This is a genomic window from Phyllobacterium sp. YR531, assembly GCF_000282595.1.
Taxonomy (GTDB): Bacteria; Pseudomonadota; Alphaproteobacteria; order Rhizobiales; family Rhizobiaceae; genus Phyllobacterium.
Genome location: NZ_AKIZ01000037.1, coordinates 227777 through 283145 on the forward strand (window position 1 = coordinate 227777; position 55369 = coordinate 283145).

The following is a 55369-nucleotide window of genomic DNA, read 5'->3' on the forward strand; positions in this document are numbered from 1 at the left end:
TGCGGGATGCCGCCAACGACATCGACACCCAGATCCAGCGCGCGATTAAGCAATTCGACAGCACCTGGATAGCGGTAATAGCCGTCCTGTGGAAAGGCTACGAGTTGCAGATCGATATAGGGAGCAACACGCCTCTTGACCTCAAGCAGTGCCTCAACACCGAGCAGACGGTCATCACAAATATCCACATGGGTGCGGATCGCAAGAAGTCCCTGCGTGACCGCCAGATCGCAATAACGCATCGCTCGCTCAATTACGGCTTCATGCGTCAGAAGCGGCTTCAGCTCGCCCCAAATCTGGATGCCATCGAGCAGACGCCCGCTTTCATTCAGGCGCGGCTGGCCAAGCGAAAGCGTTGCATCCATGTGGAAATGGCAATCAATGAAAGGGGGAGACACCAGCTGGCCAGCCGCATCAATCACCTCTCCCGCCTCGCCGTCCAGATTGACTTTCATGGCGGCAATCCGCCCGGATTTAACACCGATATCGACCCCGGTACGGCCATCGGGCAAAGTCGCGTTGGTTAGCTTGAGATCGAACATGGGAAACCTTTATCTTTGACCCTTGAACCAGGGCACCAGCAATGAACGCGGATAATCAGCCTTGCGGGCAACCAGAATCAGCGCCAGAATCGAGAGAAGATAGGGCATCATCAAAAAGACTTGTCCCGGAACGAACGCCCCGACTTCAGTTTGCAATCTTATCTGAAACGCATCGAATGCTCCGAAAAGCAAAGCTCCCAGCAATGCCTTGCCTGGCTGCCACGAAGCGAAAACAACAAGTGCAATGCATATCCAGCCGCGCCCGTTGACCATGCCGAAGAAGAAGGCATCAAAGGCGGACATGGTGAGAAATGCGCCGCCAAGCGCCATAAGCGAAGACCCGGCGACGACCGCTCCAATCCGCAAGCCGCGAACAGAAAGTCCCTGCGCCTCAATTGATGAGGGATTGTCGCCGACGGCACGCAATGCAAGTCCAAGCGGCGTCCGGTAAAGCAGCCATGCCACCAGCCCGACAAGTATGAAGGCCAGCAATGTCAAAGCTGTTTGCTGGAACAGCACAGGCCCGATGAACGGGATATCGGAAAGAACTGGAATATCGAGCGGCTGGAACGGGATGATGCGTGGCGGTGTCGAAACATTTGGCAAGGCCGTGCGGTAGGTGAAATAGCCAAGGCTGGTCGCCAGCAACGTTATGCCGATACCGGATACGTGTTGCGACAACCCAAGCACCACCGTCAGGATTGCATGCAGCAATCCGAAGATTGCTCCGGCAAGGGCTGCAACCAGTACACCGGTCCATAGTCCGCAGCCCAGCCACACGGCCATCCATCCGGCCATTGCTCCCGCCGTGAAAATTCCCTCAATGCCAAGATTGAGCACTCCGGCCCGTTCGCACATCAGTGCGCCCAGCACACCGAATATCAATGGCGTGGCTATGCGGATGGCTGCAGCCCAGAAGTTAACAGTCAAAAGGATGTCGAGAATCTCCACCTTACTCTCCCATCTGAACAGGCACAGCTGCACGCTCAAATTTAAGACGGAACCGCAGGAAGAAGCCCCCAACCAGAACGCAAAGCAGTGACAGCGCGACCACGAGATCGGCAAGATAGTTGGAAACGCCGGTAGCGCGGCTCATGGAATCCGCGCCAACGAAAACCGCTGCAACAAAGAGTGCCGCCAGCACCACCCCAAGCGGATGCAGACCCGCAAGCATGGCAACAACAATACCGGAATAGCCAAAACCGGGAGACAGGTCCGCTGAAAGATAGCCCTTGACGCCCGCTACCTCGCTGACACCTGCCAGCCCCGCAAGCCCCCCGGAGATCAATGCAACCTTCAGCATTGTTGCATTGACCGGCACACCCGCAAAGCGCGCCGCCGCCTTGTTTTGTCCAACTGCGCGAATTTCAAATCCAAGTACGGTTTTGGAGATGACAATCCAAAGAGCCAATGCCGCAACGAGCCCGAGGATCAAACCACCATGCACTCGCATGCGGGCAAACAGTTTTGGAAAAGCCGCTGCATCCACCAATGGCACCGATTGCGGCCAGCCCAGCGCAAGCGGGTCCTTAATCGGGCCCTCGATCAACATCTGCACGAAGAGTATGACAATGAAGTTGAGGAGCAGCGTCACGACAACTTCATCCGCCCCGAAGCGCAGTTTCAGCAGCGCCGGTATTACCATCAGCAGCCCTCCTGCAACGATGCCTGCAAGGACAACAGCAGGGATCAACAATGGAGCTGGCAGTGAAAGTAGTCCGCTACCAACACCGATTGCGGCAAGAGCGCCCGCATAAAGCTGGCCCTCCGCACCAATGTTCCAAAGCTTGGCACGAAAGGCGATGGCAGCAGCAAGACCGGTCAGGATGAGCGGCGTTGCCCGCGTCAGCGTTTCGGAAAAGGCAAACATCGAACCGAATGAGCCCTTGAACATCAACCAATACGCCGTCAGCGGAGACACGCCCGCAAAACTTACCGGCACCGCCACCAACGCGAAGGCGGCGAGCGCCGCGATAATCGAAATGATAATTCTGGCATTGAGCGAGACATTGCTGCGCGGCTGAAGCGATATGCGCATCATATTCTCCCCTCGCCGGCTGCATGCGCAGAGTGTCCTGCCATCATCATGCCCACCGAACCGCGATCCAGCCCTTCGACGGCGCCGGCATCTGTTACCTCGCCTGTGTGAACAACCAGCAGCCGGTCTGAAAGCGCGAACAACTCGTCAAGATCTTCCGAAATCAATAGCACGCCCGCTCCCCGGTCACGCGCTGCAAGAATGCGCTGGTGCACTTCCGACTGCGCGCCGATATCAAGACCTCGCGTCGGTTGATTGGCAAGGATCACTTTCGGCGAGCGCTCCAGCACGCGGGCGAGAATGAGCTTCTGGATATTGCCGCCGGAAAGAAGTCGCGCCTGCGCGTCCGGTCCCTGACAGCGTATGTCATAGGCTTTGATACCATGGTCGGCCCTCTCGCGCATGGCTTTCCGGTTGATAAATCCGGCCGTCTGGAATTCCTTGCTGTGAAGATCTTCAATGGCAATGTTTTCAGCGACAGACATGGACCCGACCACTCCGTCATGCTGGCGGTCTTCCGGCATGCGGGCAACACCTGCAGCAACCAACGCGCGCGGATCATTCGTTTTCATCGGCTCACCATATAGGCGCACCGAACCCGTATCGACAGTTTCCAGTCCCGAGATCAAAGCAGCAATGGCGGATTGCCCATTGCCTGATACGCCAGCGAGACCGACGATTTCACCCGCCTTGACGGCAAAGGATACATCATTCAAAGACTGACGCATCGAACCACGTTTCAGTGAAACCCGATCGAATTCAAGTATGATTGACCCTACTTGTGACGGATTTCGCTGCAAGGGCGGTACTGCGCGACCCACCATCATATCGGCGATTGCGCGCTTATCCGCATCGGCGGTAATCAGTTCCCCGGCCTTTTTTCCGCCTCGCAGTACAGCGATGCGATGCGAAACGGCCAGCACTTCGCCAAGCTTGTGCGAGATGAAAATAACGCCAAGCCCTTTTGCCGCCAACCGCCGCAAAACCACAAAAAGCCCGTCGGCTTCCTGCGGCGTCAACACGGCCGTAGGTTCATCAAGGATCAGCACCCGTACATCGCGATAAAGCGCTTTCAGAATCTCGATGCGCTGCTTTTCGCCCACGCTCAATTGTGCGGTTTTCACATCAAGATCGACCGTCAGGCCGCTTTCCTGCATGATTGCTTCAATGCGCCCGCGCAGAGCAGCCCGACTTCGCCAGACCTGCCACAGCGATTCGGTTCCAAGTACGATATTGTCAAAGCCGGTCAGGTTTTCGGCCAGTGTAAAATGCTGGTGCACCATGCCGACACCGGCATCAAGCGCGGCGCTCGGCGAACCTTTGGGCAATTCATGCAAAACACCAGCATCATCGGCAACGCATATCGTCCCCTCTTCCGGCACATAATGACCGAAGAGGATATTCATCAATGTGGTCTTTCCGGCACCGTTCTCGCCAAGGAGCGCCAGTATTTCACCGCGATTGAGAGAAAGACTCAAATCATCGTTGGCGACCAGCGACCCGAACCGCTTGGTTATGTTTTCGAGCGACAGGACGACGGAGCCTTTCTCCGCCTGCCCTTTTGATTGCATCATATGGCCAGCCTCAATTCTGAATACCGGATCAGACACCCGGCATTCAGAATACTGTTTTATTTCGTTGACTTCGGTTCGGCGTCGTTGATCTCGATCTTCAGCGTTCCCGCCTTGATCTCCGCTTCCTTCGCCTTTGCCTTCGTGATGGATTCCGGCGTTGCGAGCTTCTCATCGGCAACAATGCTGCCGCCACCGGCACCCAAGAATGAATAGATTCCGAAATCAGCAGCCTTGAAGCTACTGGCTTTTACATCCGCGATTGCCTTGTCGGCAGTAGGCTCGAAATGCCAGAGCGCACTGGCAAGGATCGTTCCGGGATAGTCCTTGGAAGTATCAATGACATTGCCAATGGCCAGAACGCCGCGCTCTTTTGCGGCATCCGACACACCAAAACGTTCGGCATACATAATATCCGCCCCGGCATCGATCATGGCAAAGGCCGCTTCCTTGGCCTTTGGCGGGTCATACCAGGAGTTGATGAAGGTCACGAGAAACTTGACATCGGGGTTGGCTTCCTTGGCTCCCTGAATGAAGGCATTCATCAGCCGGTTAACTTCGGGAATAGCATAGCCGCCCACAAGCCCGATTGTATTGCTTTTGGTTTTCGCTCCGGCAATCAGACCTGTCAGATAAGCAGGTTCCTGAATGAAATTATCAAAGGTGGCGAAGTTCGGCTCCACCGGCGGAAGCGACGAGCCCATGAGGAACTTGATGTCAGGATATTCCGCAGCAACAGCGCGCGATGGTTTTTCAACACCAAAGGCTTCGCCAACAATCAGGTTCGCGCCCTGTTCGGCATATTCGCGCATGACACGCTCGTAATCCGTATTGGAGACATTCTCCGAATAGGAATAATCAATATCGCCGCGTTCCTTGGCGGCATTCAATGCCAGATGAATCCGGCTAACCCACTGCTGCTCGATCGGAACCGTGTAAATCCCGACCACTTTGGTTTTTTCCTGTGCCATCACAGGTCCTGAGCATGCAATTGCCATGGCAGCGCCTGCTGCCAATCCAATGAAAGCCCTGCGGCCCAATGTGAGAATATTTTTCATCGCATTCCCCTTTTTGTATATTTTTTGATCAAAACCTCACAGCACCTAGTTAATAGGCAATGGCGGTTTTTCGCAATGTGAAACGGGGAGTGAGATGCGCTTTGTTATGCTTCTGCACAACTCTAAGGCGTAAAGGCGAAGAAACTGATTCTATGAAATGTTGGAAAGGGATTGGCGCTTTGTTCTTGTGAAGCCAGCGCCATCCGTCCGTTGGAAGCGAAGTTTGCTGCGGTCCTTATTTCGGGCAGCACATTGTGCGGTCAGCTGCACCAGGGCGGTATAACCAGTTTGGCGGCATTTTCAGAACATGAAGTACCCGCTCGCGCCGTTGCGTTGCAACCGGAGTTGAAGTCTTTCCAACACGTGCCATCAACTGGCGGATTTCATCCGACTTGACACCATCACTCGCCATCATCTGACGGATGATCGGTTCGGCCAATAATTCGTTCAATGTAGGTTCAAGCACTTCCAGCATGATTCCCTCCTAAAAGGATGTTTCTGCCGGGAATTTGCCCATGCTCAATGTCGCTTGCATGTCGTCATTATGGCCGTTCTAAGAATTGCTTCAGCAGATTGAGAAAATCCTGCCACAAAGTGCAAAACTGTATCTCACAGCGCCGATTCCGCTTTTATTTAGCTGGCTTTTTCATTGCGCTGATCCCTGTCGCACCGAGCAATTGCTCCACCTGATTCGTAATGAGAGCGATAGCGCCCGCACTTGTTGTCTGGCTGTGGATGGCAGCACGGTGGAGCCAGCAGCCATCAATCAGAACCGCGACAGTTTCCACGAATCCCGGCAAGTCCGCACGGCTGACAATTCCGCTGACACAACTGCTGATATTGGACGCCAGACGGCGATGAAACAATCGCTGCAGGCGTTCAAGCTGCGGATCACGCGCACTTGCAACATAAAATGACAACCAGGCATTGGCGGTGTTTTGCTCGAACAGAGATTTCGGGAAATTACCTTCAATGATTGCCAAGAGCCGTTCCCAGCGATTCGGCGCCGCTTTCATGCGCTTCGCCACCTCATCCATGATAACCCGATTGGCGTGACGGACCATCCAGAACAGAACTTCGTCCTTGCTCTTGAAATAATAGGAAAGGATACCCGGCGACATGCCGGCTTCCTTGCATATGCGGGCAGTGGTCAGACCGTCGATTCCATGTTGCAGGAACGCGCGGTACGCCCCCTCGATAAGCTCCTGCCGCCTGATATCTTCGATGGAACGCTTCATTGCATGCACCTGCTGAATTTACGCTTGCGACTATAGCGTTCAAATTTTTGTACGCTCATACAATTTTTTAAATTGACAAACAAAATTGCGATGCCAAGCTTGAAGGACAAGTCTCACGTTAGAAAACCAAAGGGGAACAACATGAGAAAATATGCATCCATAGCGCTGCTAGCCGCGCTGATATCCAGCCATGCCGAACTGGCAGCTGCCGAAGATGCAGCATGCAAAACCATCAAGGCTGCCGATCTGGGCTGGACCGACATCACCCTTACTACCGCAACTGCTACCAGTATTCTTGGCGCTATCGGTTATGAAATGAAGAGCAGCCTGCTTGGATTGAGTGTAACCTATGCCAGCCTCAAGGACAGTCAGGTGGATGTGTTCATGGGTAACTGGCGGCCCGCCCAGAATATCGAGTTCAAGCCGTTCTTTGACAATAAATGGGTAGATGTACTGACGACCAATCTGACCGGCGCGAAGTACACTCTGGCTGTGCCTGACTATGTAGCGGCAGAGGGTGTTAAATCGTTCGACGATCTGGCCAAGCATCCGGACAAGTTTGCCAGGAAAATATATGGCATCGAGCCCGGCACCAACCAGCCTCTTCTGGACATGGTGGCCAAAGGAAGTCACGGGCTCAGCGGCTGGACTATTGTTGAGTCCAGCGAACAGGCCATGCTGGCGCAGGTGAAGCGCGCCGTCGACCGCAAGGAATGGGTGGTTTTCCTAGGTTGGCAGCCCCATCCTATGAACCTCAATCTGAAGATGGAGTATCTTACCGGTGGAGATGAAGAATTCGGCCCCAACTTTGGCGGCTCCACTGTATGGACGCTGACAAGGCCGGGATACGAACAGGCTTGCCCTAATGTGGCGAAGTTCTTCAAAAATCTCGTATTTTCTGTCGATCAGGAAAACGAAGGCATGAAAATGATGCTGGATGACGGCGCTACGGGCGAAGAGGCAGCCTTGGCGATGATCCGGAAAAACCCGGAAAATCTCGATAAATGGCTGGATGGCATTACAAGCGCCGATGGTTCCCCTGCCTTGGAAAAGGTAAAGGCGGAATTGCTTAAATGAGCCTGTTCAATGCCGCCGAAATGCGCGCCGCCGTCACCGATGGCACGCCGCGTGGAACATTCAAAATTGATTGCATTCCCGTGCCTTATGCCGGACATGGCGAGATGATCGTAAAGCTGGAAAGCTGCGGTGTCTGCCATACCGATCTGCATATCTGGAAAGGATCTGTCAGACCGGGAAGCGGCCAACCCCCGGCGCGTATTTTCGGGCACGAGGGCGTGGGTAGCGTCGTTGCGTTGGGTGCTGGCGTCAACGGCTTCAAGACCGGCGACCGCGTTGGCGTTCCGTGGCTGCATGACACCTGCGGTATTTGCGATGAATGCCTTGCCGGGCAAGAATCCTTCTGCCAGTCGCAACGCGCACACGGCTTTGATGTCGATGGCGGCTTTGCCGAATATGTCCGCGTCAATGCCAGCCATGCCGTCCCTTTGCCACAAGATATGGACGCCTCGCAGCTCGCTCCCCTCATGTGCGCTGGCGTCACCGCCTATTCGGCAATTGGCAAGGCAGAACTGAAGCCTGGCATGCGCTGCGCAATCTTTGGGTGCGGCGGGCTTGGCCTCTATGCCATCCAGATTGCCATACGGGCAGGTGCACACGTCATTGCGCTGGATATTTCGCAGGATAAGCTTGATCTGGCAAAGTCGATGGGCGCTCACACAACATTGATTGCGGATGAAACTGCCTCGGAAAAGTTGAAAGCACTGGGCGGCGCCCATGCCTGCATCAATTTCGCCCCAACCACAGCCACATGGCCGATCATGATCAGTGCGATTCGCCCGCGTGGCAGGATCGTTGCAACGGCTATGGTTTCACAAGCTGTGCCGATCAATCAGGAATGGTTGACCGGAACCGGCGTCTGCATTACCGGCACCAGTGTCGGCACGCGGCTGGAAATGCGTGAACTTCTGCAATTACATGCGAAAAAGCCATTCATCATGCAGACACGGGAAATCTCGCTCGATGGCGTCGAAGCTGCGCTGATGGATTTGGCTTCCGGCCACGTCGATGGCCGTATTGTCATCCGTTTCGATTGAAATGCAGTCTCACCTATGCACCTTGAGGAAATCTATGAAAGCGCGCATGGCGGTAGGCAGCTGTCTGCGGCTTGGGTAGTAAAGAAAGAATCCCGGGTAATAGGGGCACCAATCTTCCAGAACCCGTTTCAGTCGTCCTTCCGCGATATGTGCCTCAGCTTGCTGTTCAAAGAGATAGGCGAGTCCTGAACCATCCAATGCCGCCCCGACCATCAAATCCTGATCGCCCAATGTAAGCGGCCCCGCCACTTCGATCTCAAGCTCGATTCCGCCTTTCTCAAATTCCCAGCGATAAAACGATCCACCCGCGAAGCGATAGCGGATACATGGCTGGGTGCTCAGTTCATGCGGCGTAGCGGGAACCGGATGCCGCTCGAAATAATCCGGAGAGGCTACCACCGCAAATCTGTGCCTTGGTCCGATTGGCACCGCGATCATATCGGCAGCGACCATTTCGCCGAAACGCACGCCAGCATCGCAGCCCTCTGCAACCATATCAACCAGTGCATCATTGACCAAAAGCTCAACCTCAACGCCAGGATAGGCCTGCAGGAACTTCGAAACGATCGGCAAGAGCACAAGTTTCGCCGCTGCCCGCGCCGCATTGATACGCAATTTCCCGGAAGGCTGACCGCGAAACGCGTTCAAATCTTCCAGCGCGTCTTCAATGTCGAGAAAGGCCGGATTGACCCGACTGAACAGCTGTTGCCCCGCATCCGTCAGCGCAACGCTTCGTGTTGTCCGGTTGACGAGCCGGATTTCAAGCCGCTCCTCAATGGTTCGCAGAGCGTGGCTTAGCGCCGATGCGGTGACACCCAGCTCCACTGCGGCTTTTCGGAAGCTGCTATGCTGCGCAATGGCCAGAAATATGGCGAGGTCGGCTGGGCCAATCTTCCGCATTGATGAATTTTCCTCACTAGCTTGTGGAAAATTGAAGCGATTATTTCATTTCATCTCATGCGCTAAAACTTCGATGCATTCAACATGAAAGGAAAAACATCATGCGTATCTGGTTTATAACGGGAGCATCACGCGGCTTTGGCGCACTTATCACTGAGGAGGCTTTGAAGGCTGGCGATGCCGTTGTTGCAACCGCCCGTAACCCGGCAACTATCACTGCCCGTTTTGGCGAACATCCCAATCTGCTCCCCGTCGCGCTCGACGTCACAAACGAAGAACAGGCAAACGCCGTGGCTGAGCAGGCGATCAAGCGTTTCGGCAAGATTGATATTCTTCTGAACAATGCGGGCTTCGGTCTGCTTGGCGCGGTTGAGGAGGCAACCACGGCAGAGACCGAAAAGCTCTATGCCACCAACGTGTTCGGCCTGCTCAAAGTCACCCGTGCCGTGCTCCCGCACATGCGTCGGCAGCGTTCCGGCCACATTCTCAACATTTCGTCTATCGGTGGATATGTCAGCCATGCCGGATGGGGCGTCTATTGCTCCACCAAATTTGCCGTTGAAGGCATCTCTGAAGCCCTTCATGACGAACTTGCACCCCTTGGTGTCAAGGTCACTGTCGTCGAACCCGGCTTCTTCCGCACCGATTTTCTTGACGAAAGCTCGCTTTCAGTCAGTCACAGCGCCATCGCCGATTATGATGAAACGCCGGCAGGTGCGATGCGGTCTTTGGCAGTGCAGTTCAATCACAGCCAACCGGGAGATCCGGCTCGTCTGGCCAAAGCTATGATCACTGTCGCCCACTCCGATAATCCACCGCTTCGCATGCCGTTTGGCTCAGATACGGTTGCCGCGATTGAAAAGAAGAATGCCTACGTTGCCAGCGAGCTTGCCACTTGGCGCGATCTGGCAGTTTCAACCGACTTTCCAGCAGGCGCTTGAGCGCAGCCAAACAAGGAGAACTGCAATGCTTAACACGCGATCCGGCCTTCAGGCTCTGGCGACATCTGGAATGCTGTTCCTCACACCTATGGAAATGAGTATGGCACAGACGAAAGATCAAATTGAAGATCAGAACAAGGCGACGGTTCAGGCAGGATTTGATGCCTGGAAGAATGGAACCGGCAGCCCTTATGATTCCCTTGCACAGGATGCCACTTGGGAGATCGTAGGCAACTCCGCAGCCTCCCGGGTCTATACCAGCAAGGCGGATTTCATCAACACAGTCATCCGCCCATTCAATGCCCGCATGTCGACCCGCCTCATCCCGACCATACGCAGTGTCTATGCCGATGGTGATACGGTGATTGTCTTCTTTGATGCCGAAGGAACCGCGCGCGACGGCAAACCTTACCGCAATACCTATACGTGGTATCTGCAACTTCGCGGCAAGCAGATTGTAAAAGCGTCAGCATTTTATGACAGTGTTGCATTTAATGATTTCTGGGAACGCGTGACACCCCAGCCTTGAATTCAGGCAATTGCGCCCGGAGTTACTTTATCCCGGGCGCTGCTTGTTTGAGTGCCTTCTTTACGAGTTTTCAGGTGAAAACCCGTATTCCCATCGCCCATTCTCCAAATCTTAACCCAATTTTAACCACGGTTTGTTGCAATGCGTAACATTGTGTTACAATTCTCGAGAATCAGACCGGGGCAATCTTTTGCAATCATCGACTGAAGCAACTGGGAAACCATCTCCCGCCAACAGAAACTCCACATTGTCCTCAATGTGCAGCTTCTGGGGTTTGCTTCGCGCATACTGGACGTCTGATCGCTGGGTTGAAGCCTGGACATTGACGATTGCCATTGCGCTTTTGACGGCAGCAGCAAGCAAGGCAAGCGTCTGGATGGCGATGGCCTCCGGCGAACTCATCAATTCGCTTGTCGATATTCATGACCCCTTTGTGGTCAATCCGCTCAATGTGATCCTTGCCAATGCCGGTATCCTCGTCGCTCTTGTGGCGATGAAGGAAGTGGGCTTCATCGGTGTCCGTCACCTTCTGTCGACAACGCTGCACCGCAAATGGCGCGGTTGGCTCAATGCCCGCTTTGGTGAAGCGCTCCTCGATGACCAGCATACCCATTATCATTTGCAGCAGGGCGGCTCTTCCAGCGAAGACCAGACGCCGGACAATATCGATCAGCGCATTCAGGAATCCATCAAGGGCATGACAGGCGGTGCCATCGGCCTCGCAATGGGCGTACTTGGCGTCACCATGTCCATTATCTTCGTCGGCCAGAAGCTCATTGAAATGTCGACGCCTATTCCCGGCCTCGGCTTTCTCGGAGATTATGGCAGTGCCACTTTGGCCTTCGCAGCGATTACTCTTTATGTTCCTGTCAGCACATGGATTGCTATGCGTATCGGCCGCGTGCTCGAAAAACTCACCTTGGCCATGCAGCAATCCGAGGGCAGTTACAGAAGTGAACTCACAACGCTTTTGCGCCGCAGCTTTCAAGTGGCCGCTGCCAATGGCGAGACAGTTCAAAAATCATTGAATGGCAAACTCTACAAAAGCGTCGACAATAACTGGGCACGTTTCAATGTTTTCGATGCCTGCTACATGTCGTTCACATCGGTCTATAATTTCTTTTCCGCCCGTATCATCGCCTATATCCCCGGCCTCCTGCCCTATATGGGCAACACGATCAGCTTCAAGAATTACATTACTGGTTCTGAACTTGTAGGTTCCATGATCAATGAGTGCTCATGGTTTATCCATGTCATGCCGGCAATCGCCAATCTCAAAGCAAATGCAAGGCGCGTCACCGAACTGGCACAGGCCGTTGAACGTGTCAGCCAGCCATCCGAATATTATCGCTCCACTGGTATCAACGAGTTCAAATTCGCAACGCAGCACGAAGCCTTTGGTGTTTCGGTGCGCGGCCTTGAGCTGATGCATCGCGACAGCGAGGCGAAGCCTTTTCTCACCCTGCCGAACATGCGTTTGCGCAAGGGTCAATGGGCCTATATCAAAGGTGATTCCGGCAGCGGCAAGACCTGCCTGCTCAAGGCAATGAACGGTCTTTGGGGTTACGGGCGCGGCGAAATCTTCTACCCGAAAGACGCTGCAACCATGTATGCGGCGCAGGAGGTCAAACTCCCCGGCGTTTCGTTGAAGCAGCTTGTCTGCCTGCCGATGGATGAAGACCGCTTCAGCGATGCATCGGTCGCCGCCGCGCTGCACCGCGCAGGCATGGGCGACTTTATCGAGAACCTTTGCAATGAGAGCCGTGACGGCACTTCATGGGATCAGCTTCTTTCCGGCGGCCAGAAGCAGAAGCTGGTGCTTGCGCGCATTCTTCTGCACAAGCCTGCGGTCCTGTTTCTTGATGAAGCAACCGGCGCACTCGATCCGGATTCCAAGATCGCCTTTCATCAGGCCATCAAGGATCATTGCGTCGGAACCACTGTCATCAGCGTGATGCACGAAATCGAAGCGCCGCGCTCCGTTACCGGCGAAAATTTCTACACGCATATTCTGGAGATAGCCGAAGGCGAAGCTATCCAGCGACCACTTCTGGAAATACCTGCTGAATCCATCCCCACGCCCGCAAATGACTTTACGCTCGTCGCGGCGGAGTAACGGTCAGAGCATCGGGGCTGTAGCCTTGCCCGCACCAGTTTCAGGAAAGAACTTCTGCGTGCCGTGCTGCTCACCGAACATCATGTCAAACTGCAGAAGCCGTAGATTATTGATCAGAGGATCAATCTGCTGCTTGCCTGACCAGTCCGGCATGGGTTCATCATTCTCGCTCACCAGCATATGACGGTCGATAACCTTGTATTTGTCCCGTACCGCCCCGAGCACACCGGTGTAATAGGGGTGGCTCATGCCAGCCAGTTCCAGCAGATGCAGCGGCAGGAATGACGGGCTGACCGTACCGACACCATAATCTGCACCCCAGGCGTTCGACCATATGACCAAAGGCGTTTCATGCTGTTTCAGCATGTCATCCAGAGGTGCCCGCCGATCGGCAACACGATCCCTCATGTAGCCTGTCGTTACGTAGGCTTCATTGAGCGGCGGCAGGTGATCGCCAAAAAAGACAAGGATCGTCGGACGTTTGCGGTGCGATGCCCAGTTCATCAATTTCTTCAGGCTGCGATCTGCATCGGACGCGCCTTCAGAAAATGTCTGGATGATCTGCCTTGGCCCTTCACCTGCTTCAGTAGCGACATTGATCCGGCTGTTCTTGTAGCGGTTCGGCTCGTAGGGGCCGTGGCCTTGCAGTGTAACCGTGAAATAGAAAAACGGCGCCTTGGCCTTGTCGGCTTCGCTTATGACCTCATCCATCAGTGCGTCATCCGAAACCAGCGGGCCTCGTGCCTTCAGCTTTGGCAGGTTTTCTTCCGACATGAATGTATCGAAGCCGAAGGATTGATAGACATTGCGACGATTCCAGAACCACTCGCGGTAGGGATGGATCGCCTTTGTCTCGTACCCCTCGCTCTTGAAAAACGTCGCCAGAGACGGCACGGGATGGCGGACATATTGCTGATAGGGAATGCTGCCATAGGGAAGGAAAGCATTGGAAAATCCCGTCAGTGCCTCGAACTCCACATTCGCGGTCATGCCGCCGAATTCCGGTGAAAACACCGAGCCGGATTGATTTGCACGAACTGTAGGGATCGGGTCGCGATTGAAGCTCACGCCGGGAAGCCGGGTTGGGTCCCAGAAGGATTCGCTCATCACCATGATAATATCAGGCTTGCCCGTGGATTCGAACAGTGCCGGGACTGAAGGTATCGAACTGATCGCCTGCGCCGAATAACCGGCAGGAGCAGAAACATCTGCCATCGGCAGATTGAGTGCGAAAGCCATGGTAAAGCCGTTATGCGCGTAGTTCTCTTTCTGGTCCCACATGATCGGCTGAACATGCAATCGGTCTCGCGCCCATGAGAATGTGTTGTAGTCCATGATCGAGACGAAGAATGTAAGCGCGGGTACTGCCAAGGCCAGCCGCCATAGCCGCCCCTTGCCACTAAGACGCGTACCCCGTTTGCGCCAAAACCGCCATGCCATTACCAGACCCGTAGCCACCGTCACACCCGCCAGTAGTAGCGCCACGGCAGTCCAAGGCCGCTCGCGGACCAACAACGGCATCAGGTCAAATATCTGGCGTGAATACAAAAAATCCGCCGGATAAAGCGGATCACCAAGATAGAGCGCTTTCTGCCGCCCCACCCATGTAAAAAACAAGGCAAGCGGCGCAACGATCAACAGGCCATTATGCGCTCGGCCGAAAACAGCATCCAATGCAAGGATGATGAGCGCATAGAGCCCGACTGTTGTCCATGCGGGCCGATAAAGCTGCTGAAAGAACAGGATGGAATCGGAAACAGAGCCACGAAACACCAACTCAACCGCAAGAACCAGCATTGTAGAGATGGCAAATACGGCTGTCAGATAGCCCGCGTGGCGGAAAAAAGCTGCCAGCCGCGACGGCCTGACTACTGCTTCTGCGCCAGACCAGACATTCGCTTCAAGTTCAACTTGCTCGATCTGTCTGGCCAAACCACTCTCCACGCCACGCCAAACGGCCTTCACAAAACCGTCACATAAACGTCATATATCAGCGTTCCGTTCCCCGGCCAGTGGCAAAATTGTTAATGCCGATAACTTTGTCTTGATGCAGAGTCATGTATTGTGATGGATGGCACGCTTTCATACCGCGACCAGAACAGCAAATCTCCAGAGTTTAAAAAGAACATAAATACGATGCGGCCCAAGTCGTCCTTGTAAGGAACGGCCCGGGCCAAAATGTCTGAAATCAAGAAGATTATTGGGGATGCTTGCCGCTATCCGAAAGAATATCCTGCGCCGCGTACAGTGCGGATGGGATCAAGCGAGCGGCCGATATTGATTGCCTTGCGCAGGCGCCCGACATGCACGTCAACGGTGCGATCATCGACATAAATGTCTGCGCCCCAGACATTGTCCAGTAATTGACCGCGCGAGAACACCCGGCCCGGCGACTGCATTAAGAATTCAAGCAGTCGGAACTCCGTCGGTCCCAGCTTCAATTCGCGTTCCTTGCGGAAAACCCGATGCTGCTCGCGGTCAAGCTTCAGATCGCCAAAGCTCAATACGTGTGAAAGCAGGCTGGGATTAACCCGTCGCAGCATGGATTTGATGCGGGCCAGCAGTTCCGGCGTCGAGAATGGCTTGACCATATAGTCGTCCGCGCCGGTGGAAAGTCCGCGAACACGTTCGCTTTCCTCACCGCGTGCTGTCAGCATGATGATCGGCAGGATTTCCGTTTCACGGCGCGCGCGCAGACGGCGGCAAAGTTCAATGCCCGAAAGGCCCGGAAGCATCCAATCGAGGATCAGCAGATCAGGCACTTTTTCGCGCAAAGCTATTTCGGCTTCGTCACCACGGCTGATCGTTTCGACGATATAGCCTTCCGCCTCCAGATTATACCGGAGGAGAACACTAAGGGCGTCTTCGTCTTCAACGACTGTGATTCTGGGAGCTATAGGCATGATCTGCTTCCGGCAATTATGGCGTTACTGGCTCGTCTAGAATAACGGTGTGCGACTGGTCTTCCTTCGGACGTTCCGCTGGAAGCTGTGTTCCCGTGACTATGTAATAAACCGTCTCGGCGATATTGGTGGCATGGTCACCGATACGCTCGATATTCTTGGCGCAAAAAAGAAGATGCGTGCAGGCTGATATGTTGCGCGGATCTTCCATCATGTAAGTCAAAAGTTCGCGGAACAGCGATGTGTAAAGCGCATCGATCTCATCATCACGCTCGCGGACGATGTTGACCTGTGCCACCGAACGCGTTGCATAGGCGTCAAGCACATCCTTGAGCTGTGTCAGCGCGAGTTCTGCAATTGTCTGCAAACCGCGATAAACCGACAGTGTCTGGCGCGTATCATTGACCGCAACAACGCGCTTGGCGATGTTCTTGCCAAGATCGCCGATTCGCTCAAGGTCCGATGAAATGCGGATCGTGCCGATAACTTCCCGCAGATCAATCGCCATTGGCTGGCGCTTGCCGATGATGGTGATGGCTTTTTCGTCGATCTCGCGTTGACCTGCATCGAGAATGAGATCATCGGAAATCACGCGCTGGGCAAGGGCATTGTCCGAATTGACCATGGCGGACACGGCCTGTTCGACCATGCGCTCCGCATGCCCGCCCATCTCTGCAATCTTGTGTGTGAGAAACTTCAGTTCATCGTCATAGGAGCGGACGGTGTGTTGTGCGATGTCAGTCATTGCCTAAGCCTCTTCCCGTGATCAACCGAAACGTCCGGTAATGTAGTCTTGCGTGCGCTTTTCGGTAGGGCTGGTAAACATCATTTCCGTATCGCCCACTTCGACAATGTTTCCGAGGTGGAACATGGCCGTGCGCTGCGACACACGAGCAGCCTGCTGCATCGAATGCGTGACGATGACAATCGTGTAGTTCTGGCGCAATTCGTCGATCAGTTCCTCGACCTTTGCCGTAGCAATCGGATCAAGCGCCGAGCATGGCTCATCCATGAGGATGACTTCCGGGCTGACCGCAATAGCACGTGCAATGCAAAGGCGCTGCTGCTGACCACCGGAAAGACCTGTACCGGCTTCATGCAGACGATCCTTCACCTCGGCAAAAAGACCGGCTCGCTGGAGGCTCTTTTCGACGATTTCCTCCAAATCCTGCTTGGTACGGGCAAGACCATGGATACGAGGGCCATAGGCGACATTCTCGTAGATGGACTTCGGAAACGGATTAGGTTTCTGAAAGACCATGCCGACGCGGGCGCGCAATTCGACAACGTCGATTTTCGGATTGTGGATATCTTCTTCGTCGAGCGTGATGAGGCCACCCATCTTGCAGCCCTCAATCGTATCGTTCATGCGATTGAGGGTACGCAGGAAGGTCGACTTGCCGCAGCCTGAAGGCCCGATCAATGCCGTGACCATCTTTTCCGGAATGTCCAGGCTGACGCCGAACAGGGCCTGTTTTTCACCATAATGAACAGTGACGTCCGTGCCCCGCATCTTGATCGCATTGGTTTGCGCATTCATCTTGTCATTCACCGCTTTTTCGAGATTTCGTTCGGTCATTAGATTCATGATTTGAGCCTTCCTCGTGACCTTACCAGCGACGCTCAAAGCGACGCCGAAGAATGATAGCCGTGATATTCATGACCGCAAGGAACAGCAGCAGCACGATAATAGCACCAGATGTTCTTTCAACGAAGGCACGTTCCGCCTCGTTGGCCCACATATAGATCTGCACTGGCAGAGCCGTCGACGGATCGAGTGGCGTGACAGGGCTGTTGGCTACGAATGCCACCATGCCGATCAGCAGTAGCGGAGCGGTTTCTCCCAGCGCGTGAGCGAGGCCGATGATGGTGCCGGTCAAAATTCCGGGTGCAGCTAGCGGCAACACATGGTGAAAGACCATCTGTGTTTTTGAAGCACCTACACCCAGCGCCGCAGAGCGGATGGATGGTGGCACTGCGCGCAGGGCAGCACGTGTCGCGATGATGATTGTTGGCAATGTCATCAACGTCAGGACAAGCCCGCCGACCAGCGATGCCGAACGTGGCAGGTGGAAGAAGTTGATAAACACCGCAAGCCCGAGCAAGCCAAACACGATTGAAGGAACGGCCGCGAGATTATTAATGTTGACTTCAATAATATCCGTCAGCTTGCTCTTCTTGGCATACTCTTCAAGATAGATGGAGGCAGCAACACCGATTGGCAGGGACAGACCCAGCACGATCAGCATCATGTACAGCGATCCGATCAGCGCCACGCCAAGTCCCGATGTTTCAGGGCGGCTGGAAGCGCCATAGGTGAAGAGACCCGAATTGAACCGCTGGGCCATGATGCCCTCGTCCTTGAGCGCATTCATCCACCCAACCTGACGGTCAGAAACCTTGCGCCGCGCTTCTTCGACACCCAGGTCGATCTGTCCCTTGAACGCGGAGTCGATATCGGCACCAGTCAAAACCCAGATATTCTGTGTCGTTCCAATAAGCGCAGGATTGCGGACAACGAGTTCACGCAACTGGCCACGCACACCGTCGGAAAACAACTTGCCAAGCTCACGTATGGCAGGCTTGTCGCTTGCGCTCACGCCAAGCTTCTCGGCCAGTGCATTACGGGCTAGAATTGGATAATTCGCGGTCAGAAGAACATTCGGGTTCGTCGCGCGCGCATTTTCCGGGTCAATGATTGCCGGGTCGAGATTGATCGTCAGATTCACTTCGGTTTGCCAGAATGCGGTATAGCCATTGGAAAATACCGAAAACATCAGGGCAACGAGGAAGAAAAGTCCTACAGCGATCGCAGCAATACCATAGATGCGGAAGCGGCGTTCTGCAGCATATCGGCGCTTGAGACCGATGTCGCGTCGCACCGAGCGCGCCGGAGCTGATGCTGGATTGAGAGTTAGGTCGGTCATTCGTACTGCTCCCGATACTTACGCACGATGTAGAGCGCGAAAACATTCATCGCCAGAGTGATGAAGAAGAGGGTGAGGCCAAGCGCAAACGCTACCAGTGTCTGGGGCGAGTTGAACTCGAGATCGCCGGTCAACTGGTTGACGATCTTGACGGTGATCGTGGTCATTGCATCGAACGGATTGATATTCAGATTGGCAGCAACGCCAGCAGCAAGCACCACGATCATGGTTTCGCCGATTGCGCGCGATGCCGTCAGCAGCAGGGCACCGACGATACCCGGCAGGGCAGCCGGCAGAATGACGCGGCGAATGGTTTCGGATTGGGTTGATCCCAGACCCAGCGAGCCATCCCGCAAGGAGCGCGGAACCGCAGTGATAATATCGTCGGACAGGGACGAGACGAAGGGGATCAGCATCACACCCATGACGATACCGGCGGTCAGCACGCTTTGCGCCTGAATGAAGGCATAACCACCGGAAAGTGCCGCACTCAAGTCACGCAGGAACGGCCCAACCGTGACAAGAGCAAAGAAGCCATAGACGATGGTCGGGATACCGGCCAGCACTTCTAGCAATGGCTTGACGGCGGAACGCACGCTGCGGCTGGCATATTCCGCCATGTAGATCGCCGCAAACAGCCCGATTGGCACGGCAAACAGCATTGCGACGAAAGCGATATAGAGCGTTCCGGCAAGAAGCGGGATCAAACCGAACTGCCCCTGCGATCCACCCGAACCTGCAGCCGCAAAGCGCGGATCCCACACCGTTCCGAAAAAGAAGCTCGTCGGCGAAACCGACTGGAAGAAAGTAAGTGTCTGGAACAGCATCGAGAGAATGATGCCGATTGTTGTCAGAATTGCGATGGTCGAAGCCGCGACAAGCGCCCCAAGAATGATGCGCTCGACATTGTTGCGGGCCCGGGTCCGCGCCTGAATGCGGGACAGACCAAAAATTGCACCCACAATAGCAAGAGCAATGGCAATGAACGCGCCGGTATTCTTCGCGAGCTTGGAATTCTTGTTCCACTCAACTGCGATGGGGATCATGAAATCCTGACCCTCTGTCGCCAGTGCTACGCCTTTTGCGGACAGAATGGGACGCAACTCCGCGAAAGTCTGAGGAAGATTTTGCCGCTCCGCATCCGTAAGACGGTCGAGGCCGCGGGCGATGCCGCTGACCATGCCGAGTTCCAGACTCTGGCTGGCAATGACACTGTTTTCATTGTGGATTGGCAACTCTGAAATTGCCGTCCGCTCAAGATACATGCTTGTCGCTGCCGCCCATATGGCAATGAACAAAACAGCAGGCAGCGCGGAAACCAGAAAAGCCCACCAACCATGATAGTGGGGCAGCGAATGCGCCTTGACGCTTCCATCGCCCTTGCCTGCAGCGCGCCGGCTACCGATGAAGTAAGCGGCAGCAGCTATGGCGATGACGATTGTAAAAACCAGCAATGTGGACATCAAAGCTTCCTCGATCCGTCCGTGCAAATTCAAAGTCTGATGACAATCAAGCGGGCGACCTGGGCCGCCCGCTTGATGCAATCAGGCTTATTACATTGTCTTACCGGAGGTGAATGCGTCGCGCTGTGCTTTGCGCTCGGCTTCTGGTGCGGCAACGAGACCGTATTCAACCAGCGGGCTGTCTTCGCCGATCATCTGGTCACCAAGGAAGAATTCAACATACTCCTTGAGACCGGGGATAACACCCAGATGAGCCTTCTTGACGTAGAAGAACAATGGACGGGAAACCGGATACTTACCGCTGGATATTGTTTCGGTGCTTGGAACAACACCCTGAACAGTAGCAACCTTCAGCTTGTCGGCATTGTTTTCATAAAACGCCAGGCCAAAAACGCCAACGCCGGTCTTGTTAGCATCGATACGTGCCAGTGTTTCGGCATAGTCACCATCGATATCGACTGCCTTACCGTCCTTGCGGATGGCGATACAGGCGGAAGCGGCGGCCTTGTCGTCAAGGCCAGCTGCCTTGATGGCGTCTGCTGCACCGGCTGCTTTACAACCGCCAGTCATCAGCTTTTCTTCGAAAACTTCACGTGTGCCGTGCTTTTCGCCAGGGATATAAGCAGCAATGTCCCAATCTGGCAGAGCAGGATTAACCTGGTTCCACTTGGTGTTTGGGTTTGCAACGAGCTTGCCATCGACTGGAACCTGTGCGGCAAGCGCCAGATAGATGTCCTTGGGAGTCAGAGCCCAGTCTGGACCCTTGATATCGGTCGCGAACACGATGCCGTCATAACCGATGCGAACTTCCTGAACGTCCTTGACGCCTGCATCAACGCATGACTTCAATTCGCCTTCCTTGATCGGACGCGATGAGTTGGCGATATCAACTGTATCTTCGCCGACGCCCTTGCAGAATTCCTTGATGCCAGCGCCCGAACCACCGGACTCGACGACAGGCGTCTTGAAGTCAGGATAGGTTTCGCCGAATGTTTCGGCAACGATCTTTGCATAGGGCAGCACTGTGGAAGAGCCGGAAATCTGGATCTGATCGCGTGCAGACGCCGTGCCGAGGGAAGCTGCAATGCCGATGGCAGCAATTGCGGCCGTCGAAAAAAGCTTGTTCATGGGTTTTACTCCTGTTGGGAAACTTTTGAAGTCACCGCTATCTACAGAAGGTTTATAACAGTCATGTGACACTTATATTACGGTTTGATCACAACAGCCTTGACCCAAGGACAACGAGCACAACTTACTGATTTTAATAGATAATTATGATTACATTGATTCTGGCGCTGATGAAGGAAACTTCTCCGTCAAATTATGGCGAAGCCAAATTATATCACTGCAGGTTGCATATGGCTGTCCTGAGTTCCAGCGCTGAGGCTGGCTGCCGCGTTTTCCATCGGGGACGATCTATTCCTCAGAACGTCCCAAAGTTTCGCGATCACGCTCATAATGTCTTTTAAGCGGAAACGGCGGCAACCAGGATTCGCGGCGGACCATCCAGCTTTCATAAGTCGGCATCAGCTGATCGGGTGCGTCGAGCGACCCCAGATTAACCTCGATTTCGTCATCGGTGCGCGCGAACACGGGCGAGCCGCAATTGGGGCAGAAAAAGCGCCCTGCGTAATCCCGTGTTTCGCCATCGACCGTGACCGCATCCTCAGGATATATCGCCGTGGCAGCAAAAAGCGCCCCATGATGTTTACGGCAGTCGAGGCAGTGACAAAGGCCGACCCTGTATGGAAGTCCCTTTGCTACAAGCCGGACACTCCCACAACGGCAACCACCTGTGAATTGCTCCATTGCTGGTCCTCCCTAACATCCAAGCAAACGCGACATTTATAATGAACAACGCTATCATTGCAATTACGGGTGCAGCTATTGATTTGATTTACAAATTACTTATTTAAGGATATTACGTATCCTTAAATGGAAATTTACAAGCCGATGATAATGGCGGGCAGGATTTAGCAATGATACTGAAAAATCAGGTCGAATGGGCACTTCATTGCTGCGCTCTCATAGCCGGGCTTCCGGAAAACCACTATCTCTCAACCAAGGCATTGGCCGAATTTCACGGTGTGCCAAAGGAGTATCTGTCGAAAGCGTTGCAGAACCTTTCGCAAGCCGAGATCGTGCAGACAACACTTGGCCCCAGCGGCGGTTATCGCCTGGCAAAGCCGACATCGGAAATCACCTTTCTGGATATTGTTGAGGCGGTTGAAGGCAAAACCCGTACCTTCGTCTGCAACAATATCAGACAGAACAATCCATGCCGTTCGGCAGATCACTGCGATACCAAGCCCTGCTCCGTTGCCCGCATCATGTGGGATGCCGATGAAGCCTGGCGCAGCAAACTGCGCAGCGTGACCCTTGCCAATCTCGTCGACACACTTGCCAAAGATGTTCCTGCCGATCTGTGGAAGAGCAGCTTCGAATGGGTCATGGCACGTACCTGAGGCCGCGCTCCATCAGCTTCGGAAAATTGTCTGGATTGATTTCAGCAAAGCAAGAACCGAGCGCTCCCGCGACTGGCCGGGCGCAGCTGCATCATCCGTCAATGCAGTGCGCCGTGACAAAATGAGTGCAAGCTCTTCTGCCATCGCGGGGCGGTCAAGCAAAAGTGGCGCAAAGCTCTGCTGATCAATTTCATAAACGACCACATGGGTCAGCGCCTCCAGCGCGGATGCCTCTCCAAGCCCTGCAAGAAGCCCCGTCTCGCCAAAGAAATCTCCCGGTGCAAGACGGCCCGCCTCCTCATTCATATCATCATCCCGCCGCATGACGACGACACCCGCGCGTATGATCATCAGCGATGAAAGCATCTCTCCCTTTGCAGCAATGACATCGCCTTTCCTGTAGGTCCGCACTGTCGTGGTAGCGGCCAACGCTTCCTTCTCATCATCACTTAACCCGGAGAATATCGATATTGCACCGATCAGCTCAATTGGCGTGACCCGTGCCGGAGCGGCAGTTTCCTCGGTCGGCAAATCGCTCGAATGAACAATGGCCGTGGCAGGTCTGGCCAATAGCAATCCGGCAGATTTTACATGACGATAGACCAGATCGAGAACTTCGTTCCTGGCTGGAATGCGTCCGCTGACATTGGCAACGCGGAACTGCAACTCCACTTCCAGCGCATGGGCATCAAGCTGTTTCAATGCGACGACCGGCGGCGGCTCCTTGAGAATGGTGTTGCAACTCAACAATACGGTTCGCATCACGTCCACGATTGTGGATGGCATTTTTGTCGGTGCCAGCCGCACCGTCATAGTCAGCACATGCGCTTCATCGGGACTGCTGACATTGATCAACCCTAGCTTTGCAAGGAAACTGTTCGGCAGCGCCACGACATTATGCGCAGCATTCATCAGATGGGTTGAGCGCCAGTTGGTTTCTATCACCCGCCCTTCCGTGCCGTCGCTGAGCACAATCCAGTCTCCCAGCACATAGGGACGGCCAAGATTGAGAGCTATACCGGAGAACGCATCGCTCAATGTATTCTGAAGCGCGAGTCCGAGAATAATGGCAAAGACACCGGATGTCGCAATAAGCGTGCCAACCGGCACACCGAATACAAAGGCGATAATCGACAATATCATACCCAGATAGACCGCGCCGACAACGAGATCCTGCAAAAGCCTCGCCTCGCGCGGCTTGCGTTCGAACACGAGATAAATGCGGACAAAGCCGATCACTGCCCACGCCAGATTGATCCACCATATGGCTTTCACAGACCCTATGAGAATGGCGTCGCCCGTTGCCCTTGACACTGTATCCAGCTCATAGGGCACCACGTTTTGCCTCGAAAGCATCAGTGTCAGGACAATGAAAAAGCCGATTTGTACGATCAGCCGTAAATTGGCGAGCCGCCTCGGCAACAGGTACCATACGAGAATGCAGACCAGCCCGACGATGTCGATATGAAACAGGGGGGAGTTGAGCAGGCCCATCAGGAAAGATGCATCAAACATGGTCAAGCCCTCGCTGGTTGCAATATTGAAGAGGCCCGGAACGGCTCATGCCGGCCCGGGCCTTTGTCATCGGCAGGTGGAGATCACTTGATCGGGGTGGTCAGAGGTGTCTTCTCGTCCGTATCGACGACAAATACTGCCAGAAGGGAAGCAGGTTCGCTCTTGCTGTCATTGGCGCTGACGCCATGACGATCACCCGGCATTTCGGAGAAATTCTCACCGGCCTTGTAAACCTTAACCGGACCATCATTGACCTGGCTTCGGATAGCGCCGGTCAGGACAGTCGCATAGATGAATGCAGAGGTTGGATGAGTGTGGCCGGGAGACGAGCCACCCGGGCCATACTCGACGAGAATCCCCTTGATGCTTTTGCCCGGAGCATTGGGAAGCTCATGTTCATAGACGATGGTGACTTTCGCGTCTTTACCTTCGTCATGGGCTGCCGCTCCGGTTACGAGCAGCAGTCCAAGTGCCGTGGCCGCTATTGCAGTTCTGATCATGGTCGTTTCCTTTGTCGTTTGTGAATTATGCTGAAGGTCATTTCCGGCGCGGTGCCGTTGCAAACCACTCTTCAAAGCCGATTGATCCAAGCCGCGGACTGAGACCCGGCACCAGCGATGCATCGTTCAGTTCCGCACCGAAATATCGGGCATGTTCATCGACTTCGACCTTTCTTGGATCGTTCGTTGCCTTCAGGTAACGTCCCACCAGCTCGCTGAGACGCACTTTTTCCGGCCCGGCAATTTCAATTGTTCCAATCACAGGCGGCGCAAGGGCTACATCCGTCATGGCATCGGCGACATCATCCGATGCAATCGGCTGCACATAGGCTGGCGAGAGGTGCACCTTGTCCCCCACAGTGCCCGATTCAGCGATACCGCTGAGGAATTCAAAAAACTGCGTGGAATGAACGATCGTATAGGGAATTGGCGATTTTCTGATCAGCTGCTCCTGTGCAAGCTTACCGCGAAAATAGCCGCTCTCCTGCAAGCGTTCTGTACCCACCACGGACAGTGCAATGTGATGTTTCACGCCCGCTGCCGCTTCTGCGGCAAGCAGGTTTTTACCCGCGGTCTGGAAGAATTCGAGAACATCTTTGTCTGCAAACGACGGCGAATTGGCCAGATCAAGAACGACATCCGCGCCGGCAAGCGCGTCGGCCAAGCCTTCACCTGTTATCGTATTGACGCCGGTGTTCGGCGAAGCCGCTATAACATCATGCTCTTTTTTGCGCAGACGTTCGACCGTCTTTGATCCAATCAGACCCGTTCCGCCAATAATAACGATTTTCATGGCACTCTCCCCTTCCAACCCGTCAACCGGGCAGAAAACAATTGATATTTAGTCGGCTTAATTCAAACCAGCCTTATCAAGGCCGAAAGCCTTGTCGGATGAACCCGGCACAGTTCTGAAAGCAACATTGGCGCGGTTCCAGGCGTTGATGGCCATGATTGTATAGGTCAGATCAGACAATTCCTTCTCTGAAAGCTGACCACGAACGCGCTCGTAAACATCGTCCGGCACACCCTGCTCGGGCAGCTTCGTCAAGATTTCCGCCCAAGCCAAAGCCGCACGTTCACGCGGGGCAAAAAGTGTCGACTCGCGCCAGATGGCAACGTGATAAAGGCGAAGCTCGGTTTCGCCATGCATCTTGGCCTGCTTGACGTGCATATCCAGACAGAAGGCACAGCCATTCAACTGCGAAGCACGGATATGAACGAGGTCCTGAATCTTTTCTTCAATGGCACTGTCTTTGAGAGACATGCTGAAATCCATGAACTTTTTGAACTGCTCAGGGGACTGCTGAATGTAGTTAAGGCGCTGCGTCATCTGGTTCTCCATTCGTCAATTACGGATATTTTGTATCCTTAAGGACATTTAATATCCTTAATAAGAAAAATGTAAAGTGGAACAGCCGCAATTAATTGCGGCCCGCCACACGTTGTGCTGGAAGTTTCAGATTAAGTAATTGATTTTAAAGACCAAGTTTGCGCGAAAAAATTTTCCGGCAACCGGCGCATCAACCTTGGATTGCTGCCAATCGCTCGTTGAGAGCATCGTCTGCCAGCCCTTCAAGCTCAAAGAGCCCGATGTAAGGATCGCCGGTCAGACCAAGCGCCTTTGCAAATGCCGGTTCGGTTTTCAAGCCGGAGTGGCGTAATTCCATCACGCGACCCCGGAAGGCTTCACCACCCAGATCAAGCAGACGAGCCTCAATACAGAAATGCCGCCATCCCGCCTGCCTGTCGACTGGCTCAGGGCTGGCAAATATTTCAAACTCCCAGCCCTCTCCTTGGAATGATGCAATAATGGGGCGCTGACCATGCATCCACTGCTCGATCCGAAAGTCCTCAAGCGACGACACAATATTGCGCACCGCCTCCATGAACGCCGGCTGGTCAGTTACATGGCACAGAATGTCGATATCACTGGTTTCAACTGCGATACCTAAAGGCGGTGTGCCTGCAACTCTTGGGTCGAACGCGCTCAGCATCTGCAAAATCTGCGTACGTTCTAACGCGATGTGATACGGAGGGCGCTCCATCATTGGAAGGCGCTTCAGGGCTTGAACGCGAATGTATCAGTCTTGCAGACATTCACCGGATCACTGACGACAATCTGGTCATCGCTGAACACGGCCATCAGCGTAAAAATACATTCGCCATCTGGTCCCTTGAAAGTCACTTCGGCCTGGCCGATGCCTTCAATATCGCGATCGACAAGGACGTTCTGGTTCACCGCCGGGGTTTTGGTCGGCGCTATATCGAGCCCGGCCATTGTTTTCCCCACCTCATTGATGATGAGCATGCGGTGGGTTTGCTCGGCGGCGGCAATATTCGCCGTCGCCATCAAGGTCATGATGCAGACAATAATACGTAGCATTCATTTCCTCCGGTTCCATTCTGCCCGCATGCGCAAGACCGCCGTTGCGATCAAGCCCACCTCAGGCAGCGACCATCACTCCATACCGAGTGCGTTCATATACAGTTCGAGAATCGCTTCTTCTTCCTTACGCTCGTTGGCGTCCTTTTTGCGAAGACGAACGATCGTGCGGATGATTTTCGTGTCATAGCCGCGCCCCTTGGCTTCGGCCATCACTTCCTTGATATCGTCGGAAAGGGTGGTCTTTTCTTCTTCGAGGCGCTCTATGCGCTCAATGAACTGCCGCAATTCAGCTGCCGCAACACCTTCGACACCACCCTGTGCGCCCAAATCATCCATGCTCATATCTCACTCCGTAAAACTTAAACTGGGCGACTCGGGGAAAAGCCGCGCGGAGCGTTCCGATGCCCGACGAAGGACCAAAGAGTCAAGGAAATAGAGTCCGGTCAAACACCATCCTGACCATTTTCAATGGCCGGGCTTGTTTGTCTCGAAGGCGACTTTGGCAGCATCGCTTGCTTCGCGTTGATGTTTTGCCTGCCATTGCGCATAGGGTTCGCCATAGATGATTTCGCGCGACTCCTCCTTGCTGATCTCCAGCCCCGAGGTTTCCGCCGCCTCCCTATACCAGTTGGACAGGCAGTTGCGGCAAAACCCGGCAAGATTCATCAGGTCAATGTTCTGCACATCGTTGCGTGTCCGCAAATGTTCCACCAGACGGCGAAAGGCCGCCGCTTCAAGCTCCGTCTGCTGCTCGCGGCTCAGGTCAGTCATGATAGATCTCCTCGATTGCGCCGGTTCTTGAACCATAATGGCGCACCTTGTGCATATCAGGTGTCGAATTCATTCCTTCAAGGATTGGCCCTAACCGTTCCGCCCAAAGCGTTGTGCCCGCATCATCGCCAATCAGGTCTTGACGCACCTCGATCAACGCATGGGCATAACCCGGCAGGATACAGTGTTTATACATTGTATCGCCCTTCAAAGCCCCGTCATAAGGCTCATTGTCACCTACGACCAGCAGCGGGTCGGCCCTTAGACCTGCCAGCAAAGGCAGTACGGCGCGCGGGTCCTTGTCCCATAGAATTCCCGCATGCCATGGCCGTGGCGTCTGCTTCCAGAAGGCGGTAAACGAATGGATCGAGATGACCAAAGGCGCATTGCCGCTTGCCTCGACTGTCCTGCCAATCGCCGTGGCAACCGCATCGTGATAGGGCTTGTAATATTGACTGATGCGTTTTTGCCGCTCATCGGCAGGCATCGGATTGTTTCGCGGAATCACCGCGCCGTCCGACAGGCGCATGATCAATGTCGGGTCGTCATCACCCCGGTTCGGATCGATCAGCAGGCGCGAAAATCCACCAAGCACGGCTGGCACGCCAAGCATGGCAGCGAGTTTACGTGTCAGCTCCTCGACACCGATATCATAGGCAATATGGCGCTCGAATTGCGAAGCATCCAGCCCCAGCGAACCATATTCTTCCGGCAGCGCCCGGCTTGCATGATCAGCTAGAAGAACAAGACCTTTGACATAATCGCCATTGACCAGATGATAAGGGGAGAAGGACATGAAGACAGGCTCTTGGCATTGTGAATCTGACCGCTTTTGTCTTTCACGCCCTTGCCCGCAATGCAAGCCGGGATTGTCTGCGTGGCAATTGCACTCATAAAAGCAGCTAAGCGGGCTGACTTAAGATATAATGCTTCCATTGTGATGGGTAAGAAAGTAATAGCCGCGCATGTCCAGCCAACTATCATCGCTAGAAAACGCCACCAAGTATCTCACGCCTGCCGATAGAGACCAGTTCTTCAAAATCAAGCGTGAGATGGAAAAATCCGGCGCCTCGAAGAAAAGTATCGAGGAGCGTTTGCACGCCTTCATGTGGGAAGTATTTGAGTCCGATGATGAAGACGAAGATGATGGCGAAGAAGAAACTACTACTTAATTTTATGCATGGTCAGTGGAGGGCTGTTCCGATTGCTCGACACATTTTACAAATCGATTAGATTGCAGCAGCAGCCATATCGTCCCAAAAACAGCACAGCCGATCATAATCTTGTCCTGCCATCGCTCTACGACTTATTCACGCGTTGACAATGCTCGCGAAACTACGGAAAAGGAACCTCGTCTACCTGCCCTGAAGCCAATGGCTTATCCAAGTGCTGGCGGGACCCAAGAAGACCGGACGGAGGCAATATTGAATATGAGCATAAAGCTAAGATGGGGAAGCTTCCTCGCGGCATTTCTGTTCATATTCATAGCGGGGAGCGTTTTCACGCCCACCAAAGCCCATGCGGATTTTCGCGTGTGCAACTCCACCCAGAATCTCGTTGGCGTCGCCCTCGGCTACCGCGCTAAAACCGGCTGGATTACCGAAGGCTGGTGGCATGTCAATGCGTCGTCCTGCACCACGCTGGTTGTCGGACCGCTGACTTCACGCTATTATTATCTTTATGCCGAAGATGCCCAAAGCGGCGGACGCTGGGACGGCAAGATCAACATGTGCGTGGCCGAAAACCAGTTCAAGATTACCGGTATCAATGATTGTTTCGCGCGCGGGTTCCAGCGCTCCGGATTCCAGGAATATGATACGGGCGAGCAGACAAGCTGGATGGTCCAGCTGACAGAAGAAAATCCTCCCTCATCTCCAATCGTAACGGATACCCCTCCTCAATGAGACGTCGCCGCAAGGTCAAAATTCTCGCCACGCTCGGTCCCGCTTCCTCCGACGAAGGCATGATCCGCAAACTGTTCGAAGCCGGCGCCGATGTTTTCCGCATCAATATGAGCCATGCCAGCCACGACCTGATGCGCGAACTCGTTCGCCGTCTGCGAAATGTGGAAAAGGAAGTTGGGCGCCCCATCGGCATTCTCGCCGATTTGCAGGGACCGAAGCTGCGCGTTGGCAAGTTTGCCGAAGGCAAGGTCGATCTCGTTGCGGGCCAAACCTTCACGCTCGATAATAATGAAGCGCTGGGCGACAATACCCGCGTTTACCTGCCACACCCCGAAATCCTTAAAGCTGTCGAGCCCGGGCATCGCCTGCTGATCGACGATGGCAAGCTGGCGCTTGTTGCCGAAGCCTCCGATGGTACCCAGATTCGCTGCCGCGTTGTTTCGGGAACAAAGATTTCCGACAAGAAGGGCGTCAGCCTGCCCGACACGACCCTCGATGTCGGTGCTTTGACGGAAAAGGACCGGCGCGATCTTGATGCCGTGCTGCAAGAGGAAATCGATTGGGTTGCCCTGTCCTTTATTCAGCGGCCGGAGGATCTTGCCGAAGTTCGCAAGATATCGCGTGGCCGCGTTGCACTACTTTCAAAGATTGAGAAGCCGCAGGCTGTTACCCGCCTCGACGAAATTATCGAGCTTTCCGATGCGCTCATGGTTGCGCGCGGCGATCTCGGTGTCGAAATGCCGCTGGAATCCGTACCCGGCATTCAGAAGCAGATCATCCGTGCCTGCCGCCGTGCAGGCAAGCCCGTCGTCGTCGCAACCCAGATGCTGGAGTCGATGATCACCGCCGCCGTGCCAACCCGCGCGGAAGTCTCTGACGTGGCAACCGCCGTGTTCGAAGGTGCGGATGCGGTCATGCTTTCCGCCGAATCTGCAGCCGGTGATTATCCTGTTGAAGCTGTCGCAACCATGGCGCGTATCGCCGAGCAGGTTGAGCGCGATCCGAACTTCCCGGGCATCATTCATGCCCAGCGTCCTGAACCGAATGCGACCGGTGCTGATGCCATTTCGCTGGCTGCGCGCCAGATCGCCGAGACGCTCAACCTTTCGGCCATTGTCACCTATACGGCATCCGGCACAACCGCATTGCGCGCCGCCCGTGAGCGACCGCTATTGCCGATCATCGCACTGTCACCGGTGGTTGAAACCGCCCGCAAGTTGGCTCTCGTTTGGGGGTTGCATTGCGTTGTAACCGACGAAGCCTATGACCTCGACGAAATGGTCGATCGCGCTTGCCACATTGCCTATCAGGAAGAGTTCGGGAACCCGGGCGACCGCATCATCATCTCGGCCGGCGTACCGCTACGCACACCTGGCTCGACCAATATGCTGCGCATTGCCTATATCGGCTCGGACGGCCTGACAAGCGTCTGATTTATCCCCGCTTTTGCGGATAAACTATCCATGAATTCCGGCGTGCATTTTATGCATCGCCGGAATTTTCGTGCCTGGATTGTGTAAACAAGCTATTGCTACTTTGGCGTTTATCGCTGCAACTTTCTGCGCCTCGGGGACGATTCACAGCGGCAGTGCCCGTGGCTGGCGGGCGTGGCTCATGCCGTGAATTTTTGCCAGATAGCGCCCCGGGAAATTCCGTTCCGGTTTCAGGCTTACAGATAGAAACGAACCCGCTTCCAAAGAGAAGCATTACTGTTTCACGCCAAATCGTGAGTTTTACGAGCAAAACAGCAAAATTTGCGAGCAGAATTGTAACCGTGAATAGTATTCTGGTTGTCCTTAGTAGAAACGCGCCAAAATCAGGTGCGTTGGCCGGTCAATTCGTCAGCCAATTCACCGGCCTGCCTCTGGGCATCGCGCATCATTGGATAAACATTGAGAACCTGCTCAAACGCCCCTAGCGCAGCTTCCTTTCGACCGGTTTCTTTAAGAATCGCCGCCATGCCTGCCATGGCCCCGAAGTGCCTTGGTTCAAGCGCCAACGTCTTCTGGATATCTGCCATGGCGCGCCCGTAATCATTGGTCACATAATTGAGTGTAGCACGGCGATTCCACCCCTCGGCGTAATCCGGCTTCATGACAATGACCTGATCGAGAAAGTCCAGCGCCACGGAATACTTCTTATCTTCCATAGCCTTAGCGGCCCAGCCCATCATAAGGTCAATACTGGCGCTGCCTGAATTCTGCCATTGTGTCTGGATTTGCGAGGCAATACGCGATGCTTTCATCGGATTGCTTTCCCGCTTCAATTGACCGAATAGCTCGTCCAGCCGCACGATGCGTTTTTCAGCCAACGTTTTTCCGGGCAATGCTGCCTGTTGCAGCGTAGGAGATGGTTCTTGTGAAGGAGATTTCTGCTGCGTATTGGCCTTGCCCTGCGTGTCACTACTCTCCTGAGCCATTGAAATCATTGGCGAAAGAGACAGGACCGACACAAGGAGAATAGCAAAAACGTTCCGCATGATACGAAGCTTATTCCGTATCAGCGAAACGTCAAATGCAAAAAACCGTGAAACGGTAAAGATCAGCCCTGGCGTGCTTTAAAGCGCGGAGCAGTCTTGTTGATGATGTACATGCGGCCCTTGCGACGGACCAGCTGATTGTCACGATGACGGGCCTTGAGAGCCTTAAGCGAATTCTTGATCTTCATTTCAGCACCGGTATCTTTACGCCCGAAACCGGGCACCAATAAAAAGCGCGCCTATAAAGCGCGCCGGAAACACGTTGCGGGGAAATAGCCAATGAATGCCCGCATTGTCAACTCCCATCCCGCGATTCATCTTATGATTCCGCGAGAAAACTTGTCTTTTCCCGCAATTAGAGGCGTTTGGTGATACGAGTCACATGGCCCATCTTGCGGCCGGGGCGTGCTTCGGCCTTGCCGTAGAGATGTATCACTGCTCCCGTTTCCTTAAGCAGGTCCGGCACGCGGTCAATGTCATCCCCGATGAGATTTTCCATCACGCAATCGGAATGACGCCGCGTATCGCCAAGCGGAAGGCCGGTGATTGCACGTATATGCTGCTCGAATTGCGAAATGGCGCAGGCTGCCTCCGTCCAGTGCCCGGAATTGTGCACACGAGGTGCAAACTCATTGGCAAGCAATGTCCCATTAGCAAGCGCGAAGAATTCCATGCCGAGAACACCGACATAGTTCAATCCTTCCAATAGCTTACGTGCCGCATCGGCTGCCAGACCAGCAATGGTCGACGAAACCGAAACGGGAACAGTGGAGCTGGCGAGAATACCGTCTTTGTGGACGTTCTCGGCAATGTCATAGATGCGGATGTTGCCGGACTCATCGCGCGCTGCGATGACCGAAATCTCATGTGTAAAATCAACCAGAGCCTCAAGAATCGAAGGCGCATTGCCAACGGCTGCAAATCCGGCCTTGGCTGTCTCGCCCGGCACACCCGAAAACTTCGCCTGGCCTTTTCCATCATAGCCAAAGCGGCGGGTCTTGAGGATGCCCTTGCCATCGAATGCAAGCAATGCAGCTTCCAGTTCCACCTCGTTCTCAACAACGCGCCATTGCGCCGTCTGAATACCAAGCTTGTTGAGGAAGCGCTTTTCCGTAACCCGATCCTGCGAAACTTTCAGTGCTTCGGCAGGCGGAAATACAGGTCTGGTCTCACTCAGAAGCTCTGCGGAATCCACCGGCACATTCTCGAACTCGTAGGTGATGACATCGCTTAGTTCCGCCAATCGCTCCAGGGCATTTGGATCATCATAGGCAGCGACGATCACCTCATTTGCGACCTGTGCAGCAGGGCAATCTTCCTGCGGTTCCAGTATCACTGTCCTGTAACCGAGACGCGCCGCGGCCATTGCCAGCATACGCCCGAGTTGACCGCCACCAATTATACCGATTGTCGAACCTGCAGAAATCATTCTTACGCCTCGTCGGATGGCCGCAAGGCGACCTTCTCACTCTGTGCCTGCCGGAAACCATCAAGCCGCTTTGCCAGTTCCGCATCGTTCAGAGCCAGAACCGCCGCCGCCAGCAATGCAGCATTGATTGCGCCTGCCCGGCCAATTGCCAGCGTGCCCACAGGTATGCCCGCTGGCATTTGAACGATGGAAAGAAGTGAATCCTGACCCGAAAGTGCTTTCGACTCCACCGGAACGCCAAACACTGGCAGAGGCGTCATGGATGCGGCCATGCCCGGCAAGTGTGCAGCACCGCCAGCACCCGCAATAATGACTTTGAAACCCGTTTCGCGTGCTGTTTTTGCGAATTCCACCAGTCTGTCAGGCGTCCGGTGCGCCGAAACAATTCTGTCGTCGTGGGAAATACCCAGGCTGTCCAACGTTTCAGCCGCATGACGCATGGTCGCCCAATCGGACTGGCTTCCCATAATGATTGCTACGTCAGCACGTGTATCAGCCATTGAGCTTCCTCTAATAACGGAATGGGGGGATTAGTGCAAAAGCAGGAAGGCTGCAAGCACAAGTCACAGCACTGCAGATTGCCCTTTTATATCAGGCTATTATGTCCGGGATAATTTTGTCTTCAAGCTCGATGAGCTTGTCTTTGATAATGAGTTTCTTCTTTTTCATGCGCTGGATACGCAGCTGATCGCAACCAACCTGGATCATTGCTTGTATGGCTGCATCAAAGTCCAGATGCTCTTGCTTCAATCTTGCGACTGCCAATCGAATGTCAGCCTGATCTTGATCGGACATGCAGTGATTCCCGGTATTTTGCAGTAGAATTGTCGAATGCGGTCCGGAGCAACACTGTCACCTGCCGGTATGCCGCAATATCACATTTCATGTGACAATAAAATCCTGCGAAACATATTCGACAATTGCTTGAAGTAGTGGCAGAGTGTCACGGCTCTGTCACAAAGCCCCCACTGGCCGACAGAGGATTACGAGCAAGGAAACCAACCAAGGGAGAAGCCGCATGGCCATTGAGTCTCATCTTGAAACGCTTGAACGTAAGCACGGAGCACTCGAAAAAGAGATTTCCGATGCCCTGCTAAGTCCCGCCACGGACGATCTTAAGATTAGCGACCTCAAGCGTCGCAAGCTTGTGCTGAAAGAGCAGATCGAAAAAATACGTACGCTCGTCACTCACCACTGAATGACTCCGGGTCGCAAGGCAGAACAGACCCCGAATTCCGCTTGAGTATATCAAGCGATAGATCCGAAAACCCGGCACGTCTGGTCAGACAGCCGGGTTTTCATGTCTCCAGGACTATTCATTCCAGAATTGATCAAGCCATAAATTTAAATGGAAAAAACCACTGTCATCGACCGCGTAGATGCGGCGCGTACCTTCGGATTTGACTGATACCAGCTGCGCATCCAGCAAGGCCTTGAGGTGCTGGGATACCGCAGGTCTCGATATGGGGAGGCCGGATGCAAGTTCATTCACGGTTTTTGGGCCCCGCCTCAGCTCCTCCAGAAGGTACCGGCGGTTTGGATCAGAAATTGCAACGAAAGCATCTGTTTCGACCATGCTGGAGTTTCGGTTTAAATTACCAGCAATGTCAACGAATTTCGTCTTGGTCGCTATTCTGGTAAGGTCTCCGCGCGAGGATCGAGCCTGACACCTTCCGGCGTTGCACGTTCCGAATGTACTGACTGAAAATTATCCCTCAGTTCCACCGGCACAGGTGCCCGCATGCGCGAGCGGATGATCGCATGACACATGATGGTAGCGTGTGCCAACGCCGTAATTGCAAACAGGCCTTCCGCGCCGATCGTCTCCATGGCCCAAGCACCCAAGACCGGACCGATCATCGTGCCGAAACCGTAGAGCAGAAGCAGGCCGCTGGTGACCTTGACGAAGTTTTCAGAGTCCGAAAAATCATTGGCGTGGGCAACAGCCACGGGATAGAGCGTATAAGCCAGCCCGCCATAAATCGCAGTCATGATCAGAATGATCGTGGCGTGGCGTGGCGCAATAAGGAAAATCAGAAGGCCGATCAAGGCAGCCGCACCACCCACGAAGGCCAGCACATAACGCCGATCGGTACGATCAGACATGCGACCGACCGGAATCTGCATCAACGCACCGCCCAGAACGGACGCACTCATCATCAATGCGATTTCACCCACCGAAATACCTGTCGCCGCGCCATAAACCGCGCCAAGCGTACCAAATGCACCATTGGCAACACCGATGAGAATACAGCCAAGGAAAGCCACAGGGGAATTCCGGTAAAGTGCCCGCAGATCAAGCTGAACTTCCGTCAGCGGTTTCGGACTGCTCGCCGTTGAAATGGCCGTTGGAATGAGGGCAAGACAAAACAGGATGCCTGACAGCATGAAGAATGTGCCGTTATGTACGTCCCCAAAACCGATCATAAGCTGACCGACAGTTATCGAGCCGAAGTTCACCACCATATAAAGACCGAAAATCTGACCGCGATTGGCATTGGTTGCACGTTCGTTCAGCCAGCTTTCAATCACCATGTAGGAGCCGGCCATCGCAAAACCTGTGAGTGCTCTCAATATGATCCAGGCCGTGGAATCCACCAGAATGCCGGTCATCAATGCTACGATGGCCGCTATCGCCGCAAAAGCACTGAAAGCACGCACATGCCCCACCCGCCTGACCAGGCGTGGAGCAAGCAAACACGCAGTTATAAAACCTCCGGCCCATGCCGTTCCCAGCAGACCAAGTGATGTCGTCGAGAATCCTTCAGCGCCTCCGCGCAATGGCAGCAGCAAGCCATGCAGACCCGAAGCCATGACGAGAAAGGATGTGCCGCATAAAAGCGCGAAGACCTGGATGAATGAACGAAACACAAGAGATCCTTCGAACGAATCGGCTGGAACCAGCTTTTGACTGGCCGGGATGTAACTTTGTCTCGGTTATCAATGCGGAGACTTCATGGCACCCGCATCAAATCGAAGTCGCTCAACGAAAAAAGGCTTCCGCAGCCATCTTGCTGTCACCCTTACGCGAACGCTCCTCTTCGAGCCGGGTAATCTCGCCGCGCAACAAGGCTATACGTTCATCAATGTCTCCCACGGAAAGCAAAGACAGGTCCTGACCGATATCATGAACAGTCTTGCGTCGTGGCTCTTCGTCGAAAAGTGACATTCTTTCCTCCACTTGTCGGTCTAGTGGGATAGGATACATTCCAACTGCTTGGAATTGCAAATTATTCCAGCGAATCAATATTAGGGAAGTGCATAATGGCTGAACAGATTCCAACAGTAATGACGGCAATCGAGATCAGCTCGCCCGGCGGTCCAAGGGTTCTCAAAACAGCCGAGCGTCCTGTTCCCATCCCGAAACCTGGTGAACTTCTCGTGCAGGTACGATCTGCCGGAGTTAACCGCCCTGACGTTTTGCAGAGACAAGGCCATTATCCACCGCCTGCGGGAGCCTCCGATATTCCGGGATTGGAAATCGCGGGCGATGTCATTGCAACAGGCGAAGGCGTCACGCGCTTCCGTGTTGGCGAGCGGATTACGGCATTGGTTCCCGGCGGCGGCTATGCCCAGTATTGTACTGTTCATGAAACCAATGCGCTGCCGATTCCGGCGGGCTATGGCTACATCGAAGCAGCAGCCATTCCAGAGACCTTTTTTACCGTGTGGCACAATGTTTTTGAGCGTGGTGCTTTGCAAGCCGGCGAGAACTTTCTCGTTCATGGCGGTTCATCTGGCATTGGTACGACTGCCATTCAACTCGCCAAGGCTTTTGGGGCAACTGTGTTTACGACAGCTGGCTCCGATGCCAAATGTGAAGCGTGTGTCAGGCTCGGTGCAGACCATGCCATCAACTATCGCGATGAGGATTTTGTCGAAGTCATTAAGCGGATTACCGATGGCAGAGGCATTGATCTGACCCTCGATATGGTCGGCGGCGATTACATCGGACGCAATTATGACGTGGCGGCGATTGACGGCCGTATCGTTCAGATTGCTTTCCTTAACGGGGCAAAAGCGACGACGGATATTACCAAGCTCATGGTAAAACGACTGCAGCATACCGGCTCGACACTAAGAACCCGGACAATCGAGTTCAAGGCCGGGATAGCCCGGGAACTTGAAGTAAAAGTCTGGCCGCTTCTGGCAGAACGCAAAGTCGCGCCAGTGATCGACATTGTTTACCCGCTGCATGAGGCCTGGCGTGCGCATGAACGCATGGAAGATGGTCAGCATATAGGCAAGATCGTGCTCGATGTGAGCTAAGGGTTGAGGCGCAAAAAGGCCGCGCAATAGGCGCGGCCTTTTTCAATATTGCGGTGATCAGTTCGTAGCCTGAACCTTGCCTATGCCGAAGAACAGTGTTTCGCCCGAAGAGTCATCAACACCATCATTGTCGGTCACGGCGTAGCCATTGCCATCAACATCTATGGCGAACCCTTCCAGCTTCTCAGGCACATAGCCATTGGCACTCTTGAGATCGTCAATAAAGTCGTGCACGAGCACTTTTTCGACAACCGGTAATTTCTCACCGATCTTGGCAGGCTTGAGGCCTTCAAGCGCTACGCGATATAGCCGCTTGTTCACAGCCTTGCTGCCGATCTGGTTGTCGCGTTCAATGATATAAAGCTGACCTTCATGTGCCGTGATTTCAGAAAGCCCGATCCAGCCTGCTTCAGTCTTATCCAAGGGGTAAGAAACAGCGCTCCATGCCTTGTCCTTGATGTTGTAGTTCAGCAGTTTGACAAAGCCCTTGTCGTCGTCTTTCCATTCACGTTGGATCGGCATCCACAACGTTGCCTCATCGCCCTCGCCGGTGCGCGTAATGCCCTCTAGTCCGAAACGGACCTGGTTTGGCAAAAGCTCTTCTGGAAGAGCGATTTCTTTCTTGATTTCACCCTTCTCATTCACGTTGAGAATTGCATGCGATACGAGCTTGGCCTGATCGCCTTCATTGGCCAACCAGAAACCGCCATTGCCATCCGTGGTAATGCCTTCAAGATCAAGCTTCTGGGCTGCCTGCCCACCGCGTTTGACCACAAGAGCTTCCGTGATTTTTGCCGGGCTCTGCTTTGCATCGATTGTAAAGATTGATGGCGCTGCGGAGTAGAACGAGTCCGACACGGCATAGAGCTTGCCTGCTTCCTTCAGATCAGCAACGAGACCCGACAAGGCACCCCATCCAAGCGGCGTTCCGTCATCGTTAGTCTTTGAAACGATCTGCGGATAGTTCGACTTCTGATCCTTGAGTTCGTAGATCATGACGTGGGACCGCGCACCGCCATCTTCAACAAGATCCGCTTCGTTTGCGGTTACAAGCAGATTGCGCGACGGGATAGCCAGAACGCCCTCCGGGGCAATGCCCGATGCAAGCAATTGCACGAATTGCGGCTCAGCGCCTGTGTCTTTGTAGACGCCTACAATCGAGGCACGTTCGCTGGCAACGAAGAGGTAGTTTGTTTCGCCGAATTTGCCGACTTCAGCGCCTTCCAGTTCCACGCCCTTCTTGTTGCGCTTGTCCGGATAATGGCCAGCCTCGGCAATTTTATGTTCCAGTGACGGGCCGGACTCGTAAGCAACCTTGCCGTCTTTGGTGAAGATCGTGAAGCTGCGTGAGCCGCCCTTGTAGTCACCTTCATTGGCAACAACGATCCGGTTATTATCGAGCCACTTGATGGTGTCAGGCTCTCTCAGTACGCCCTTCGCACTGCCATCAAACTTGAGTGCTCCATCATTCTTCACGTCGATCTTTTCGAGATCAACAGTTCCGGCGGAGAAATGACTGGTAACCTTGCCGCTCGCTGCATCGACGATGGCGATGTGGTTATTTTCCTGCAACGTAACCGCAATCTGATTCTCGCTGTTGATCGAGACGAACTCAGGTTCGGCATCCTCGGGAGCGATTTCGGAAAGCCCGGTCAGTTCAACGGTCTTCGCAGTTGCGCAATCAGGTGCGCCGTCCTTCAGCGAAAATATTTTGAGATTGCCGCTCGGTAGCTGCGGAATTTCGCCATCATTCAGTTCTTCGTCGCGTTCATTTTCAATAGCAATCGCAGCGAAGGTTTTATCTGGGGAGATAGCGACGGAATCCGGCTGCCCGCCAAGATCACATGTAGCGATTACCTTACGTGACGCGAGGTCAACCACATCCAGACGACCCGATGGATTTACCTTGTCCTTCGATGTGTTGACGGCCGCAAGCACGTTGGCACCGACGGCGGCGACTGAGGTCGGCTCGCCATTCATCTTCAGCTGTCCAAGCGGCTGCGGCTTTGCAGCATCGGTTATATCGACAAATCCAATCGCGCCATTGGGGCTGTCGGAGTAGATAAGCGTCTTGCCATCTTCCGAAGCGGTTATGATTTCCGAAGATGTCGCTTTTGACTGATCTGCATCTTTCGGCAAATTGGAGACGACGGGGAAGCTCGCAATCCGGTTGAAAACCGGCTCTGCCATTGCTGGCATTGCCACGGAAGCTGCCAGAATGGTCCAAAGACCAAGGGTAAGAGAACGATGCGACATTGGAACAATCTCCGGTTAATTTTAAGAGACTGATCGCGTGCATGTGTTGCAGCGTCATGACGGTTGCATGACAGTTTGATGAAACACCCCCGACTGCGTTGGGTACATAATTTGGCACATGGCACGAATCCCCAAAGCGATTCTTGCTCATCGGGTAAAATACGGTTATATAACGCCTCGAAATCCCGGAAATTGTGGTTGAACCCACGTCCCGCCCCTCCGGAGCGGACGAACAAGAGGACTATATCTATGGCCACCCAGCTTCTAATGCCAAAGGCAACGGCCGTCTGGCTTGTCGATAATACGGCCCTGTCTTTCGATCAGATCGCTGCATTCTGCACGTTGCACCCGCTTGAAGTAAAGGCAATTGCTGATGGCGAATCCGCCCAGGGCATCAAAGGTCTTGATCCATTGATCACTGGGCAATTGTCTCGTGAAGAAATTGCAAAGGGTGAAAAAGACCCTAACCACAAGTTGAAGATTTCGGATCCCAAGGTTCGCGTTCCTGAAACCAAGCGCAAGGGCCCACGTTATACACCGCTATCCAAGCGTCAGGACCGTCCCAATGCCATTCTCTGGCTGGTTCGCAACCATCCGGAACTCAAGGATGCCCAGATTTCGCGCCTGATCGGCACGACCAAGTCGACAATCGAACAGATCCGTAACCGCACGCATTGGAATTCCAATAATCTGCAGCCAATGGACCCGGTTACGCTTGGCCTTTCATCGCAGATCGATCTGGACATTGAAGTTGAACGTTCCTCCCGCAACCGTCCGGTACAGCCGGGTGAAGGTGGCGATACACTGCTGCCAGCCTCCGCTACGGAGAACCTCGACATTCAGCCAACAGTGCGCGAAGAGGATCAGGAACTCGATGCGGACAAGGTTTTCGCCAAGCTTTCTTCCCTGAAGGGCCGTCAGGACGACGAAGACGAGGAATAATCGTCTCCACTTCTTCTGGCAGACTATGTAATAAAAGCCCCGTTCCTGACGGGGCTTTTTAGTAAGTGGAGGATACTTGCCATGCTGCCGACCTTCGAAACCGAGCGTCTGTTCATAAGACCCCGCACCATGAAGGATTTTGAGGATTGCATCACTATGGATCGCGATCCGGACGTGACAAAATTCCTGCCCGGTCCGTGGAATGATGATGACCGGCACCGCCGCTTTCTGACAGAACGCATGACAACCGATTTTGGTGACAACCTTGGTTACTGGTCAATCTTTGAAAAGAGCAATCCTGATAGATTTCTGGGTTGGGTGCTGTTGATTCCTCATAATGCGGCTGGCCCTGATGTCGAAATCGGCTGGCGATTCAATCGCCATGTATGGGGCAAGGGCATTGCCACGGAGGCGGCCAAACCTGTTCTTGCACATGGTTTCCACACGAGCCTGACTGATCGCATTATTGCCGATATCGATCCCGCCAACGAGGGTTCCAAACGCGTCGCCGAAAAGATCGGCTTTAAGCCAATCGGTGAAAACCTCGAAAACGGCCATCTTTTCTTGTCGTACGTTTTAACGCGCGCTGAATTTTCGCCGCACTCCAGCAAAACCTCGTAGACAAGTATACTTCTTCCTATGACGCGCGAGCTTCTGTGTGGGGCGTCTCGCTGAGTTCCACGCGCCGGTAGAAATCGGCAAGCGTTTTACCCCGTTCCTGACGGAATATCCGGTCAGCCTTCTCAACCTTGGTAATCCTGTCAATACGGAATGTGCGGAAATCATTACGCAACTCGCACCAGCAGATCAGCGTCCAGACCTTGCCCCAGAACCAGAGTCCAAGCGGTCTTATGTCCCGTGTACTGTCCTTACCCTCAAGGTCGGTGTAGGTGATAGACAGCACGCGGCACTGCTCTGCAGCATTCTCCGCAACGTCGATCAATGCACGTGCGCTATCGCTGATATTTGTCCCGGAAGCATGGATGTGTGTGTTTGTGATCCGCGGTCTGTCTTCCTTCGGCAGGACTGCTCCGATCTTGATGATTGCTTCTTCAGCCGCTCTGGCCATTGAGGCACCACCCCAGGCCGTAATCAGCCGTGCACCTGCAACAAGCGCCACCACTTCATCCCGGGTAAACATCAGTGGGGGAAGATCAAAGCCTTCTCGCAGGATGTAGCCAACACCCGCCTCACCATCAATAGGGACGCCCGTGGACTGCAAATCGGCAATGTCGCGGTAAATTGTCCGCTCGGATACTTCAAGCTTCTCTGCAAGCTGCCTGGCGGTCACAAGCCGGCCACCTCTCAGCTTTTGTACGATCTGGAAAAGTCGGTCTGCTCTGCGCATAACTAATCCTTCAAACCTTCCTTCAGACGCTGCTCTGTCACAAAGACCGTGCCAAAGGAAAGTCTGGAAATGGTTGGTGTTTGAGCGCTCAGGACACGCCAGAATGGCGTCATGGCATCCAGATCGCCATTTTGTTGATAGGTTTCAAAAGCAGCTTCTGCCACGGTCCGCAAATGAAAGCCTGTAGTAATAGGGCAAGTCACCTCGGCTCCATTTTGCTTGGCTAACGATTGCCGGAGTGTTTGAATATCCATCTGTTTGCCCTTGGGCAATGTACGGATAAAGTCGTCGACCTGCCGCGCTGTTGGCACCAGCATCATCTCGCCAATCTTCATACCGGCAATATTCACAGGGACAGGTTTGACCTCATGCTGCACCCCGGAATTCAATTTATCTGTCCATGTCTTCATGGCAAAATCTCTCTGAACAGTGTTCTTAACCCGCCTGGAACTCGCGGCCAATCATGTCGCGCATCTCGGCGATCTGAGGTGCCTGCTCCGGAAACAATGCCTCCAAAAAGGCAATTGCAAAGGTTCCAGGGGCCGTTCCCGCCGCACTGACGACATGGCCATCGCGAACAGCATGGGGCACGTCCTGATAAAACTCCGAGCCAGCGTAAGATTCGAGCCGCGACTCGATCCAACCTGCTCCATTGCTGGTGTGTTTACGCCCGGAAAACAGGCCCGCTCGCGCCAATGCAAGCGTACCAGCGCAAATGCCGCCGACAATTCCACCTCGCGCCAAAACATCTTTCAACAATGGCGATATGTCAGGAGCGTCCGCCTCCGACCAAGTGTCCGAGCCGATAACTGCAACGGCATCCAGATCCGTATTTTCGGAGGAAGCTGCATCCCGGTCGGGAATAAGCCGCAAGCCGCCTATTGACTTCAGAGGACCCGCAGAAGGGGAAAGAGAAACGACCCGGCCACCGAACCATTCGTTGACCGAGCCGGATAACATACCAAATTCCCAATCGGCCCAACCTTCGACGAAAACCAGTCCTACTGTTCTTTTCTTTTCCATCGAAGCCACCTCCTCCATGGCTGTCAAATTCAGCATCCTAGCTCTAAGACGTTGTTTTTACGCGATTTCAAGACTTCATAATGCTTGGGCCAATCTGCTTTCCTTGGCTGGGAACCGATGCGGCGGTCACTGACCCTCGCATCGTCCTGCTGCACGGAATTGCGCTGTGCCAGCCGTTCAGCATAAGCATCGGGCCATCCGATATCCTTCAGCAGATATTCCGGCAGCGAATTGAGATGCCGTTCAGTACGCAACTCCTGACGATGAGTTGCAAACTCGGAAAACCAATGTTTTACGCTCTGTACAATATCAAAATCGAGGTAAGCCATATCCCTGTCTCCTTCTGACTACGGGGACATAATGGCATACCCCTCCTGACAACCTTCTGTCAGTAGGATGTCACCAGTGCCGAAATTTATCCATTGACCGGCACCGTGTAATTCAAGGGCAACCGGCCACCGTCAGCATATATGGTTTGCCCCGTTATGTAGCTTGCATCATCCGACGCCAGAAAGGCAGCAACAGCCGCAATTTCGGAAGGTTCACCTATACGCCCCAACGGCGTACGGGACAGTATCCTGTGCTTGGCTGCGGCATCAGAATTGACCGTATCCAGCATCTGCGTTTTGATGGAGCCCGGCCCCACAGCGTTGACGCGAATCCCATAGGGTGCCAGCGAAAGAGCCATTACCTTCGTCAACTGGGTGACACCACCTTTTGAAACAGAATAAGCGATCTGTTCAGGGAGCGCCACGACAGCATTGATCGATGACATATTGACTATGGAGCCGGCATTCCCTCCGTTCTTTATCTTTTCGACCATGTGGCGCGCCACCGCTTGACCGCAAAGAAACGACCCTTTGAGATTGATCCTCAGAACCCTGTCAAAATCATCTTCGGTCAAATCCAGAAAGTTTGACGTGTGGACAATACCGGCATTATTGACCAGCACATCCACATCACCAAACGCCTCAATTGTCCCCGCGACAAGATTGTGCACATCCAACCTGCTGCTGACATCCGTCGACGAGAACCGAACTTTGCCGAGTGGCGAAAGTTCTTTGACCGCTGATGCTCCCTGACTGTCATTAACGTCAGCAATCATCACGCTGGCACCATCGTGCAGAAAGCGCCTTGCTATCGCCAGCCCGATGCCCTGAGCCCCGCCCGTTACAATTGCGATCTTGCCATCCAATGCCATTGTCAGTCTCCGGTTTGAAAACAGACCTTAACCCCGGGTGGCAGATGGTCAACCGTTGCCTGTACCAATTCCCCGCGCATTGAGCACTGACTTGATCTCATCGAGGATTGCCGGATCGTCAATCGTCGCCGGCATATTCCACGGCTCCTGATCAGCAATCTTTTGCATCGTACCACGCAATATTTTACCGGAACGTGTCTTTGGCAGACGCTTGGTTGTTATCGCTGTTTTAAAAGCGGCCACCGGGCCGATACGTTCACGCATAAGCGCCACGCAATCCTGCTCAATCTCAGCTTCGCTACGCGTAACACCCGATTTCAGAACGATGAAACCACAAGGAACTTGCCCCTTCACCTGATCGGCGATGCCAATGACAGCGCATTCGGCAACATCCGGATGACTGGAAAGAACTTCCTCCATCGCCCCGGTTGAAAGACGGTGGCCAGCCACGTTGATGATGTCATCGGTACGGCTCATGATGTAAATATAACCGTCTTCGTCCACGATGCCCGCATCGGCTGTCTTATAGTAGCCGGGAAACTCGCTGATATATGCCTCGCGAAATCTCTGATCAGCATTCCACAATGTCGGCAGAAACGCAGGTGGCAGCGGCAGTTTGACAACAATATTGCCAAGTTCCCCGCGTTTTACCGGGTGACCGGCATCATCCAATGCCTGCACGTCATAGCCGGGCATCGGCACGGTTGGCGAACCATACTTTACCGGCAGCATGCCGAGCCCGGCGGGATTGGCTGCCATGGGCCAGCCGCTCTCGGTCTGCCACCAATGGTCAATCACCGGAACTCCGAGCTTTTCTTCAGCCCATTTGATAGTATCCGTATCTGCCCGTTCCCCGGCAAGGAAAAGATATTTCAATGAAGAAATATCATATTTCCCTATGAACTCTCCCTTGGGGTCTTCTTTCTTTATTGCACGGAACGCAGTCGGCGCGGTGAGCAGCACCTTTACCTTGTGATCGGCAACAATACGCCAGAAAGTACCGGCGTCGGGCGTTCCGACCGGCTTGCCTTCATAAAGGATACTCGTCGCTCCAATGAACAGCGGTGCATAAGCGATATAAGAGTGTCCGACTGCCCAGCCTATATCCGAAGCTGCCCAGAATACCTCACCCTGATAGGTGTCGTAGACGGCCCCCATGGACCAGGCAAGCGCTACCAGATGGCCGCCATTATCGCGCACGACCCCTTTGGGCTGGCCCGTCGTACCCGACGTATAAAGGATGTAGAGCGGGTCAGTGGCCTTGAGAGATGTGCAGGGAACATTGCGCCCAGCCGTTGCGGCAACTGCTTGCGCATAATCGATATCGCGCCCTGCAACCAGCTCATGCGGTTGTTGCGGACGGACAAGGATCAGGCAGGCATTCACCTTGTGACTTGCCTGCTCAATTGCCTTGTCGAGCATTGGCTTGTAAGCAACGACCCTGCCCGGCTCCAGCCCGCAGGACGTGGCAATTATCATGATTGGCTTGGCGTCGTCTATGCGCGTTGCAAGCTCGTTAGCTGCAAAGCCTCCAAAGACCACAGAATGCACTGCACCTATGCGGGCACATGCGAGCATGGCGACAACGGCCTCAGGCACCATTGCCATGTAAATGATAACGCGATCACCTTTGCCGACCCCCTTGTCGACCAGCACAGCCGCCAATGCTTCAATCTCGGCCTGTAGAGCACTATAGGTTATTTTTCGCGTGGTGCCGGTTATCGCACTGTCGTGTATCAGTGCATCCTGATCACCACGCCCAGCGAGCACATGACGATCTACAGCATTGTAGCAGGTGTTGCATTCGGCCCCTGCATACCAACGTCCGTAAGGTCCGTCCTCAGGATCAAAAACCTTGTCCCATGGCTTGGTCCAGTCGATTGCCACCGCTGCCTTGGCCCAGAATGCCAAAGGATCGGACTGCCAGTCCTGATAGACCTGCGCATATCGTGATGTCATGAAATTCCTCCCGCATTAAGCATCCTAAATACGAAGGGCGGAGTCAAAGGGCGAATTGACAATTCTGTGCACTTGGCACACTGCTCATTTCAATCAACAGGATATTGCAATCAGCTCCCCATGACCAAAATCCTGTCCTTCATTTTCATCGTTATAATGGCGTTACACCTCTTCAAGCCACTTGGCTGGCCGGGGCTTAAAAAGCGCAAGGATTTCTGGAAAATCGCCGTCGGGGCAGTTCTGGCAATTTTGGTGGTCGGCATTTCGCGGCATGCAGGATACTGATCCCTACTGTCCTGTCTCACCCTCTTCGGCCTGAGGCCGGTTCAGGATATAGGGAACCAGATGTTTCGCCCAGGCATCATATCCAAGAGCCGAAGCGTGGAACCCGTCTGTTGAGAATCCCTCCGCAGACTCTATCGGCAAGCGTACTGCCGGTATCGCCATACGTTCGCGGCATAGCCGTTCGCCAAGCTTGTTGATGGCACCGGCACGGCCTTCCAGAATGCGTCCGAGCAGTGGCGGCATAGCAGGTACATCACGAAAATCGATGACCTGCGACCACACAACATGTGCTTCCGGCCATTTCGCCCGCATGGCATAGAGAAGGCCGCCGAATTCGCGCTTGAACCGTGGCAGCGAATGGAAGTTCTTCGTATCATTGGTACCGGTGGAGAGAACAATATGTGTCCACATCCCACGTTCGAGATTTGGCACCACATGATCGCGCAACTGGCCGGATGTAGCTGAATTGAAGCCCGCTGCTCGCCAGATAACCTTGCGTCCCGTGCGCCCTTGCAGATGGACCGCTAACCTCACGCATAATCCCTGCCAGGCATCCGTGATACCGACACCTGCGGCTGAGGAATCGCCCAGAACAAGCAAGCGTATCGCCGGGTCCTTACCAGCAATCTCACCTACAGGCAGACCTGCGGGCGGAAGCATCCGCTCTGTCTTCAGCCGTACATTTATCCCCTGCCACGCATAGACAGGATAAAGGAACCAGCTCAGCAAAGGATGGAATGGTGCAGGTTTCATTCGTCTTTAGTCGTCCCCATGAAAAAGCCCGGGCTGATTCCAACCCGGGCTCCATGAGATACGCTTTTGGATAAAAAATGCTTAAGAGACCCTTAAGCCGCCTTTTCCAGATCTTTCTTCCAACCGCCAGTTGCGGCAAGACCATTCATTTTAGCGCGGTGTGCAAAAGCGCGTTGTCCTGCTGCGACATTCTCGGACTTGCCGTTCCATGCGCTCAAAGCTGCAGCCTGCAATGCACGGCCATAAGAGAAAGTCAGCTTCCAAGGCATGGTGAAATTGGCATTCATGGCCGATAGATGCGCCGTTGCCTCTTCTTCAGTCTGGCCACCGGAAAGGAAGGCAATGCCCGGAACAGCGGATGGAACAGTCGACTTCAACAGACGTACGGTCTGTTCAGCAACCTGCTCTACTGATGCCTTCTGAGCTTTTTGACCAGCAACGACCATGTTTGGCTTGAGGATCATGCCTTCGAGCACCACGCGAGCGTCATATAGTTCGTCGAATACAGTTTTTAGAACCCATTCGCTGACTTCATAGCAACGCTCAATCGAATGGTTGCCGGGTGTGCCGTCCATGAGAACTTCCGGCTCAACAATCGGAACAATTCCAGCTTCCTGGCAAAGCGCAGCATAGCGTGCCAAAGCTTGAGCATTCTGCTTGACGGCGCCCCATGTCGGCAGGCCGTCGGAAATAGCAATCGCTGCGCGCCACTTGGAGAAGCGTGCTCCGAGCTTGTAATATTCAGCGAGACGCTCACGCAGGCCATCCAGACCTTCAGTAATGGTTTCACCAGGAAAGCCTGCAAGCGGCTTTGCTCCCGCATCGACCTTGATGCCCGGGATGCAACCCGCATCCTGCATGATCTTGACGAGAGACGTGCCATCCTTGGCGTTCTGGCGAATGGTTTCATCGTAAAGGATGACACCTGAAATGTAGTTCTTCATCGCATCATCGGAGCGGAAGAGCATTTCGCGGTAATCGCGCCGGCTATCGGCGGTGGATTCCAGTCCGATGCTGTCGAACCGCTTTTTGATGGTTCCTGAACTTTCATCGGCAGCAAGAAGGCCCTTGCCGTTGGCAACCATTGCAACCGCTATATCTTCCAGACGTTCGCTCATAGAATAATGTACTCCGTTTTCCCTTATCCGCCCCATAACAGAAGCCTACGACAAACGAAACGGCACACCAAGTAATTGAAACGATTGAAATTTTTTCAACCGATTTAACCAGATAACATTTTCTTTTATTTGTTAATCAGGCCCGGTTTACGGGCCTGATTAATGAGCGGATTTTACTTCTTCAGCACGTCCACGCCGGGCAATGGTTTCCCTTCCATCCATTCAAGGAATGCGCCACCTGCTGTCGAAACATAACTGAAGTCATCAGCAACACCTGCATGGTTGAGCGCCGATACGGTATCTCCACCACCGGCAACCGAAACCAGATGCCCGGCCTTTGTACGCTCCGCCACATGACGGGCGGCTGCAACTGTCGCCTTGTCGAATGGCGTAAGCTCAAAGGCGCCAAGCGGACCGTTCCAGACGAGCGTGGATGCGTCGTCAATTGCGGCTTTAACCCGCTCGATTGATTGCGGGCCAACATCCAGGATCATGCCGTCATCAGGAATCGCATCGAGCCCATAAGCGTGGAATGGCGCATTGGCCTGAAAATGCCAGGCAACGATTGCATCAACCGGAAGGATGATCGTGCAGTTTGCTGCCTTGGCTTTAGCCATGATCTCCCGCGCGGTCCCGGCCAGATCATGCTCGCACAGCGATTTTCCGACTTTGACACCTTGAGCTGCAAGGAATGTATTCGCCATACCGCCGCCGATAACCAGCGCATCGACTTTTTCCACCAGATTGCCGAGGAGGTCGAGCTTGGACGAAACCTTTGCGCCACCGACAATGGCCACGACAGGGCGCTTGGGAGCACCAAGGCCCTTTTCCAGCGCAAGCAGTTCGGCTTCCATGGTGCGTCCGGCATAGGCAGGCAAAACACGGGCAAGACCCTCAGTCGACGCATGAGCGCGGTGTGCCGCAGAAAACGCATCATTTACATAGATGTCTCCATTGGCGGCCAAAGCTTTGACGTGCTCGGGATCGTTCTTCTCTTCGCCCTTGTAAAAGCGCGTATTTTCAAGAAGCAGAATGTCACCATCCTTGAGCTTGGCAACCGCAGCGGCAGCCTTCTCACCAATACTGTCTGCAGCAAAATGCACGCTATGGCCTATTATTTTTGTAACCGCATGGGCGATGGGTTCCAGCGAGAACTGAGGCTCGGGGCCATCTTTCGGCCGCCCGAAATGCGCAAGCAGAATAACTTTTGCACCTTTTTTCGAAAGTTCCTGAATAGTCGGCGCTACCCGTTCAATCCGTGTTGAGTCTGTTACAACACCGTCGCTGACTGGAACATTGAGATCGACGCGCACCAGAACGCGCTTACCTGCCACATCGGCATCATCAAGCGTTTTGAAGTTAGTCATTGGATTTAGCCCTCATCTGCATACAGCCGCCTGGAAAAGCCCGCATGGCGAACTGTATAACCATCAAAAACAAAAATGGCGGGTGTGTCGACCCGCCATTTGAAATCAAATCACTTCAAAGCTGGTCAGATCAACTTGCCGAAAGCGACCGCAGTGTCGCTCATGCGGCTTGAGAAGCCCCATTCATTATCATACCAGGAAAGAACGCGCACGAATGTGCCGTCCATAACCTTGGTCTGATCAAGGTGGAATATGGACGAATGTGGATCATGATTGAAATCGATCGAGACATTTGGTGCATCGGTGACGCCAAGAATACCCTTCAGCTTGCCATTGGCCGCTGATTTGATCGCATCATTGATTTCAGCAACGCTTGTCGATTTCTTGGCAACAAACTTGAAATCCACAACCGAGACATTCGGCGTTGGGACACGGATGGAACTGCCGTCGAGCTTGCCGTTAAGTTCAGGCAAGACCAGACCAACCGCCTTTGCAGCGCCGGTAGAAGTTGGGATCATGGACAAGGCAGCAGCACGGCCACGATAAAGATCCTTGTGCATGGTATCGAGAGTTGGTTGATCGCCTGTATAGCTGTGGATCGTGGTCATGAAACCATGATCGATGCCAATGGCTTCGTTCAACACGTAAGCAACCGGGGCAAGACAGTTTGTCGTGCACGACGCGTTGGAAATCACCATATGCTCTTTGGTCAGCTTATGATCGTTAACGCCATAAACAACGGTCAGATCGGCTCCATCGGAGGGAGCAGAAACGATAACACGCTTTGCGCCAGCTTCGAGATGGGCAGCCGCCTTGTCACGGGCCGTAAAGATGCCTGTGCATTCCAGCGCGATATCGACGCCCAGTTCCTTCCAGGGCAATTCGGCGGGATTGCGAACGGCTGTTACCTTGATCGGACCGCGACCAACGTCAATTGTGTCGCCAGCTACGGTAACAGTGCCGGGAAAGCGGCCATGAACGCTGTCATAACGCATCAGGTGGGCATTGGTCTCAACCGGACCAAGATCGTTGATGGCAACGACTTCAATATCGGTTCGCCCGGATTCTACGATAGCGCGAAGAACGTTACGGCCAATGCGACCAAATCCGTTAATTGCAACGCGAACTGTCATATCTGTTTTCTCCTTAGGGTATTGGAGCCCTTGAATGGAATATGAAGGAATGGACTGGGTTATTTCAACTTGGCTTCTGCAGCGCTGACGATATGCGATGCAGTGATACCGAAATGTTCATAGAGCTCTTCGATAGGACCGCTGGCCCCAAAACCATTCATACCGATGAAAATACCGTCAGTGCCGATGAAGCGATCCCAACCCATGCGGATTGCTGCTTCAACCGCAACCTTGACCGGCGCATCGCCAATCAATGTACGTTTGTAATCATCGCTTTGGGCTTCGAAAAGTTCAAAGCACGGTACGGAAATCACGCGGGTTGGATGTCCGTTCTTCTCAAGCTGTGTTCTTGCATTGAGGGCGATTTCAACTTCCGAACCGGTTGCGAAAATAGTGACCTCCGCCTTACCACTTGCAGTTGCAAGCTCATAGGCACCGTAAGAACACTTGTTTTCCTCGACGTGAACATCACGAACCGTTGGCAGGTTCTGACGGGTCAAGGCAATGGTCGATGGCGTTGTGCGTGACTTGAGCGCAATTTCCCAGCATTCAGCTGTTTCAACAACGTCGGCAGGCCGGAACACATAATTGTTCGGGATAGCGCGCAAAGCAGCCAGATGCTCGACCGGCTGATGTGTTGGACCGTCTTCACCAAGACCGATGGAATCATGGGTCATGACGTAGATGACGCGAATGCCCATCAGGCTCGACAGGCGCATTGCACCACGTGCGTAGTCCGAGAAGGTCAGGAACGTACCGGAGTAAGGGATCAGGCCGCCATGCAATGCAATACCATTCATCGCCGCTGCCATGCCGTGTTCGCGGATACCGTAATGCACGTAACGCTGGCCGTAATCCTCGGCGCTGATACCTTTGGTCTGGCTGGTCTTGGTGTTGTTTGAACCCGTCAGATCGGCTGATCCGCCGATTGTTTCAGGAACCACACCATTGATGACTTCAAGCGCCATTTCGGAAGCTTTGCGAGTGGCAACCTTCGGCTTTTCTTCGGACAGCTTCTTCTTGTAGGCGGAAATTGTCGCTTCGAAATTGCCGGGCAGATCACCACGCATACGGCGGTCAAATTCAGAGCGCAGTTCGGAATCTGCAGCTTCAAGGCGTGAGTTCCAAGCCGTGTGTTCCTTTGCGGAACGCAGGCCTGCAAGACGCCATTCGTCAAGAATTTCTGTCGGAACAACAAAAGGCTCCGAAGCCCAGCCGAGCGCCTTGCGTGCGCCTGCAAGCTCTTCAGCACCTAACGGTGAGCCATGCACCTTGTTGGTACCGGCCTTGGTTGGCGCGCCAAAACCGATGGTGGTTTTGCAGGCAATGAGGGTTGGCTTATCGGATTTCTGCGCGCGTTCGATAGCAGCGGCAATCGCATCCTGATCATGTCCGTCTACACTGATCGAATTCCAGCCCGATGCTTCAAAACGTGCAGGTTGGTCGGTGTTGTCGGCGAGAGTAACAGGACCATCGATCGAGATATTGTTGTGATCCCAGAAAACAATGAGCTTGTTCAGCTTGAGATGACCGGCCAGTGAAATCGCTTCCTGGCTGATGCCTTCCATAAGGCAACCGTCACCGGCGATGACATAGGTGTGGTGATCTACCAGATCGTCGCCGAAATGCGCATTCATGATGCGTTCGGACAATGCCATACCCACAGCGTTGGCAAGCCCCTGACCCAACGGGCCGGTCGTTGTTTCGATACCCGCAGCGTGGCCATATTCAGGGTGGCCTGCAGTGCGTGAGCCGAGCTGGCGGAAATTCTTGATCTGCTCAATATCGATATCATCATATCCGGTGAGATAGAGCAGCGAATAAAGCAGCATGGAGCCGTGGCCGGCAGACAGCACGAAACGGTCACGGTCGGCCCAATGCGGTGCTTTGGGATCAAATTTCAGAAACTTTGTATAGAGGACGGTCGCAATATCGGCTGCGCCCATGGGGAGACCGGGATGACCGGAATTGGCTTTTTCCACTGCATCCGCAGAAAGAAAGCGAATTGCGTTGGCCATTTGATTGGATTTTTCAGAATTGGTCATAGTCACCGTCTTTCGAAGTGGAAAGGAGATGCCGTTTCTGGATGCCGGTTTAGACAATATCCAAAAGGCACGCGACAAATAGCAGGTGTCTAGAGGGAGTCAATAAAAGCTGGGCCAAATTGGGACACTCTGATGCAAGTCTTTCGTCGCGGCACATTATTATCGGTGCATGAATGGCGGCTGACCCTTCGGATTGATTGACGCAGCATTAATGTAACCACTAGACTCATTGTCATAAGTTGTTCTTCTTTTTGCGATTCGCTGAAAAGATTGAGACGCAGGGGAAACGTCGAAAATGGCATCTGAAGCCACCCTCAAACAAGTTTTGGAAAGATTGGCCAAATCGCTCTCCGCCCTTGAGGATGCAGTTGAAATGCGTCTGGAGCATGAAGGCGACTTTGCCGAAGCGGAAGAAGAGGTCCAGCGCATGAACATGGACCGCCGTAAGCTGGCACAGGAGCTTGACGCTTCTGAAGGGCGCGCCGAACGGCTGGAGGCGGCCAATAAAGAAGTTTCACGCCGTCTTGTCGCTGCGATGGAATCCATCCGCACGGTACTCGATCGATAAACAGGAAGAAACGACCATGGCTACCGTTACCGTAACGATTGATGGCAAAGCCTACAGAATGGCCTGTGACGAAGGGCAGGAGCAACACCTGACCGGGTTGGCGGAGCGTTTTGACCGTTACGTGACGCATCTGAAATCATCTTTCGGCGAGATTGGCGATCTGCGCCTGACAGTCATGGCTGGTATTATGGTCACGGACGAACTTCATGAATTGCAGCTGCGTCTGACCGGTCTTGAAAACGAGGCCGAAGCGCTGCGCAAAAGCCGCGATGAAGCATTGGCAAAAGCCGATAAGAACGACTCAGCCATCACAGGCGTTTTGTCCGAGGTCGCAGGACGCATAGAATCGCTGGCGACCCGTCTTGCTCCGAAAACCAACTGACGGCGATTCCGGCTTTTCAAAGACAGCCCCATGACAGAATCTTCCCGCAGCCTCTAACGGCTCTATACATAAGTATCGAGCATGGGAGCTTTCAGGGAGGAATACATGAAACTTCGCACGTTGGCGTTGGCGCTAGCCTTTGGCATGGCTTCATTGGCGCATGCCGAGGGGCTGAAAAACATCGAAATTATCGCTCCGGCAGGTCCAGGTGGTGGCTACGATCAATTGGCCCGTTCTACGCAGCAACTGCTTCAGGATTTGAAACTTGCCGGGGATATTCAGGTAGTAAACCGCCCGGGCGCTGGAGGCACTATCGGCCTCGCCGAATTCGTTTCAAAACAATATCCCGATACAGGCCTCATCGTCACGGGAATTGGTATGGTCGGATCAATCCTGACCAACAAATCACCCGTGACAATGGAGCAAACCAAGCCGGTGGCGCGGATGACGGGAGAGTATCTTACCCTCGTCGTGCCTGCGGACTCACCTTTCAAAAACATGGATGATCTCGTCAAGGCGTTCAAAACCGATCCGGGATCGGTATCATTAGGCGGCTTCGCGGCGGGCGGTGTCGATCATCTATTGTATGGCATGATCGTCAAAGCAATCGGAGGCGATCTGTCGAAGATGAATTACGTGGCTATCGGTGCCGGTGGTGAAATGCTTGGGCAGGTCATGGGTGGTCATATTTCCGTCGGTGCCGGTGGATACGCCGAATTTGCCGGGCAGATTTCAGCGGGCACAATCCGCTCACTCGGCATTTCATCCCCAGAGCGGCTAGAGGGAATTGATGTTCCCACAATGAAGGAACAAGGCGTCGACGTTGAACTCGTCAATTGGCGCGGATTGCTCGGACAAGCCAGTCTGACAGACGAACAAACGAAGCAGTTGGATACGACTTTGGGCAAACTCGTGCAAAGCCCGGAGTGGA

At 53.9% G+C, this 55369-nt stretch carries 62 protein-coding genes (2 of these 62 cut by a window edge); 17 read left to right on the forward strand and 45 right to left on the reverse strand.

Translation table 11 applies throughout. From position 1 onward, the window contains the following. From PMI41_RS20945 to betI, 7 genes are all read right to left on the reverse strand, one after another. Positions 1–542 carry the 5' portion of an amidohydrolase family protein gene (locus tag PMI41_RS20945; protein WP_008128198.1) on the reverse strand. The gene continues 748 nt to the left of window position 1, outside the view, so only the first 542 of its 1290 coding nucleotides appear in the window; its start codon is at positions 540–542; its stop codon lies off the left edge, out of view. A 9-nt stretch (positions 543–551) separates the two neighbouring features. Next, positions 552–1493: an ABC transporter permease gene (locus tag PMI41_RS20950; RefSeq protein WP_008128199.1), complete on the reverse strand. Its 942-nt coding sequence runs from the start codon at positions 1491–1493 to the stop codon at positions 552–554. A 1-nt stretch (position 1494) separates the two neighbouring features. Beyond that, positions 1495–2580, reverse strand: coding sequence for an ABC transporter permease (locus tag PMI41_RS20955; protein ID WP_040856128.1), 1086 nt, complete (start codon positions 2578–2580; stop codon positions 1495–1497). Beyond that, positions 2580–4154, reverse strand: coding sequence for an ABC transporter ATP-binding protein (locus tag PMI41_RS20960; RefSeq protein WP_008128202.1), 1575 nt, complete (start codon positions 4152–4154; stop codon positions 2580–2582). Before PMI41_RS20960 ends, PMI41_RS20955 begins: the two co-directional genes overlap by 1 nt. A 56-nt stretch (positions 4155–4210) precedes the next feature. Continuing rightward, positions 4211–5149 (reverse strand): BMP family protein, encoded by a 939-nt coding sequence (locus PMI41_RS20965; RefSeq protein ID WP_244423988.1) that lies wholly within the window; start codon positions 5147–5149, stop codon positions 4211–4213. 295 nt (positions 5150–5444) lie between these two features. Further along, positions 5445–5684 carry a hypothetical protein gene (locus PMI41_RS20970; protein WP_008128206.1) on the reverse strand — a complete coding sequence of 80 codons (240 nt, stop codon included), beginning with the start codon at positions 5682–5684 and terminating at the stop codon, positions 5445–5447. Between the two features lie 154 nt (positions 5685–5838). After that, a complete protein-coding gene (gene betI, locus PMI41_RS20975) occupies positions 5839–6447 on the reverse strand; it encodes a transcriptional regulator BetI (protein WP_008128207.1) in 609 nt (202 codons plus the stop codon). A gap of 141 nt (positions 6448–6588) precedes the next feature. On the opposite strand from betI, the gene choX reads away from it, so the two are divergent. Beyond that, on the forward strand, positions 6589–7524 hold the full coding sequence (gene choX / locus PMI41_RS20980) for a choline ABC transporter substrate-binding protein (protein WP_008128209.1): 936 nt from the start codon (positions 6589–6591) through the stop codon (positions 7522–7524). Then, a complete protein-coding gene (locus tag PMI41_RS20985; RefSeq protein WP_008128212.1) occupies positions 7521–8561 on the forward strand; it encodes an alcohol dehydrogenase catalytic domain-containing protein in 1041 nt (346 codons plus the stop codon). Before choX ends, PMI41_RS20985 begins: the two co-directional genes overlap by 4 nt. Before the next feature lie 9 nt (positions 8562–8570). On the opposite strand, the gene PMI41_RS20990 is transcribed toward PMI41_RS20985, so the two are convergent. Continuing rightward, complete coding sequence (locus PMI41_RS20990; RefSeq protein WP_008128214.1) at positions 8571–9461, reverse strand: LysR family transcriptional regulator; 891 nt, start codon at positions 9459–9461, stop codon at positions 8571–8573. A gap of 101 nt (positions 9462–9562) precedes the next feature. Here PMI41_RS20990 and PMI41_RS20995 point away from each other — a divergent pair, with 101 nt between their 5' ends. The 3 genes from PMI41_RS20995 to PMI41_RS21005 all read left to right on the forward strand — a co-directional run bounded on the left by PMI41_RS20995 (position 9563) and on the right by PMI41_RS21005 (position 13047). Beyond that, complete coding sequence (locus tag PMI41_RS20995) at positions 9563–10402, forward strand: oxidoreductase (RefSeq protein ID WP_008128216.1); 840 nt, start codon at positions 9563–9565, stop codon at positions 10400–10402. 88 nt (positions 10403–10490) lie between these two features. Continuing rightward, positions 10491–10931, forward strand: a complete 441-nt coding sequence (locus PMI41_RS21000; RefSeq protein WP_244423989.1) for a nuclear transport factor 2 family protein — start codon at positions 10491–10493, stop codon at positions 10929–10931. Positions 10932–11187: 256 nt separating this feature from the next. After that, positions 11188–13047, forward strand: a complete 1860-nt coding sequence (locus PMI41_RS21005) for an ABC transporter ATP-binding protein/permease (protein ID WP_008128219.1) — start codon at positions 11188–11190, stop codon at positions 13045–13047. A 3-nt stretch (positions 13048–13050) separates the two neighbouring features. Here the strand turns inward: PMI41_RS21005 and PMI41_RS21010 are convergent, their stop codons facing one another. From PMI41_RS21010 to PMI41_RS21045, 8 genes are all read right to left on the reverse strand, one after another. After that, positions 13051–14844, reverse strand: coding sequence for an LTA synthase family protein (locus tag PMI41_RS21010; protein ID WP_081497180.1), 1794 nt, complete (start codon positions 14842–14844; stop codon positions 13051–13053). A 419-nt stretch (positions 14845–15263) separates the two neighbouring features. Beyond that, positions 15264–15950 carry a phosphate regulon transcriptional regulator PhoB gene (gene phoB, locus PMI41_RS21015; protein WP_008128223.1) on the reverse strand — a complete coding sequence of 229 codons (687 nt, stop codon included), beginning with the start codon at positions 15948–15950 and terminating at the stop codon, positions 15264–15266. A 16-nt stretch (positions 15951–15966) separates the two neighbouring features. Beyond that, on the reverse strand, positions 15967–16695 hold the full coding sequence (phoU, locus tag PMI41_RS21020; protein WP_008128224.1) for a phosphate signaling complex protein PhoU: 729 nt from the start codon (positions 16693–16695) through the stop codon (positions 15967–15969). 21 nt (positions 16696–16716) lie between these two features. Beyond that, a complete protein-coding gene (gene pstB, locus PMI41_RS21025; RefSeq protein WP_008128225.1) occupies positions 16717–17538 on the reverse strand; it encodes a phosphate ABC transporter ATP-binding protein PstB in 822 nt (273 codons plus the stop codon). Positions 17539–17560: 22 nt separating this feature from the next. Next, positions 17561–18877: a phosphate ABC transporter permease PstA gene (gene pstA / locus PMI41_RS21030; RefSeq protein ID WP_008128227.1), complete on the reverse strand. Its 1317-nt coding sequence runs from the start codon at positions 18875–18877 to the stop codon at positions 17561–17563. Then, positions 18874–20340: a phosphate ABC transporter permease subunit PstC gene (gene pstC, locus PMI41_RS21035; RefSeq protein WP_008128229.1), complete on the reverse strand. Its 1467-nt coding sequence runs from the start codon at positions 20338–20340 to the stop codon at positions 18874–18876. The genes pstA and pstC overlap by 4 nt, the downstream gene beginning before the upstream one ends. A 90-nt stretch (positions 20341–20430) precedes the next feature. After that, positions 20431–21468: a substrate-binding domain-containing protein gene (locus PMI41_RS21040; protein ID WP_008128230.1), complete on the reverse strand. Its 1038-nt coding sequence runs from the start codon at positions 21466–21468 to the stop codon at positions 20431–20433. A 288-nt stretch (positions 21469–21756) separates the two neighbouring features. Then, positions 21757–22149, reverse strand: coding sequence for a GFA family protein (locus tag PMI41_RS21045; protein WP_008128231.1), 393 nt, complete (start codon positions 22147–22149; stop codon positions 21757–21759). A gap of 170 nt (positions 22150–22319) precedes the next feature. Between PMI41_RS21045 and PMI41_RS21050 the strand changes: the two genes are divergently transcribed. Beyond that, positions 22320–22805, forward strand: a complete 486-nt coding sequence (locus tag PMI41_RS21050) for an Rrf2 family transcriptional regulator (RefSeq protein WP_008128232.1) — start codon at positions 22320–22322, stop codon at positions 22803–22805. Positions 22806–22817: 12 nt separating this feature from the next. On the opposite strand, the gene PMI41_RS21055 is transcribed toward PMI41_RS21050, so the two are convergent. From PMI41_RS21055 to PMI41_RS21095, 9 genes are all read right to left on the reverse strand, one after another. Further along, entirely contained in the window at positions 22818–24299 is a 1482-nt protein-coding gene (locus PMI41_RS21055; RefSeq protein WP_040856273.1) for a mechanosensitive ion channel family protein, read from the reverse strand. A gap of 104 nt (positions 24300–24403) precedes the next feature. Further along, on the reverse strand, positions 24404–24820 hold the full coding sequence (locus PMI41_RS21060) for a cupin domain-containing protein (protein WP_008128235.1): 417 nt from the start codon (positions 24818–24820) through the stop codon (positions 24404–24406). A 37-nt stretch (positions 24821–24857) separates the two neighbouring features. After that, positions 24858–25613, reverse strand: a complete 756-nt coding sequence (locus PMI41_RS21065; protein WP_008128236.1) for an SDR family oxidoreductase — start codon at positions 25611–25613, stop codon at positions 24858–24860. Positions 25614–25670: 57 nt separating this feature from the next. Continuing rightward, complete coding sequence (locus PMI41_RS21070) at positions 25671–26150, reverse strand: carboxymuconolactone decarboxylase family protein (RefSeq protein WP_008128237.1); 480 nt, start codon at positions 26148–26150, stop codon at positions 25671–25673. A gap of 190 nt (positions 26151–26340) precedes the next feature. Continuing rightward, the gene (locus PMI41_RS21075) at positions 26341–26868 is read right to left on the reverse strand and encodes a DUF4269 domain-containing protein (protein ID WP_008128238.1); all 528 of its coding nucleotides are present in this window, start codon (positions 26866–26868) and stop codon (positions 26341–26343) included. An 11-nt stretch (positions 26869–26879) separates the two neighbouring features. Next, positions 26880–27203, reverse strand: coding sequence for a hypothetical protein (locus PMI41_RS21080; RefSeq protein WP_008128239.1), 324 nt, complete (start codon positions 27201–27203; stop codon positions 26880–26882). 75 nt (positions 27204–27278) lie between these two features. Beyond that, positions 27279–27542 (reverse strand): DUF2312 domain-containing protein, encoded by a 264-nt coding sequence (locus PMI41_RS21085; RefSeq protein ID WP_040856131.1) that lies wholly within the window; start codon positions 27540–27542, stop codon positions 27279–27281. A gap of 129 nt (positions 27543–27671) precedes the next feature. Then, the gene (locus PMI41_RS21090) at positions 27672–27977 is read right to left on the reverse strand and encodes a DUF1244 domain-containing protein (protein WP_008128243.1); all 306 of its coding nucleotides are present in this window, start codon (positions 27975–27977) and stop codon (positions 27672–27674) included. Next, a complete protein-coding gene (locus tag PMI41_RS21095) occupies positions 27970–28773 on the reverse strand; it encodes an N-formylglutamate amidohydrolase (protein ID WP_008128244.1) in 804 nt (267 codons plus the stop codon). The genes PMI41_RS21090 and PMI41_RS21095 overlap by 8 nt, the downstream gene beginning before the upstream one ends. 169 nt (positions 28774–28942) lie before the next feature. Here PMI41_RS21095 and PMI41_RS21100 point away from each other — a divergent pair, with 169 nt between their 5' ends. The 3 genes from PMI41_RS21100 (at position 28943) to pyk (ending at position 31314) form a co-directional block, all read left to right on the forward strand. After that, a complete protein-coding gene (locus PMI41_RS21100; protein ID WP_008128249.1) occupies positions 28943–29149 on the forward strand; it encodes a hypothetical protein in 207 nt (68 codons plus the stop codon). Between the two features lie 258 nt (positions 29150–29407). After that, on the forward strand, positions 29408–29881 hold the full coding sequence (locus PMI41_RS21105; RefSeq protein ID WP_008128251.1) for a DUF1036 domain-containing protein: 474 nt from the start codon (positions 29408–29410) through the stop codon (positions 29879–29881). Next, positions 29878–31314: a pyruvate kinase gene (pyk, locus tag PMI41_RS21110; RefSeq protein WP_008128253.1), complete on the forward strand. Its 1437-nt coding sequence runs from the start codon at positions 29878–29880 to the stop codon at positions 31312–31314. The genes PMI41_RS21105 and pyk overlap by 4 nt, the downstream gene beginning before the upstream one ends. Before the next feature lie 383 nt (positions 31315–31697). Here the strand turns inward: pyk and PMI41_RS21115 are convergent, their stop codons facing one another. The 5 genes from PMI41_RS21115 to PMI41_RS21135 form a co-directional block, all read right to left on the reverse strand. Next, the gene (locus tag PMI41_RS21115; RefSeq protein ID WP_008128255.1) at positions 31698–32360 is read right to left on the reverse strand and encodes a hypothetical protein; all 663 of its coding nucleotides are present in this window, start codon (positions 32358–32360) and stop codon (positions 31698–31700) included. A gap of 62 nt (positions 32361–32422) precedes the next feature. Next, a complete protein-coding gene (ykgO, locus tag PMI41_RS21120) occupies positions 32423–32548 on the reverse strand; it encodes a type B 50S ribosomal protein L36 (protein WP_040856283.1) in 126 nt (41 codons plus the stop codon). Between the two features lie 167 nt (positions 32549–32715). After that, complete coding sequence (locus PMI41_RS21125) at positions 32716–33789, reverse strand: 5-(carboxyamino)imidazole ribonucleotide synthase (protein ID WP_008128256.1); 1074 nt, start codon at positions 33787–33789, stop codon at positions 32716–32718. Between the two features lie 2 nt (positions 33790–33791). Then, positions 33792–34289 (reverse strand): 5-(carboxyamino)imidazole ribonucleotide mutase, encoded by a 498-nt coding sequence (gene purE, locus PMI41_RS21130; protein WP_008128258.1) that lies wholly within the window; start codon positions 34287–34289, stop codon positions 33792–33794. A 91-nt stretch (positions 34290–34380) separates the two neighbouring features. Next, a complete protein-coding gene (locus PMI41_RS21135; RefSeq protein WP_008128260.1) occupies positions 34381–34584 on the reverse strand; it encodes a DUF465 domain-containing protein in 204 nt (67 codons plus the stop codon). Between the two features lie 223 nt (positions 34585–34807). On the opposite strand from PMI41_RS21135, the gene PMI41_RS21140 reads away from it, so the two are divergent. After that, positions 34808–34987 carry a DUF465 domain-containing protein gene (locus PMI41_RS21140; RefSeq protein ID WP_008128261.1) on the forward strand — a complete coding sequence of 60 codons (180 nt, stop codon included), beginning with the start codon at positions 34808–34810 and terminating at the stop codon, positions 34985–34987. 114 nt (positions 34988–35101) lie between these two features. Here the strand turns inward: PMI41_RS21140 and PMI41_RS21145 are convergent, their stop codons facing one another. The 3 genes from PMI41_RS21145 to PMI41_RS21155 form a co-directional block, all read right to left on the reverse strand. Then, on the reverse strand, positions 35102–35365 hold the full coding sequence (locus PMI41_RS21145) for a metalloregulator ArsR/SmtB family transcription factor (RefSeq protein ID WP_008128262.1): 264 nt from the start codon (positions 35363–35365) through the stop codon (positions 35102–35104). A 53-nt stretch (positions 35366–35418) separates the two neighbouring features. After that, positions 35419–36660 (reverse strand): MFS transporter, encoded by a 1242-nt coding sequence (locus PMI41_RS21150; RefSeq protein WP_008128264.1) that lies wholly within the window; start codon positions 36658–36660, stop codon positions 35419–35421. A gap of 112 nt (positions 36661–36772) precedes the next feature. Continuing rightward, positions 36773–36958, reverse strand: a complete 186-nt coding sequence (locus PMI41_RS21155; RefSeq protein ID WP_008128265.1) for a DUF1192 domain-containing protein — start codon at positions 36956–36958, stop codon at positions 36773–36775. Between the two features lie 95 nt (positions 36959–37053). On the opposite strand from PMI41_RS21155, the gene PMI41_RS21160 reads away from it, so the two are divergent. After that, entirely contained in the window at positions 37054–38058 is a 1005-nt protein-coding gene (locus PMI41_RS21160) for an NAD(P)H-quinone oxidoreductase (protein WP_008128267.1), read from the forward strand. A 57-nt stretch (positions 38059–38115) separates the two neighbouring features. Here the strand turns inward: PMI41_RS21160 and PMI41_RS21165 are convergent, their stop codons facing one another. Beyond that, a complete protein-coding gene (locus PMI41_RS21165; protein ID WP_008128268.1) occupies positions 38116–40314 on the reverse strand; it encodes an esterase-like activity of phytase family protein in 2199 nt (732 codons plus the stop codon). A 249-nt stretch (positions 40315–40563) separates the two neighbouring features. Here PMI41_RS21165 and PMI41_RS21170 point away from each other — a divergent pair, with 249 nt between their 5' ends. After that, on the forward strand, positions 40564–41256 hold the full coding sequence (locus PMI41_RS21170; protein WP_008128269.1) for a DUF1013 domain-containing protein: 693 nt from the start codon (positions 40564–40566) through the stop codon (positions 41254–41256). Positions 41257–41337: 81 nt separating this feature from the next. Then, positions 41338–41877, forward strand: coding sequence for a GNAT family N-acetyltransferase (locus PMI41_RS21175; protein ID WP_008128272.1), 540 nt, complete (start codon positions 41338–41340; stop codon positions 41875–41877). Between the two features lie 16 nt (positions 41878–41893). On the opposite strand, the gene PMI41_RS21180 is transcribed toward PMI41_RS21175, so the two are convergent. The 6 genes from PMI41_RS21180 to PMI41_RS21205 form a co-directional block, all read right to left on the reverse strand. Next, positions 41894–42604: a YafY family protein gene (locus tag PMI41_RS21180; RefSeq protein WP_008128274.1), complete on the reverse strand. Its 711-nt coding sequence runs from the start codon at positions 42602–42604 to the stop codon at positions 41894–41896. A gap of 2 nt (positions 42605–42606) precedes the next feature. Next, positions 42607–43014 (reverse strand): hypothetical protein, encoded by a 408-nt coding sequence (locus PMI41_RS21185; RefSeq protein ID WP_008128276.1) that lies wholly within the window; start codon positions 43012–43014, stop codon positions 42607–42609. A gap of 25 nt (positions 43015–43039) precedes the next feature. Further along, positions 43040–43627: a DJ-1/PfpI family protein gene (locus PMI41_RS21190; RefSeq protein ID WP_008128278.1), complete on the reverse strand. Its 588-nt coding sequence runs from the start codon at positions 43625–43627 to the stop codon at positions 43040–43042. A gap of 29 nt (positions 43628–43656) precedes the next feature. After that, the gene (locus PMI41_RS25120) at positions 43657–43956 is read right to left on the reverse strand and encodes a hypothetical protein (RefSeq protein ID WP_008128281.1); all 300 of its coding nucleotides are present in this window, start codon (positions 43954–43956) and stop codon (positions 43657–43659) included. Between the two features lie 86 nt (positions 43957–44042). After that, positions 44043–44828 (reverse strand): SDR family NAD(P)-dependent oxidoreductase, encoded by a 786-nt coding sequence (locus tag PMI41_RS21200; protein WP_008128282.1) that lies wholly within the window; start codon positions 44826–44828, stop codon positions 44043–44045. 48 nt (positions 44829–44876) lie between these two features. Beyond that, positions 44877–46787, reverse strand: coding sequence for a propionyl-CoA synthetase (locus PMI41_RS21205; protein ID WP_008128283.1), 1911 nt, complete (start codon positions 46785–46787; stop codon positions 44877–44879). A gap of 120 nt (positions 46788–46907) precedes the next feature. On the opposite strand from PMI41_RS21205, the gene PMI41_RS25300 reads away from it, so the two are divergent. After that, on the forward strand, positions 46908–47072 hold the full coding sequence (locus PMI41_RS25300; RefSeq protein ID WP_193372105.1) for a hypothetical protein: 165 nt from the start codon (positions 46908–46910) through the stop codon (positions 47070–47072). A gap of 3 nt (positions 47073–47075) precedes the next feature. On the opposite strand, the gene PMI41_RS21210 is transcribed toward PMI41_RS25300, so the two are convergent. The 5 genes from PMI41_RS21210 to tkt all read right to left on the reverse strand — a co-directional run bounded on the left by PMI41_RS21210 (position 47076) and on the right by tkt (position 53488). Then, on the reverse strand, positions 47076–47825 hold the full coding sequence (locus PMI41_RS21210; protein ID WP_008128284.1) for an SGNH/GDSL hydrolase family protein: 750 nt from the start codon (positions 47823–47825) through the stop codon (positions 47076–47078). A gap of 92 nt (positions 47826–47917) precedes the next feature. Then, positions 47918–48943, reverse strand: coding sequence for a class I fructose-bisphosphate aldolase (locus PMI41_RS21215; RefSeq protein WP_008128285.1), 1026 nt, complete (start codon positions 48941–48943; stop codon positions 47918–47920). A gap of 173 nt (positions 48944–49116) precedes the next feature. Beyond that, entirely contained in the window at positions 49117–50310 is a 1194-nt protein-coding gene (locus PMI41_RS21220) for a phosphoglycerate kinase (RefSeq protein WP_008128287.1), read from the reverse strand. Between the two features lie 125 nt (positions 50311–50435). Beyond that, positions 50436–51443, reverse strand: a complete 1008-nt coding sequence (gene gap, locus PMI41_RS21225) for a type I glyceraldehyde-3-phosphate dehydrogenase (protein ID WP_008128288.1) — start codon at positions 51441–51443, stop codon at positions 50436–50438. A gap of 59 nt (positions 51444–51502) precedes the next feature. Then, the gene (tkt, locus tag PMI41_RS21230; RefSeq protein WP_008128290.1) at positions 51503–53488 is read right to left on the reverse strand and encodes a transketolase; all 1986 of its coding nucleotides are present in this window, start codon (positions 53486–53488) and stop codon (positions 51503–51505) included. Positions 53489–53783: 295 nt separating this feature from the next. Here tkt and PMI41_RS21235 point away from each other — a divergent pair, with 295 nt between their 5' ends. The 3 genes from PMI41_RS21235 to PMI41_RS21245 form a co-directional block, all read left to right on the forward strand. After that, positions 53784–54056 carry a DUF4164 domain-containing protein gene (locus PMI41_RS21235; protein ID WP_008128292.1) on the forward strand — a complete coding sequence of 91 codons (273 nt, stop codon included), beginning with the start codon at positions 53784–53786 and terminating at the stop codon, positions 54054–54056. Positions 54057–54072: 16 nt separating this feature from the next. Next, positions 54073–54438, forward strand: coding sequence for a cell division protein ZapA (locus tag PMI41_RS21240; RefSeq protein WP_008128293.1), 366 nt, complete (start codon positions 54073–54075; stop codon positions 54436–54438). Positions 54439–54543: 105 nt separating this feature from the next. Beyond that, on the forward strand, positions 54544–55369 hold the 5' portion of the coding sequence (locus PMI41_RS21245) for a tripartite tricarboxylate transporter substrate-binding protein (protein WP_008128295.1). Its footprint extends 125 nt past the window's final position; the window shows 826 of its 951 coding nt (coding positions 1–826); its start codon is at positions 54544–54546; its stop codon lies off the right edge, out of view.

Bases quoted from the DNA above. Each gene is read 5' to 3' on its own strand.
- PMI41_RS20955 (WP_040856128.1), bottom strand. From the start codon at position 2,580: ATGCGCATATCGCTTCAGCCGCGCAGCAATGTCTCGCTCAATGCCAGA.
- PMI41_RS20960 (WP_008128202.1), bottom strand. From the start codon at position 4,154: ATGATGCAATCAAAAGGGCAGGCGGAGAAAGGCTCCGTCGTCCTGTCG.
- PMI41_RS20965 (WP_244423988.1), bottom strand. From the start codon at position 5,149: ATGGCAATTGCATGCTCAGGACCTGTGATGGCACAGGAAAAAACCAAA.
- PMI41_RS20970 (WP_008128206.1), bottom strand. From the start codon at position 5,684: ATGCTGGAAGTGCTTGAACCTACATTGAACGAATTATTGGCCGAACCG.
- betI (WP_008128207.1), bottom strand. From the start codon at position 6,447: ATGAAGCGTTCCATCGAAGATATCAGGCGGCAGGAGCTTATCGAGGGG.
- choX (WP_008128209.1), top strand. From the start codon at position 6,589: ATGAGAAAATATGCATCCATAGCGCTGCTAGCCGCGCTGATATCCAGC.
- PMI41_RS20985 (WP_008128212.1), top strand. From the start codon at position 7,521: ATGAGCCTGTTCAATGCCGCCGAAATGCGCGCCGCCGTCACCGATGGC.
- PMI41_RS20990 (WP_008128214.1), bottom strand. From the start codon at position 9,461: ATGCGGAAGATTGGCCCAGCCGACCTCGCCATATTTCTGGCCATTGCG.
- PMI41_RS20995 (WP_008128216.1), top strand. From the start codon at position 9,563: ATGCGTATCTGGTTTATAACGGGAGCATCACGCGGCTTTGGCGCACTT.
- PMI41_RS21000 (WP_244423989.1), top strand. From the start codon at position 10,491: ATGGAAATGAGTATGGCACAGACGAAAGATCAAATTGAAGATCAGAAC.
- PMI41_RS21005 (WP_008128219.1), top strand. From the start codon at position 11,188: ATGTGCAGCTTCTGGGGTTTGCTTCGCGCATACTGGACGTCTGATCGC.
- PMI41_RS21010 (WP_081497180.1), bottom strand. From the start codon at position 14,844: ATGCTGGTTCTTGCGGTTGAGTTGGTGTTTCGTGGCTCTGTTTCCGAT.
- phoB (WP_008128223.1), bottom strand. From the start codon at position 15,950: ATGCCTATAGCTCCCAGAATCACAGTCGTTGAAGACGAAGACGCCCTT.
- phoU (WP_008128224.1), bottom strand. From the start codon at position 16,695: ATGACTGACATCGCACAACACACCGTCCGCTCCTATGACGATGAACTG.
- pstB (WP_008128225.1), bottom strand. From the start codon at position 17,538: ATGAATCTAATGACCGAACGAAATCTCGAAAAAGCGGTGAATGACAAG.
- pstA (WP_008128227.1), bottom strand. From the start codon at position 18,877: ATGACCGACCTAACTCTCAATCCAGCATCAGCTCCGGCGCGCTCGGTG.
- pstC (WP_008128229.1), bottom strand. From the start codon at position 20,340: ATGTCCACATTGCTGGTTTTTACAATCGTCATCGCCATAGCTGCTGCC.
- PMI41_RS21040 (WP_008128230.1), bottom strand. From the start codon at position 21,468: ATGAACAAGCTTTTTTCGACGGCCGCAATTGCTGCCATCGGCATTGCA.
- PMI41_RS21045 (WP_008128231.1), bottom strand. From the start codon at position 22,149: ATGGAGCAATTCACAGGTGGTTGCCGTTGTGGGAGTGTCCGGCTTGTA.
- PMI41_RS21050 (WP_008128232.1), top strand. From the start codon at position 22,320: ATGATACTGAAAAATCAGGTCGAATGGGCACTTCATTGCTGCGCTCTC.
- PMI41_RS21055 (WP_040856273.1), bottom strand. From the start codon at position 24,299: ATGGGCCTGCTCAACTCCCCCCTGTTTCATATCGACATCGTCGGGCTG.
- PMI41_RS21060 (WP_008128235.1), bottom strand. From the start codon at position 24,820: ATGATCAGAACTGCAATAGCGGCCACGGCACTTGGACTGCTGCTCGTA.
- PMI41_RS21065 (WP_008128236.1), bottom strand. From the start codon at position 25,613: ATGAAAATCGTTATTATTGGCGGAACGGGTCTGATTGGATCAAAGACG.
- PMI41_RS21070 (WP_008128237.1), bottom strand. From the start codon at position 26,150: ATGACGCAGCGCCTTAACTACATTCAGCAGTCCCCTGAGCAGTTCAAA.
- PMI41_RS21075 (WP_008128238.1), bottom strand. From the start codon at position 26,868: ATGATGGAGCGCCCTCCGTATCACATCGCGTTAGAACGTACGCAGATT.
- PMI41_RS21080 (WP_008128239.1), bottom strand. From the start codon at position 27,203: ATGCTACGTATTATTGTCTGCATCATGACCTTGATGGCGACGGCGAAT.
- PMI41_RS21085 (WP_040856131.1), bottom strand. From the start codon at position 27,542: ATGGATGATTTGGGCGCACAGGGTGGTGTCGAAGGTGTTGCGGCAGCT.
- PMI41_RS21090 (WP_008128243.1), bottom strand. From the start codon at position 27,977: ATGACTGACCTGAGCCGCGAGCAGCAGACGGAGCTTGAAGCGGCGGCC.
- PMI41_RS21095 (WP_008128244.1), bottom strand. From the start codon at position 28,773: ATGTCCTTCTCCCCTTATCATCTGGTCAATGGCGATTATGTCAAAGGT.
- PMI41_RS21100 (WP_008128249.1), top strand. From the start codon at position 28,943: ATGTCCAGCCAACTATCATCGCTAGAAAACGCCACCAAGTATCTCACG.
- PMI41_RS21105 (WP_008128251.1), top strand. From the start codon at position 29,408: ATGAGCATAAAGCTAAGATGGGGAAGCTTCCTCGCGGCATTTCTGTTC.
- pyk (WP_008128253.1), top strand. From the start codon at position 29,878: ATGAGACGTCGCCGCAAGGTCAAAATTCTCGCCACGCTCGGTCCCGCT.
- PMI41_RS21115 (WP_008128255.1), bottom strand. From the start codon at position 32,360: ATGCGGAACGTTTTTGCTATTCTCCTTGTGTCGGTCCTGTCTCTTTCG.
- ykgO (WP_040856283.1), bottom strand. From the start codon at position 32,548: ATGAAGATCAAGAATTCGCTTAAGGCTCTCAAGGCCCGTCATCGTGAC.
- PMI41_RS21125 (WP_008128256.1), bottom strand. From the start codon at position 33,789: ATGATTTCTGCAGGTTCGACAATCGGTATAATTGGTGGCGGTCAACTC.
- purE (WP_008128258.1), bottom strand. From the start codon at position 34,289: ATGGCTGATACACGTGCTGACGTAGCAATCATTATGGGAAGCCAGTCC.
- PMI41_RS21135 (WP_008128260.1), bottom strand. From the start codon at position 34,584: ATGTCCGATCAAGATCAGGCTGACATTCGATTGGCAGTCGCAAGATTG.
- PMI41_RS21140 (WP_008128261.1), top strand. From the start codon at position 34,808: ATGGCCATTGAGTCTCATCTTGAAACGCTTGAACGTAAGCACGGAGCA.
- PMI41_RS21145 (WP_008128262.1), bottom strand. From the start codon at position 35,365: ATGGTCGAAACAGATGCTTTCGTTGCAATTTCTGATCCAAACCGCCGG.
- PMI41_RS21155 (WP_008128265.1), bottom strand. From the start codon at position 36,958: ATGTCACTTTTCGACGAAGAGCCACGACGCAAGACTGTTCATGATATC.
- PMI41_RS21160 (WP_008128267.1), top strand. From the start codon at position 37,054: ATGGCTGAACAGATTCCAACAGTAATGACGGCAATCGAGATCAGCTCG.
- PMI41_RS21165 (WP_008128268.1), bottom strand. From the start codon at position 40,314: ATGTCGCATCGTTCTCTTACCCTTGGTCTTTGGACCATTCTGGCAGCT.
- PMI41_RS21170 (WP_008128269.1), top strand. From the start codon at position 40,564: ATGGCCACCCAGCTTCTAATGCCAAAGGCAACGGCCGTCTGGCTTGTC.
- PMI41_RS21175 (WP_008128272.1), top strand. From the start codon at position 41,338: ATGCTGCCGACCTTCGAAACCGAGCGTCTGTTCATAAGACCCCGCACC.
- PMI41_RS21180 (WP_008128274.1), bottom strand. From the start codon at position 42,604: ATGCGCAGAGCAGACCGACTTTTCCAGATCGTACAAAAGCTGAGAGGT.
- PMI41_RS21185 (WP_008128276.1), bottom strand. From the start codon at position 43,014: ATGAAGACATGGACAGATAAATTGAATTCCGGGGTGCAGCATGAGGTC.
- PMI41_RS21190 (WP_008128278.1), bottom strand. From the start codon at position 43,627: ATGGAAAAGAAAAGAACAGTAGGACTGGTTTTCGTCGAAGGTTGGGCC.
- PMI41_RS25120 (WP_008128281.1), bottom strand. From the start codon at position 43,956: ATGGCTTACCTCGATTTTGATATTGTACAGAGCGTAAAACATTGGTTT.
- PMI41_RS21200 (WP_008128282.1), bottom strand. From the start codon at position 44,828: ATGGCATTGGATGGCAAGATCGCAATTGTAACGGGCGGGGCTCAGGGC.
- PMI41_RS21205 (WP_008128283.1), bottom strand. From the start codon at position 46,787: ATGACATCACGATATGCGCAGGTCTATCAGGACTGGCAGTCCGATCCT.
- PMI41_RS25300 (WP_193372105.1), top strand. From the start codon at position 46,908: ATGACCAAAATCCTGTCCTTCATTTTCATCGTTATAATGGCGTTACAC.
- PMI41_RS21210 (WP_008128284.1), bottom strand. From the start codon at position 47,825: ATGAAACCTGCACCATTCCATCCTTTGCTGAGCTGGTTCCTTTATCCT.
- PMI41_RS21215 (WP_008128285.1), bottom strand. From the start codon at position 48,943: ATGAGCGAACGTCTGGAAGATATAGCGGTTGCAATGGTTGCCAACGGC.
- PMI41_RS21220 (WP_008128287.1), bottom strand. From the start codon at position 50,310: ATGACTAACTTCAAAACGCTTGATGATGCCGATGTGGCAGGTAAGCGC.
- gap (WP_008128288.1), bottom strand. From the start codon at position 51,443: ATGACAGTTCGCGTTGCAATTAACGGATTTGGTCGCATTGGCCGTAAC.
- tkt (WP_008128290.1), bottom strand. From the start codon at position 53,488: ATGACCAATTCTGAAAAATCCAATCAAATGGCCAACGCAATTCGCTTT.
- PMI41_RS21235 (WP_008128292.1), top strand. From the start codon at position 53,784: ATGGCATCTGAAGCCACCCTCAAACAAGTTTTGGAAAGATTGGCCAAA.
- PMI41_RS21240 (WP_008128293.1), top strand. From the start codon at position 54,073: ATGGCTACCGTTACCGTAACGATTGATGGCAAAGCCTACAGAATGGCC.